The following is a 45691-nucleotide window of genomic DNA, read 5'->3' on the forward strand; positions in this document are numbered from 1 at the left end:
GCAGGAGATTCGTGGCTACGAGAATGTCACTCGCATCGCCAATGCGCCGGACTTCATCAAGGGTGTGACCAATCTGCGCGGTGTCATCGTGCCGATCGTCGACCTGCGCATCAAGTTCCATCTCGACAAGGTGGAGTACGGCGGCCAGACCGTGGTGATCGTGGTCAATGTCGAGGACCGTGTCGTGGGCATCGTGGTGGATGGCGTGTCCGATGTGATGACGCTCTCGCCCGACCAGATCAAGCCGGCGCCGGAGTTTGGTGTCACCCTTTCGTCCGACTTCCTCAGCGGACTCGGTAGCCTCGAGGACCGCATGCTGGTGATCGTGGATATCGACAAGCTGTTGACCAGCGATGAGATGGAACTGGTCGAGCGTGTGGCCGAATAGCCCTGTTTCGACTCCAGTTTTCTCTCTGTTGGCCGATAGTCAATCTAGAGGATGGCCCGCGGCAGGCCATGCTCTGGCGTATCGCCAACGATAACGGGCACTGCCGACCATGAGGGATTGATGTGAAGCTTCTCGACAACCTGACTGTCCGAGCCAGTTGGATTCTGGTGCTGCTGTTCTTCGGCGGCATGATCATCGCGCTCAGTGTGCTGGGGCTGTATGCCCTGCAGCAGGGCCAAGCGGCGGTTACCGAGATGGCGCCCCATGCCGGTGAGTCTGGCGTGTTGCTGTTGCAGGGCTTCGACGTGGTGGCCGGCTGGATGCGTTTGGCCATCATGGCGGTGCTGGCCGGTTCGGCGCTGGTGATGGCGGTTGTCATGTGGGGTATCACGGTCAATGTGCTGCAGCCGCTGGCCAGGCTGGTGGGCTATTTCGAGGGGCTGGCGCGGGGGGATCTCTCTCAGCCGGTGGAGAACCGCGGCAACAATGAGATTGGGCGACTATTTACCTCGCTCAAGCATATGCAGGATGGCCTCTCGGCCACCGTGGGCACCGTGCGCAGCAGTAGTGAAGGCATCTACCAGGGTGCCCATGAAATCGCCCGCGGCAACGGCGAGCTCTCGTCGCGCACCGAGCAGCAGGCGGCTTCCCTGGCCGAGACCGCGTCCAGTATGGAGGAGCTGGCTTCCACCGTGGAGCAGAATGCCGACAATGCGCGCCAGGCCAGTCAACTGGCGGCCGAGGCATCGCGTACCGCCGCCCAGGGCGGCGAAGTGGTCAGCGATGTGGTGTCGACCATGCACGATATCAGCGACAGCTCTCACAAGATGGCCGACATCATCGGCGTTATCGATACCATCGCCTTCCAGACCAATATCCTGGCCCTGAATGCCTCGGTCGAGGCGGCCAGGGCCGGTGAGCATGGTCGCGGCTTCGCGGTGGTCGCCCAGGAGGTTCGCAGCCTTGCCGGTCGCAGTGCGTCGGCCTCCGGTGAGATTCGTGCCTTGATCCATGCATCCCGCGAGAAGGTGGACGTGGGTACCGCCCGCGTCGACCAGGCCGGCCAGACCATGACCGAGATCGTGGCCGCCGTTCAGCGTGTCAGCGACATCATGGACGAGATCGCTTCGGCATCGCTGGAGCAGAGCAACGGCATTGGGCAGGTCAACCAGGCCGTTACCCAGATGGACCAGGTGACCCAGCAGAACGCGACCCTGGTGCAGAAGGCTGCAGCCGGGGCTACACAACTGGAGGCCGAAGCCGGCCGCCTGCGCGAGGCAGTGCTGCGCTTCCGCTTGGCGGGAGGGGTGAAGGCTGAGGCGCCCCCTGCAAATCAGGTTGCGGGCAAGGGGCAAGGCGCCGACAAGGTGCTACAGACTCAGTCGGTGCGCGACCCCTTGCCGGCCGCTCGACGCAACGGCCAGGAGTCATCGACGGTAGCATCTCGAAGCGGTGCGTCTCGAAATAGCACGTCAGGAAATAGCACGTCACAAAAAGAGGAAGAGGAGTGGGCCTCGTTCTGAGGTTCGAAACTCCCAATCGGTGAAGGCACGTCATCGTGCCCGCCCCTGATGAAGCCATGCAGTCAAGGAAACAAGAACATGCGTGACAACCAGCCGGTAACGCAGCGCGAGTACATACTGGATGAAAGGCATCTGCTGATCACCCGCACCGATCTCGAGGGTCGAATCACCTATGCCAATGAGCCCTTTATCGAAGCCAGCGGTTTCAGTCACGAGGAGCTGATCGGGGCGAATCACAATCTGATTCGTCATCCCGACATGCCTTCCGAGGCGTTTGCCGACCTGTGGCAGGCGCTCAAGCGCGGTGAAACCTGGCAGGGCGTCATCAAGAACCGGCGCAAGAACGGGGACCATTACTGGGTCAAGGCGACGGTCACCCCGATCATCGAGAATGGGCAATGCCTGGGTTACACCTCGGTGCGCACTGCAGTGGCGCCGGATGTTGCCACCGCCACCGCCCGTGCCTATGAGCGGCTGCGTTCAGGCCGGACCGATCTTGCCGTTCGGGCTGGCCAGGTGGTGCGTCGTGGACCCCTGGGCTGGCTTGGGCGTATCAACCTGCATAGCATCCGTGCGCGACTTTCCATGCTCACCGTTTCAGCGCTGTTGCTGCTGGCGATCAGTGGCGGCGTTGGGCTCTATGGGATTCAGGCCTCAGGAGAGCGTTTGGCGGAGCTGAATCGCGATGGCCTGCAGGATGTGATACGGCTGCAGCAGCTCGACCAGTTGATCAGCGACGGCCCGCAGCGGCTTTCCGGCGAAGAGCGCATGGAGCTTCTCAGTGAGCGGCATGCCATTGCCGAAGTGCTGGAGGAGGGCAGTGTTCGTATGGCAGCGCTGTGGCAGGAGTATCTCGCCCGCGAGGTCAACCAAACGTCGGTGGCCATGACGTTCGATGCGTCGCTTTCCGACTATCTCAACGGGCACTTGGAGCCCATGGCGGCGGAGCTGGGTGGCCCCGAGGCCTTCGATGCCATGATGGCGCTGAACAACCAGACGGCCGGGCTGCGTGAAAGTGCCGAGGCCTTGTCGGGGCTGGTCAATCAGCTGGTGGAACAGCAGCGGCTCGCGGCGTTGAGCATGGCGGAAGAGGCCGAGCGGGGTCAGCAGCAGATGCTTGTCGGCCAAACGAGTTTCATGTCGCTTGGTTTCGTTCTGTTGCTGGTCATCAGCGTATGGATCATGCGTGCCATTACCCGGCCGGTGCGTCGCGCTGCGGACTTCACCCTGCAGATTGCCTCGGGCAACCTGGCGGTGGCGACACCCAAGCAGAGCCGTGACGAGATCGGTGCGCTGCTGGGTTCCCTGGATATCATGCGCCGCAGCCTGTATAGCACCACCCATAGCGTTCAGCAGGGCATTGCCGTGGTGACACCGGCATCGCGCTCCATCGCCCGCGGCAACGAGGACCTCTCGGCCCGCACCGAGCAGCAGGCTGCCTCGCTGCAGGAAACCGCTTCCAGCATGGAGGAGATGACCACCACGGTGCAGCAGAATACCGACAACGCCCGCCAGGCCAGTGGGCTGGCCCTGGACAATGCCGGACGCGTGCGTGACACCGGGGAGCTGATGCATGGCGTGGTGAAGACCATGGAGCGGATCACCGCCAGTTCCAACAAGATGACCGACATCATCAATGTCATCGACGGGATCGCCTTCCAGACCAACATCCTGGCCCTGAATGCCTCGGTGGAAGCGGCGCGGGCCGGTGAGCAGGGCCGCGGTTTCGCCGTGGTGGCCGGCGAGGTGCGCAGCCTGGCGGGACGCAGCGCGGATGCCGCCAAGGAGATCCGCCAGCTGATCGACGGCTCCTCCAGCGAGATCAAGGAGGGCGCGTCCCAGGTGCAGAAGGCAGAGAGTGCCATGGCGGAAGTGGTGTCCGCTTCCACTCGGGTCAACGACATCATGGGCGAGATCACCGCCGCCTCCGAGGAGCAGAGCAGTGGCATCGGCCAGATCAACCAGGCGATCACCGAGATGGACCAGGTGACCCAGCAGAATGCCGAGCGTGTCCAGCAGAGTGCCCGTGCGGCCAGCGACCTGCAGCATCAGGCAGAGCAGCTGGCCCAGGCAATCCGAGTGTTCCGCTTGCGTGGCGCAGGACCCGAAAAGGTCGAGGCGATCGAGTCGGTGCAAGCCGAGGCGAGGGAGCGCAGTCCGCGTCCCGATGTGTCCTCCTTGCGGCATGACCCGCGACCGGTGACGCCGTCACCGGCGAAGCAGGGCAAGGCAGCGTCATCCATGGATGAAGAGTGGGAAACGTTTTGACGACAACAGAGCCAGGCTCCGGCGCCGATCCGGGCCAGTGGTCCGGACTCGGTCAGCTCGAGCGTGATCTGATCCTGACCGACGAGGACTTCGGCCAGATCCGCAAGTTGATCTATCAGCGAGCGGGTATCGTGCTGGCCGAGCACAAGCGCGAGATGGTCTACAGCCGACTCGCCAAGCGCCTTCGCCACCATGGCCTGACCCGGTTCAGCGACTATCTGGCCAGGCTGGCGCGCCAGCCCGATGCAAGGGAATGGGAGGAGTTCACCAACGCCTTGACCACCAACCTCACTGCTTTCTTTCGGGAGATGCACCATTTCCCGCTACTGGCCGAGCACGTTCGCCAGGCCAGCGGGCCGGTGCGCATATGGAGCGCCGCTGCGTCCTCGGGCGAGGAGCCCTATTCACTTGCCATGACTCTGCTGGAGACTCTTGGCCCGAAGGCATCCGATGCCCGAGTGGTGGCCACCGACATCGATACGGATGCCCTCGCAAGGGCCAGGGCGGGAGTCTATCCCATCGAGCAGGTGCGCAAGCTCGATGAGGCGCGGGTGAAGCGGTTCTTCCAGAAAGGCAAGGGGCGGCATGAGGGGTTCGCCAGAATTCGGCCCGAGGTCTCGTCGCTGGTGGAATTCCAGTCGATGAACTTGCTGGCGCCCCAGTGGCCGGTCAAGGGGCCCTTCGATGCGATCTTCTGTCGTAACGTCATGATCTATTTCGACAAGGAGACACAGGCGCGGATTCTCGAGCACTTTGCCCCGCTGCTCAAGCCCAATGGGCTGCTGTTTGCCGGTCACTCTGAGAATTTCTCCTATATCAGCAAGGTATTCCGGCTCAGGGGGCAGACCGTCTACACCCTTGCCAGCCACCCTTGAACTTTCACTACATCCTCTCGGCCTGCCAATGTTTACCGCCTGAGCGCTAAAGTTCTGGCCGGCCAGGCCGATGGTAGACCTATACGTCATTCGCCTTGGGCCGTGTCGAGCGGCCCTCGCCATCAAGGAGGCCTCGTCTTGGGATCGAACAGGATCAAAGTGCTGTGTGTCGATGATTCAGCCCTGATTCGCGACCTGCTGAGCGAGATCATCAACTCCCAGCCGGATATGGAGGTCGTGGCCGTGGCACCGGACCCCTTGGTGGCACGTGATCTCATCAAGCGCCACAACCCCGATGTGCTGACCCTGGACGTCGAGATGCCGCGCATGGATGGTCTCGATTTCCTGGAGCGACTGATGCGCCTGAGACCCATGCCGGTCCTGATGGTGTCGTCGCTGACCCAGGCCGGTTCCGAAGTCACGCTTCGGGCCCTGGAGCTGGGTGCCGTCGACTTCGTGGCCAAGCCGGCGCTGGGGATTCGCAATGGCATGATGGATTACGCCAATGATATCGCCGAGAAGATTCGCGCCGCCGCCAAGTCACGACCGCGGCAGGCCAGGCGACCGGAAGCGGCCGCGCGGCCAACGCTGAAGGCGCCGCTGGTCTCCAGTGAAAAGCTGATCATCATCGGCGCCTCGACGGGTGGCACAGAGGCGATACGCGCCGTGCTGGAGCCGCTTCCGGCCAACAGCCCCGCGATCCTGATTACCCAGCACATGCCGGGCGGGTTTACCCGCTCCTTTGCCGAGCGGCTCGATCGGCTGTGCCAGATATCGGTCAAGGAGGCCAGCGACGGTGAGCGGGTGCTGCCGGGGCATGCCTATATCGCCCCGGGGGACTCCCACCTCAAGCTGGCTCGCAGCGGGGCCAACTATGTGGCCCGGCTGGACGATGGCCCCCCGGTCAACCGCCATCGCCCATCCGTGGACGTGCTCTTCCATTCTGCCTCAGTCCAGGCTGGCCGTAATGCCATCGGAGTGATTCTGACGGGTATGGGCAAGGACGGCGCGGCAGGGCTGCTCGAGATGCGTCAGGCGGGCTCGGCCACGCTGGCCCAGGATGAGGCGAGCTGTGTGGTTTTTGGCATGCCTCGTGAGGCCATCGCCCTGGGTGGAGCAGCCGAGGTGCTCGGCCTTGATGATATACCGGAACGCTTGATGGCCCTGGTGGCGGCTTCCGGCCGGGCACAGCGGGTCTGACCATCACAATGACGATTGAACACGCTAGCGTCACCGAGCGCGAGGAACTGCCGCTATGAACCGAATAATCCGCAATATCAGTATTCATGCCGCCATGGTGTTCGTCCTGGCAGCTTTTGTCGTCTTTATTACGTTGATTGCCGGCATGGGGTTCGTGGCAGAAAGAAATGCCAATCGTGCCCTGACGACCTTGAATGAGATCAGTTCCGAGCAGCTGAACGAGATCAACCGGGCCGATGCGCTGCTCAATGTGGCGCGGGTGAACCTCGAGATCGCTTCCAACCAGGTCATGCTGGGCCGCATGGCCCAGGCCAACGAGCAACTTGCCCTGCGCTCAACCATCTCGATCGTTCGGCGCGGCGACTTGCCAACTTCTCGGCTTCCGCCAAGTCTGAGCAGGGTGAGCGCTTGGCTGCCGACGTGGAGTCTAACTTCAACACCGTGCTGGAGCTGGTGCGTCAGCAGCATGTTGCTCTCGACGAGCTCAATACGCCGGGGTTCGGCAATCTGCGTGACGAGCTGGAAGCGCCAAGCAATGCCCTGGGTGAGAGCATTTCAGCGTTCGTTGCCTATGGTTTTGGCAGCACCGATGCCCTAATCGAGAATTTCCATACACAGTCCCTTTGGTTCGAGCGAGCAGGACTTGGCTTGTTGGTCCTGATCGGCTTTCTGGTAGTCGCGATCTATGTAGGCCTTCGCAAGACCATCATTCGACCTTTGAACTCGGCGGTAAAGCACCTCCAGACCATCTCCAAGGCCGATCTGACCGGAAAGATACCGGAGGGGAGTCATAACGAGATCGGCAAGCTCTTCAACGCCATGCGCAACATGCAGCAGAGCCTGGTACGTATCGTCGGGCAGGTGCGTGACGGCAGCGGCTCGATACATATTGGTACTCGCGAGATCGCGGGCGGCAACGCTGACCTCTCGTCGCGCACCGAGCAACAGGCGGCATCCCTGCAAGAGACGGCGGCGAGCATGGAGGAGATCACCGCGACGGTTCGCCAGAATGCCGACAACGCCCGTCAGGCCAGCGGCCTGGCCCTGGATGCCTCAACGACCGCTGAGCGTGGCGGTGAGGTGGTCGATCGCGTGGTGCAGACCATGGGCGGTATCTCGGCCAGCTCGAAGAAGATCAGTGATATCACCAGCGTCATCGACTCCATTGCCTTCCAGACTAACATTCTGGCGCTAAACGCCTCTGTGGAGGCGGCCCGGGCCGGGGAGCAGGGTCGGGGCTTTGCCGTGGTGGCCGGTGAGGTGCGAAACCTCGCCAGTCGCAGTGCCACGGCCGCCAAGGAGATCAAGGAGCTGATCGATGGATCGGTCGCCCAGGTCAAGGAGGGCTCGACGCTGGCCGAACAGGCCGGGGAGACCATGGATGGCGTGGTCGCGGCGGTTCGTCGTGTCACCGATATCATGGATGAGATTTCCGCGGCTTCCCAGGAACAGAGTGACGGTATCGAGCAGGTCAGTCAGGCGGTGGGCAGATGGATCAGGTGACCCAGCAGAATGCCTCGCTGGTCCAGCAGGCCACCGTGGCCGCTTCCTCGCTGGAAGAGCAGGCCAGTCGACTGGAGCAGGCTGTGGCGGTATTCCGCCTGGCCGGCGATCCACTGAGCACCACACAGCAGACGGCTGCGAATGCCGGGGTCGGTGCTCAACAGGCCGGCACGGAACAGAGCCGTGCCGACGTGACGGCCCGTACCCGAGTGCCGGCACTGGCGCAGCCTGCGCAACGTCAGGTCGCCGAGGTGGATCCCAAGCCGCAGCGCAAGACGCGCAACGAGCCTGTGGCCGAGGGCGAGTGGGAAGAGTTCTGAACTACGACGGCGGAGAGGCCCGCCGAGCGTCAACTACTGCATGACATGAATGAGGAATCCCGATGGCTGACAAGAACATGAGCTTTCTGGTGGTCGATGACTTCCCGACCATGCGCCGGATCGTTCGGAGCCTGCTCAAGGAGCTGGGCTACACCAATGTCGAGGAGGCCGAGGACGGCCAGGAGGCATTGAGCAAACTCCGCTCGGGTGGCTTTGAGTTCGTGGTCTCCGACTGGAACATGCCCAATCTCGATGGCCTGGAGATGCTCAAGCAGATTCGTGCCGACGACGGGCTCAAGGAGCTGCCGGTATTGATGGTCACCGCTGAAGCGAAGAAGGAAAATATCATCGCTGCTGCCCAGGCTGGCGCCAGTGGCTATGTGGTCAAGCCGTTCACGGCCGCAACCCTGGAAGAAAAACTCAACAAGATTTTCGAGAAAATGGGCAAGTGATTGCCGGGGGCAGTGACCTGGCGAAGGAGATGACAAGATGAGCGCAAACGAGCAGCCCGGTGAGGCGCAGCCGTCCAGCGCCGCCGGTGAAGACCTGGTGCAGCGTATTGGTCAACTGACGCGCATGCTCAGAGAGAGCATGCGCGAGCTGGGCTTGGACAAGGAGATCGAGAAGGCCGCGGAAGCCATACCCGACGCCCGGGATCGACTCAGCTATGTGGCGACCATGACCGAGCAGGCCGCCGAGCGGGCGCTGAATGCCATCGACAGGGCGCAGCCAATCCAGGACTCGCTCAGCGATGATGCCGAGGCGCTGGACAAGCGCTGGGCAGAGTGGTTTGCCGAGCCCAAGGAGCTCGATGAGGCGCGCGAACTGGTCAACGAGACCCGCTCCTACCTGTCCGGCGTGCCTGACAAGACCCAGGCAACCCAGAAGGAGCTGCTCGAGATCATGATGGCCCAGGACTTCCAGGATCTGACGGGCCAGGTCATCAAGAAGATGATGGACGTGATTCGCGAGATCGAGCACCAGCTGGTGCAGGTGCTCATCGACGCCGTTCCCGAGAACATGGCACGGGAGACCATGCAGCAGAAGGCCAACGATCAGTGGGAGAACGATCGCAAGCGTGAGGAGAGCCTGCTCAATGGTCCCCAGATAAAACCGAGTGCCGATATCGTCACCGACCAGGACCAGGTCGACGACCTGCTCGATCAGCTGGGCTTCTAGGAGCCTGTCGGACCTAACGCTGATCGACTGCGAGGTCGGTCATATCCGACAGCCTCCTGGCGCCTCCTCCCGCTTATATTTCTTCCGATAGCGCTTCTGCGCCGAAGGTCATGGTCGATAAGACCACGATCATCGGCGCTTTTTGGCGTATTACCCATCCCCTGAAGCCCCCACAATGGCCAGCGTGCACACGAATGTCCGGATGCCATGGCTGACCAGAGCAGTGATCAGGAAAAGACCGAAGAGGCTACGCCTCGCCGACTCGAGAAGTCGCGCGAGGAGGGGCAGGTTGCCCGATCCCGCGAATTGACCACGTTCATGCTGCTGCTGGGCGGCGTGGTGGGCATGTGGTCCATGGGCGCCATGCTCTATGACCAGCTGGGTCTGGTGATGGAGCAGGCCTTCCTCTTCGAGCGTAAGCAGGCCTTCGAAACCGGCCCCATGCTGGTCAACGTGCTGAACCTGGGGCAGCGCACGCTGTGGACGATGCTACCGCTGTTCCTGCTGCTGTGCTTGATTGCCATGGTGGCGCCGGCACTGCTGGGTGGCTGGCTGATATCCGCCAAGTCGCTCAAGCCACAGCTGTCGAAGCTGAACCTGTTCAAGGGCTTGAAGCGGATGTTCGGCGTGCAGGCGCTGGTCGAGCTGTTCAAGGCGATTGCCAAGTCGACGCTGATCGGTGGTGTCGGCATGGCGTACCTTTACTTCAATCGTGGGGAGTACCTCTCGCTGCTCGATCAGCCCACCACCCAGGCCCTGGCGCGTGCCTGATGATGGCAGCCCAGGCCTGTGGCCTGATGGTGCTGACGCTGCTGGTGGTCATCCTGATCGACGTGCCCTATCAGCTGTATAGCCATGCCAAGAAGCTGCGCATGTCCAAGGAGGAGGTCAAGCGTGAGCACAAGGAGTCCGAGGGCGACCCGCACGTCAAGGCACGTATCCGCTCCCAGCAGCAGGCGATGGCACGCGGGCGGATGATGAGCAAGGTGCCCGAGGCGGACGTCATCATCACCAACCCCACGCACTATGCGGTGGCGCTGCAGTACGACGAGAAGCAGATGGGCGCACCCCGGGTCGTGGCCAAGGGCGCCGACATGGTGGCGGCGCGTATCCGGGAAGTGGGTCAGGAGGCCGGCGTTCCGCTACTCGCGGCTCCGCCGCTGGCCCGGGCTTTGTATCACCACGTGGATCTCGACAGGGAGATCCCGCTGAACCTGTATACCGCGGTGGCGGAGGTGCTGGCCTGGGCCTTTCGTCTCAAGCATGTGTCACTTGAGGGGGGAGATGTGCCACCTACGCCTGAGGATCTACCCATACCGCCTGAACTGGCCGTACCCGGTGACAACGACGAGGCTGATCGACATGCATCACAGCGCAATGAGCCGACCGGGGGGCGCGAATGAAATCCCTTAGTCATTTTATCGGTCGCCGCGAATGGATGGGCGACGTGCGCATGAAGCTGCTGGCAGGGCCGATCCTGATCCTCATGATCCTGGCCATGATGATCCTGCCGCTGCCGCCCTTTGCGCTGGACATGCTGTTCACGTTCAACATTGCGCTGGCCATCATGGTGTTGCTGGTCAGCATGTTCACCCAGAAACCGCTGGACTTCGCCGCCTTTCCCGCGGTGCTGCTGTTTACCACCCTGCTGCGGCTGTCGCTCAATGTGGCCTCCACCCGTGTCATCCTGATGGAGGGGCACCAGGGCGGCGATTCCGCCGGCAAGGTGATCGAGGCCTTCGGTTCCTTCCTGGTGGGGGGGAATTTCGCCGTCGGCCTGGTGGTCTTCCTGATCCTCGTCATCATCAATTTCATGGTCATCACCAAGGGCGCCGGTCGTATTGCCGAGGTGGGCGCCCGCTTCATGCTCGACGCGATGCCCGGGAAGCAGATGGCCATTGACGCCGACCTCAATGCGGGGCTGATCGGCGAGGAGGACGCCCGGAAGCGGCGTGGCGAAGTGGCCCAGGAAGCCGATTTCTACGGTTCCATGGATGGTGCCAGCAAGTTCGTGCGTGGCGACGCCATGGCCGGCCTGGTGATCATGGTGGTCAATATCATCGGCGGGCTGCTGATCGGCATGCTCCAGCACGGCATGGGCTTCGGCGATGCGGCCAGGACCTACACGCTGATGACCATCGGCGATGGTCTCGTGGCACAGATTCCGGCGCTGGTGATCTCGACGGCTGCAGGCGTGACCGTGTCGCGGGTCAACACCGAGGAGGACGTGGGCCAGCAGATGATCAGCCAGCTGTTCGTCAACCCACAGGTGCTGATACTGGCCGCGGTGGTCATGGGCCTGCTCGGGATGGTCCCGGGGATGCCCAACATGGTCTTCCTCCTCTTCACCGGCCTGCTGGCGGGCCTGGCCTGGATGCTGATCCGCCAGTCGGAGCAGCGCCTGGTCGAGCAGGAGATCAGCGCCGAACCGCCACCAGCCCCCGAGGCCCCCGAGGCGAGTTGGGACGACGTGCAGCTGGTCGATACCCTGGGCCTCGAAGTGGGGCACCGGCTGATCCCGCTGGTCGATCAGCGTCAAGCGGGTGAACTGTTGGGCCGCATAAAGAGTGTGCGCAAGAAATTTGCGCAGGAGGTGGGTTTCCTCCCGTCGGTCGTTCATATACGCGACAATCTTGAGTTGGGCGCCAATACCTACGTGATCACCCTCAAGGGTGCCGAGATTGGCCGGGCCGAGGCGTTTCCGGGACAGTGGCTGGCCATCGACCCAGGCCAGGTGACGGGGCAGCTGCAAGGCACTCCCACCGAAGATCCGGCCTTCGGCTTGCCGGCAGTCTGGATCGATTCCAGCCAGCGCGAGCATGCGCAGGTCTATGGGTATACGGTGGTGGACGCGGGCACCGTGGTGGCGACGCACCTTAACCACCTGTTGCATCGTCACGCTGCCGAGATGCTGGGCCGCCAGGAAGTCCAGAAGCTCCTCGACAAGCTGGGCGAGGAGCAGAAGTCCCTGGTCGAGGACGTGGTGCCCAAGGCGATCAACCTGACGACGCTGCAGCGCATCCTGCAGAATCTGCTGGAAGAGGACGTTTCGATTCGCGACATGCGAACTATCCTCGACACCTTGGCAGAGTATGCACCCCAGCAGCAGGATGCCAATGAGCTGACCGCCCTGGTGAGAATCGCCCTGGGCCGGTCGATCACCCAGCAGTGGTTCCCGGGTCAGGACACGCTCAATGTCATTGGCCTGGAGGCACAGCTCGAGCAGGTACTGATGCAGGCAATGAATGGTAATGGTGCTCTGGAGCCGGGGCTGGCGGAGACGCTGATGAGTCAGGCGGAGCTGGCATTGACTCGCCATGAGGCGAGCGGGGAGCCCCCCGTCATGGTGGTTCAGCACAGTTTGCGACCGCTGCTGTCCCGCTTCCTGCGTCGCCGGCTGCGTCATCTCGTGGTCATGTCACAGGCGGAGATTCCCGATGATAGGACACTGCGCGTCACGACGCTGGTGGGAGGTCGATAAGCGATGAGTGTCATGCGATTTACAGGCGTCAACAGCCGGGATGCCATGCGCCAGGTGCGCGAGACGCTGGGGGACGAGGCCCTCATCCTGGCCAATCGGCGGGTCGATGATGGCGTCGAGATTCTGGCCATGGCCGAGTCGGCGGCGCCGGGCGGCAGCGACGATCCCGAAAGACGCGTACAGGCGAAAACGCCTGTGCCGCCTGCGGGCCAGGAGGCATCGAGCGCCTTCGAGGCCATGAGTGCAAGGCTGCTCGAGGAGTTGCGCGACATGCGGGCCCTGCTCTCCCGCGAGCAGGAGCCCCAAGGCGCGGCCGGCGGGCTCCGTGAACGGTTGCTGCAGCTGTTGCTGGAAGCCGGGTTTCGTCAGGAACTGGCCAGTGAGGTGGTCTCGGCCCTGCCGGAAGAGCTGGCCAACCATGACATGGACGAGCGAGCCATGAGCTGGCTGCACCGCCAGCTGGTGAACCGTCTGGAGGGCCTCGACGACGAGGCCGCTTTTCTGGATCACAACGGTATCGTGGCCCTGATCGGGCCGACGGGAATCGGCAAGACCACCACCACGGCCAAGCTGGCCGCACGCTACGTGATGCGCCACGGTACCCGCCCGGTCGCCCTGGTGACTACCGACAGCTTTCGTATCGGTGCCCACGAGCAGCTGCGTATCTACTCGCGCCTGCTGGATGTCCCCATGTATGCGCTCAATGCCGATCAGCCGGTCTCCGACCTGCTCGAGCGCATGCGCGGCAAGTCCTGGGTGATCATCGATACGGTGGGCATGAGTCAGCGCGACCATCGTGTCATCGAGCAGGTGGCACACCTGCGGGGCGGCGATGCCCCGGTAAGACTGGTGCTGCTGCTCAATGCCGCCAGCCAGCCGGAGACGCTGGAAGAGGTCGTGATCCGTTATCGGCAGGCGGCCCAGGCAGCGGGCGCCGAGCTCGGCGACTGCATCATTACCAAGCAGGATGAGGCCGGTCGCCTGGCACCGGTCCTGGATATCGTCATGCGCCATGGCCTGCGGCTGTTGTTCGTTTCCCATGGGCAGCGTGTGCCGGAGGACATGTCGGTGGCCGATGTGCCGGCTCTGATTGACCGTGCCCTGGAGACCCGCGTTGCCATGGCGCAATCCACATCCCGTCAGGGCGCCGTGGACGCGCCGCGCTCCCCCAGCCTGCTGGGGCAGGGGCGCCGCCTCTCAAGCACGCTGCTGGCGTTGCGACAACGGCTGGCCGGGTTCCAGCAACTGGAGGCGGTGTGGGATCTGCTCGGCCTGCCGGAGGTCGTCCAGCAGCAGCGGCTGGAGACACTGCTGGCAATGTACCCGGGACCCGAACAGGCGTTGGGCATGCTGTGGAGCGAGCGTCGTCGCGTCAAGGGCGAGCGCTGGTCAATGCCGGATGTCGCCATCGACCGGAGGGTGCCTGGTTGGCGTTGCCGCTGCTTCAGCACCGCCAGGTGCCGGGGCAGCAGGCGCGGCTGGCTGATACGTTGCAACGCTTGGCGGTCAGCGTGCATCTTCTTCATGGACTACCCGACGGCGAAGCGGCGGAATGGCTGGAGGGAAAGGCGTTGACCTGGTGCAGCCAGGTGCGTGGCAGCCAGCGTGTCGAGCATGCCGGTGAGCGTCAGCCGTTGTCGGCATTGGGTGAGCTGGCCGAGCCGCTGGGGGATGTGGCCTGTCGTTTCCGCGGRGGCGCGGCGCGCATCAGCTTTCGAGCCTGCCGGTGGCCGTGACGCTCAAGGCGGGGAAAGGCGTGAGTCAGCCGATTTCGGCACGAGCCTGGCTCGGTGCGGTGCGTGATACGGAGAGCGGGCGCGTCCTGGCGAAGCGCTACTGGGTAGCGCCGGCCCGGCTGGGGCGTGACCTTCAGTCGCTGCTGCTGGCGCAGCTCCAGGGTGACGCGCTGCCTCAGCTGACCCGGCGGGCCTGGCAGCGGCTGGCCCCCGCCGAGCTGGGCGAGGTACGGCCCGATGTTCGCCTGCTGATGGCAAGCGGGCTGGCGACGGTTGCGGCGCACCTGGACCTGGCCGAGGACGAGGCGGCCATGGACCTGCGAGCCGAACTGCTGGGCCTGGCTGGAGGAAGGCAGCGCCGCCGCGACGTGGCGCTGCTGGAATCCCTTGCGCAACTGTTCATGGTACGAGATGCCATTCGGCATCTGGGTCTCGGTGAAAGGGAGGCAGGCTAGATGGGTATGGACCAGGCCGCCGGGCTACGCAAGTGGGCGACCACCACGCCAAGACCCTCCCGGGAGGCATGTCCCGATCATGTTGCCGAGATGCTGGTGACCCTGGGAGGTGCGCAGCCCAGTGTTCCCTCGAGACCACCCGGCCCGGCTCGGCCTTCCACGGCCCCGCGGCCGGCAGGCGGCCCGGAAAGGGAGATGACACTGATGGTGCTGGGGCTTCCCGGCACCGGCGCGCATCATACCGGCAGGGTGAAGGAGCTCTTCGAGTCCTGGGCCGATGAGGGTCGCGAGTGGGTGGGCAATCCCCATGCCTGGCGGGTGGTGGCACTGCCTGCGGGAAGTCCACACCTGCCGGTGCTTGCCAACGAGCAGTCGCGCTGGGCGCTCTGGGTGGATGCCGATCAGGAGGCGTTCCGTCGCGCCTATCGAGTGCTGAAACAGGTTGCCGAACACGGAGGGCCACAGCGGATGCTCCTGGTCCATCCCCCGGGGGTAGGACGACAAGGTCTGCTGAGCAATCTGCGTCATGCCGCGGCGAGTTACCTGGGGATCGAGCTGCTGGTATTGGCAAGATGAAGCCGATGCTGCGGTCGTGGAAGAGGCTGGTGCTGGGGCTGGGAGGCATGCTCATGGCCACCCTGGTACAGGCATCGGGCAGTTGGGTTGCCAGTGCCCCAGCCGTACAGGTGGTCATGTCGGACCGACAGGTCCAGTCCGCAGACATGGCGCCGCCCACGGTCGCGTTGGCCCGTGACCAGGTCATGGGGCGGGTAAGCTGGCAGTTCCAGCCCCCGCCTGGTGTCGAAGTAAATGCCCGTCTCTGCCACGCCGGTGGCTGTGTGGCGCTGGCAGGGCCGCGGGGGCACACCGAGGCATTCGCCGGAATACCGGCTGACTCTGCACTCTACTTCCAGTTTGCGCTGCAGGATCGCGGACAGCGGGCCATGACGTTGCAGGGGCTGCAGGTCATCGTGAACCATCATGAACCAGAGCGCGCTTCTACGGCTTCGTATGGCGATAGGCGACGGGATAGTGGGCGTTGCAATAGTTGACGGCACTGAAGCAAGCGAAACCTGTTGAGCAAATCAGAACCCTTTGAAATGGGCTGGCAGCCACGAGAGCAAGCGTATGTACACAGCACGAGGCAAGATAGAGCAGGGGGACATGCTGGCGGAGTATCTTCCGCTGGTCAGGCGTCAGGCGCTCTCCCTGCAGGTGCGTCTTCCGGCGAGTATCGAGCTGGATGACCTGATCCAGGCGGGTACGGTCGGGCTGCTGGAAGCCATGGGGCGTTTCGATTCCTCCCAGGGAGCCAGTTTCGCCACCTTTGCCAGCCAGCGCATTCGTGGCGCCATGCTGGATGAGTTGAGAAGCCGGGACTGGCTGCCCCGCAGCGTGAGACGCAATGCCAGGGCGGTCGATGAAGCCGTCAGACGGCTGGAGCAGCAGCTCGGGCGACACGCCGAGGAGACGGAGATTGCCGCTGAGCTCGACATGGATCTGTCGACCTATCGCCAGTTGTTGAACGATACCAACAGCGGGCATTTGCTGCCCTTCGAGGCGTTGCTGGCGGAGGGTGTGGAGCCCGGTGTTGCCGACACCACCGTGGATACGCCCTACAAGCAATTGATCGACCAGGAGAAGCGTCAGCAACTGGTGGCGGGAATCGAGGCGTTGCCTGAGCGGGAAAAGCTGTTGATGGCGCTCTACTACCAGGAAGAGCTGAACCTCAAGGAGATCGGTGTCGTGATGGGCGTGACCGAGTCGCGGGTCTGCCAACTCCACAGCCAGGCGGTCAGCCGACTTCGCAGCCGGCTGGGCGAGCAGGAAGCGTAGCCGGCCTTGCGTCGTTGACGACCTGGCATCAAAGGTTGTTCATCAAGGCTCGTGCGCTGGCCAGGGCGGCCATGTAGCAGCTGTGGAGCTGGTCCGCCGGCATGTCGTTGATGGCTTCCTCGACCTGACGCTCATGGTTCTCACAGAGTGTCAGCACCGCGCCGAGGGGTCCCGCACGGTCCTTGACGGCACTGATGATGTGCGGGTTGAGCGGCAACTGCGCAAGCAGGGTGTCGCGGTCCTCCTCAAGGAGGGCGTCCATCATCGAGAAGAGGCCGGTGGTAAAGGCGTCCTCGGCATCCAGGGTGGGGAAGGGGGCCGATAGGTTGCGGCACATGAAGGCACGAATCAGCGCCATGCGCAGGATGATCCGCGATGAAGGCTGGAGGCTGGCGAGTGTCAGCGTCAGGATGAGTCGCCTCAGTTCGATCAGGCCGAGCACCTGCATCGCCCGGTGCAGATCGATCTCCTTGCCGCCGCGGTTGTAGTAGTTCGAGTTGGCACGCCGCAGTACGGCCACGTGAAGGTGAGGTATCTGTACCACAAGCTCCTGGAGCCGATGAATGTCGCTATCGTCCTCGTACAATGCGCGAATCAGGCGTATCTGCGCGGCGCGGTTGCCGTGTCTTCCCCGAGGGGGGGAGGCGATGAAGCTGGGGCGAGCCAGATAATGCCCGTTGAAGTAGGCGCAGCCAATCTCGCGATAACGCTCGAGTTCTTCACGATCCTCGATGTTTTCCACCAACAGCTTGATACTGCGCGCAGGGAGCCGTTCGCGGGTCTTGGCATCGAGCTCCTGGGGTGTCGTCACCAGAATGATGTCGGTCCTGGGCAGGAGCGCCTCGAGATGCTGCATCACCAGGCTGGCGGGGAGAACGATGCGATAGCCCCGTTCCCGCATGTCGTCCAGGCGCTCGAGCAGCCTGTCATCGACCTCCGGGATATCGGCGATGCCGATGGCCATGCGCGGGGCCGGGGTGGGAAGCAGCTCCGGGCGGTCGAGCCATACCATGGGCAGGTCGACGAAAAGTGTCCGTTCCGCCAGCAGGCCGGCATCGCCCAGTTCATAGACCGCGCTGGAAAGTGCCCTGGCAGTGGCAGCCATGGTGTCGTCGGACTCTGCCATGCCGTTTTGTCGATAGACCAGGCGATCCGCCACATGGGCGTGATCCCCGTCATGGATCGGGTGGAGGGCAATGGTGCAAGGATTGAAATCCGCTTGCTCTGGCATGCTGCTGGGCTCCCTGCTGAGCGACATCTCACTCAGGATGTTGTCATGATGCGACGTTCTGCGCGTATTCGACCGATCGAGGCTATTGTGCCCCCGCTAAAGTGCCTGTCTCAGGGTGTCGAGCCGGGGTTCCAGGCCGGTAACCAGGCTCGCCAGGCTGGGGCGGGCATAGTAGAAGCCTTGTTGATGCGTCAATCCGTTGCGGCCCAGCCACAGGGCCTCTTCACGGGTTTCCACGCCTTCGGCGATGAGGCCGATACCCAGGGTGCTGCCGAGCCCGACGATGGCCTTGAGGATTGCCTGTCGGCGTGGGTCGCTGTCGCAGCCATCCACCAGGACTCTGTCGATCTTGAGACGGTCCGGGCGCAGGTCGGTGAGCAGGTCGAGGTTGGCGAAGCCATTGCCGAAGTCGTCCAGGGCAGTGGTAAATCCCATGCTGCGATAAGCTTCGATGATGCCATGGAGATGTGCCTGGCTGCTGACCTTCTCGGTCTCGGTGATCTCGAAGATCAGGCGGTCGGTCGGCCAGCCCACCTTGTTGGCGATGGCCAGGGTGGCCTGGATGCAGGCGGAGGGTTCGTAAACGGCATTGGGCAGGAAGTTGATCGACAGGTCTTCGGTCATGCCCAGTTGGCTGGCCAGCTCGATCGCCTTGACGCGGCAAGACTGGTCGAAGCGGTAGAGCAGATCGGGAGTGACCTGGGACAGGATGCTATAGGCCGACTCGCCGGCGGGGCCGCGGACCAGAGCTTCATGGGTGGTGACGCGGGCGATCGCAAGATCGACGATGGGCTGGAAGGCCATGGTGAATTCGAACGGGAGCGGTCCCTCGCAGATGATGCAGCGGCCTTCCTTTTCGGCGCATTGGTGCATGGATACTCCTGTCATCTCTGTTGGCTGTCGGGCACGGATTTCCCGTTACCCGCTTCATCGGCAGCAGCGATCAAAACTTGAGCCCGGCTTCCACCCTTGGCTCATTCAGTACAATTGAGAAGAGCCTGAGAATTTTTGACATACATCAAGTACGGCCGAATTCAGCTCAGATCGTACCTCAAGTTTCGGCACCATCTGCCGATTGATGCCCTAGACTCGAAGCCCCTTCAGGAGCCTGCATGAACCCTTCAACCATCATCGGTATGTTCGCCAGCGTCATTCTGCTGGTCAGCGTACTCTTCTTCACCGCCGAGTCGCCGCAGAGTTTTCTTAACCTTCCCGGACTTGCCATCGTACTGGCCGGCACCATGGCGGCCACCTTCATCAGCTATCCGCTGAAGGAAGTCCTCAGGGTCGTGCGCCTGGTGGGGCTGGTGTTTCGGCGTGAGAACACCTATACCCGGGATGATATCAAGGAGCTGGTCGATATCTCGCGGCTGTGGTTCAAGGGCGATGTCCGTGCTGTCGAGGAGGCTCTGGAGAAGGCGCGCAACCCCTTCCTGCGTACCGGCATCCAACTGGTGATTGCCAATACCAAGGAAGACGAGATCTTCGATCTGCTGCGCTGGCGTATCGCTCGCCTTAAGGCCCGTGAACATGCCGAGGCGCAGATATTTCGTACCATGGCCACTTATGCACCGGCCTTCGGCATGATCGGGACCCTGGTAGGGCTGGTCAACATGCTGGAAGTCATGGAGGCCGGCGACCTTCACGTCATCGGCCCGCGGATGGCCATCGCCCTGCTTACGACATTCTACGGCATCCTGCTGGCCAACCTTGTGTTCAAGCCCATTGCGGTGAAGCTCGAGCGACGCACCGAGGAGCGCCTGATCGCCATGAACATGGTCTTCGAGGGGATTTCGTTGATCACCAAGCGGCGCCTGCCCTCCTTTATCGAGGAGACCCTCAACTCCTTCGTGGCCAATTATCACGACGAGATCCGCGATCCCGTCGTGTCCGATCGTTCGCGTGGGGCGGACAATGGGCCGGCGGCAGGGAAGGGGCAGAATGCTTGATCGTGGCATGCGCGACATGCTCGACCCTCCCGCGCTGGAGGGCGACAGTGATGGCTGGCTGATGAGCTATCTGGATGTCCTCACGCTGCTCATCACGCTCTTCGTATTACTGCTCTCGCTGGCCGGCAACGGCATTGCCATTCAGGGCAGCCGGCACGGCGGCGAAAGCGCTGCATTCATCACGCCGCAGGCCGAGGCGGCGGCGCGCATGGTGGCGGGCTCCGGGCTCAAGCCGCGCCATGAGGCTTGCAGCCGCGCTTCCCGGGGCTCGATATCGAGGGCGTCAGCGTTGCCGAGGGGCAGCAGGGCATCACGCTGCGTATCGACGACAATTTGCTGTTCTCCAGCGGTCAGGCCGACCTGACCGCACAGGGGCGTGAAGTGCTGGGCAGCCTGCGTGAGGTGCTGGGAGCCTTCGAAGGCGACGTGTCGGTGGAGGGGCATACCGACAGCATTCCCATCGCGACGGCACGCTTCCCCTCCAACTGGGAGCTCTCGTCGGCGCGGGCCATCGCGGTCCTGCGCTACCTCGCCGAACTGGGCGTCGGTATCGAGCGGCTACGTGCGGTGGGTTATGCGGAGACGCGCCCGCTGGAGAGCAACGATACCGCTGAGGGCCGGGCCATGAACCGTCGCGTGGAACTCCTGCTCAAGCAGGAGTTGAGTGCGAGATGACGCTGGAAAAAACGCTCAGTCAGATTATCCAGCGATGATACCTGCCCGGGAAAAGCGCCCGCAGGGGCGCTGGTCGGCACTTCAGGCCGCCATGATCTATACCGTGGCGGTCGTGCTTGTGCTGCTTGCCATCGTCTGGGCATTGAAGGAGCGCCACGATCGCGAGCTGGACGCTGCCCAGGGCCGTGTGCTGGCACAGGCTGAACTGATGGCCGAGTGGGCTTCCGGTACCTTCAACAGCACCGACAACACGCTGAGCGGCCTGGCCAACCTCTTTGCCCTGTCCATCGATGGCGGTATCGATCAACGTTTCGCCAGGGCCTTTGAATCCCTGGTCTCCCAGCGCCAGCAGAGCCTGCCTTTCCTGGATGCCCTCGGCATCATCAGTCATACCGGCGAGACACTCTATACGATGGGGAACCCCGGGTTTCCCGGACATGACCTGGAGGAGCGTGCCTTCATCCGCAGGTTTCTTCAGGACCATGAACAAAGCCATTCCGATAGCTACTGGAATCCGGAGTCGGGCGATCATCGCATGCTCTACCTGAGGCGCATGTTCGATGCGGACGGGTTTTTCCTCGGTGTCGCGGCGGCACGACTGGACCTCTATTTCATCACCCACGCCCTTCAGCGGCTGACGCTCGATCCTGGCGAGAGTATCGCCGTTATCGACGGCAATCTTCGTCTGATCGCTCGGCGGCCGGATCTGGAGAACCTGCCCATGACACAGGCGCTGGGCATGCAGATCGATGCCCCGGCGGTAGCCGAGCTCATTGCCGGTGAGCGAAGTGGGGCCATTACCCTTCGCTCGCCACTGGCCGGGGACAGCCGGATCTTCGGTATCGGGCGAGTCGAGGGCATGCCGATCGTGGTCGTCGTGGGCTACAGCGTACGCAGCGTGCTCGCCTCCTGGCATCAGCAGGTGGTGATACTGACCCTGGGCTGGCTGCTGACGGCGGCACTCGGCCTGCTGATCCTGCTCCACTATCTGCGCCTTTCACGCACGGAAGCAGAGCTTCAGTGCAGCGAACAGGCGCTGCGGGAGATCAACCACTCCCTGCAGGCGGAACTGCGCATCGCCGCCATGGCATTCGAGACGCACCTTGGCATGTTCATCACCGATGCCAAGGGGATCATTCGCAAGGTCAATGCCACCTTCGAGCACATCACCGGCTACAGTGCCGAGGAGGTGCTGGGCGAGAATCCCCGTCTGCTCAATTCTGGCCGCCACAATGCCGATTTCTATCGTGAGATGTGGAGCAGCATCCATGCGGAGGGCAGCTGGCAGGGTGAGGTCTGGAACCGGCGCAAGAACGGCGATACCTATCCCCAGTGGGTCACCATCAGTGCGGTAAAAGATGCGCAGGGAGAAGTCACCCACTACGTGGCGACGATCAGCGACCTGACGCACCGTAAGGCGGCTGAGCAGGAGGCGCATCGGCTGGCCTTCTTCGACCCGCTTACCGGGTTGCCAAACCGGCGCATGATGCTCGACAGGCTGGAGCAGGCACTCGGGGCGTCCCATCATAGCGAACAGCAGGGCGCTCTGCTGTTCATCGACCTGGATGGCTTCAAGCATATCAATGACAGCCTGGGCCATCAGCTGGGTGACGAGCTCCTGCAGCTCATGGCCAGACGCATTCAGGCCGTCAGCCGTGATGCCGATCTGGTGGCGCGCTTGGGGGGCGACGAGTTCGTGATCCTGGCGGAAGGCCTGGGCGAGACCATCGACGGCGCGTCCCAGACGGCGGAACGCCTGGCGACCAGGCTGTTGGGCAAGCTCACACAGCCCTGCTGGTTGGGCGACCATCGGCACCTGCTCTCCGGCAGCATCGGCATCACCCTGCTCGGCGATGGCACCTGCCGAGTGGACGAGTGTCTGCAACAGGCCGAGATGGCCATGTACCAGGCGAAGCAGGCGGGACGCAACACGCTGCGCTTCTTCGACCCCGTGATGCAGGCGGTGGCGGTGCGGCGCGCCATGATCGAGTCGGACCTGCGCCAGGCCATTCGCCGTGGAGAACTGCGGCTTTTCTACCAGTTACAGGTAAACGGCCATTCGCAGGTGACCGGGGTCGAGGCGCTGCTGCGCTGGGAACATCCGGTGCACGGCATGATTCCGCCGGGCGATTTCATCCCGGTGGCCGAGGAGAGCTATCTGATCGTTTCCATTGGCGGCTGGGTGCTGGAGACAGCGTGCGACAATTGGCAAGGTGGGCCGGCGCGCCGGAAACCGCGGGCCTGACCATGGCGGTCAACATCAGCCCGCTGCAGTTCCAGCAGCCGGACTTCATGGCCAACCTTGAAGCGATACTCGAGATGACCGGGGCACGACCGGAGCGGTTGAAACTGGAGTTGACCGAGACGCTCTTCATGGAGGAGCCCGATGCGGTCCGCGAGACGATGCTCGGCGTCCAGGCCATGGGAGTGCGCTTTTCGCTGGATGACTTCGGCACCGGCTACTCCTCCCTCTCCTACCTCAACCGCCTGCCGCTCCACCAGCTGAAGATCGACCAGTCATTCGTTCGTACCCTGTTCGAGGATACGTCGAATGCGGTAATTTCCGCCTCTATCATCAGCCTGGGGCGCAACCTGGGGCTCGAGGTCATTGCCGAGGGTGTGGAAACCCAAGCGCATCGCGACTGGCTAGAGGCCCACGGCTGCCATGCCTACCAGGGCTATCTCTACTCCCGACCGCTACCCATCCATGAGCTGACGAGGTTGCTGGAATCCTCTGCCTGTGCCACCCGCTCCTAGCCGGTGGCACAGGCAGGACCGGTCAGCCTTCCACCCGACCCAGCAGCAGGAACTCGATCAAGGCCTTCTGGGCATGCAGGCGATTGCCGGCCTCCTGCCATACCACGCTGCGGGGGTCATCGAGCAGCGTCTCGCTGATTTCTTCACCACGATGGGCCGGCAGGCAGTGCAGGAAAAGCACGTCTTGGCGGGCGCGGTCGAGGAGCGCCTCGCTGACCTGAAAGCCGGCGAAGTCCGCTTCACGCTTGGCCTGCTCCTCCTCCTGGCCCATGGAGGCCCAGACATCGGTTGTGACCAGATGGGCATCGGCCACAGCCTGCTGCGGATCGTGGAGGATGCTGACGCGATCGCCTGCGGCATCGACAATGTCCTGGCGCGGCTCGTAGCCCTCGGGGCAGCAGATGCGGAGCTGGAAATCGAACTGCCGTGCGGCGTTGATCCAGGAGTGGCACATGTTGTTGCCGTCGCCGATCCACACGGCGGTGTGCCCCTTGACGCTGCCGCGCAGCTCGGTCCAGGTCATCACGTCGGCCAGCAGCTGGCACGGATGGTAGTCGTCGCTCAGCGCATTGATCACCGGTACCGAACTGGCGTCGGCGAAGGATTCCAACCCTTCATGGGAAAAGGTGCGGATCATGACTGCATCGACCATTTCGGCGAGTACCCGGGCGGTATCGCCGATGGGTTCGCCTCGGCCAAGCTGGGTGTCCCGCGGGGAAAGAAAGAGGGCATGGCCGCCGAACTGCGCCATGGCGGTCTCGAAGGAGACCCGGGTGCGTGTCGAGGACTTCTCGAAAATCATCGCCAGGGTACGGTTGGTGAAGGGCGAATAGGTCGGCCCCTGGGCGCGCAGGCGGTTCTTGATCGTGATGGCGCGTTGGATCAGGTAGTGGAGCTCTTCCGGGCTCAGGTCCAGCAGGGTCAGGAAATGGCGTGTCGCCATGGCGATCTCTCCGCGCGAAAAAACCCCCATCCTATCCAGCCCACAGGGGATGCGCAATGCGCTCGTCATCAGTAGAATGAGGGCCATGAGCAAAGGCTGAGCGTCGTACTCGGGTATTTGGCGGCGCCGTCAGTACCATTGACCCAACAGGAGTGAACATGAGCACCACCCTCGAGACCATTCAGCGCCAGATCAGTGAAAACCCCATCCTGATCTACATGAAGGGCACCCCTCAGCTGCCCCAGTGCGGTTTCTCCGCCCAGACCGTCCAGGCCCTGATGGCCTGCGGCGAGCGTTTCGCCTTCGTCAATATCCTGGACAACCCGGATATCCGTACCGAACTGCCGAAGTATGCCAGCTGGCCGACTTTCCCGCAGCTGTGGGTCGAAGGCGAACTGGTGGGCGGTTGCGATATCGTCGGTGAGATGCACCAGAACGGTGAGCTGGAGACCCTGATCAAGGCAGCGGCGGCGCGTGCCCAGGCGCAGGAGGAGCAGGGCGGCAACGCCTGATCGCTGAGCAACCTGATCACTTGCAACACGGCTTCACGGGCTATCCCCGCGCTGGTTGGCAGCTTTGGTCTGAAGCTTGGCTGGTATGGTCTGACGAGATCGTCGAGACGGGCCCGCGAGATGAACTCGCGGGCCCGTCTCGTTCCGGCAGCCTGCTAGAACTCCTCCAGCCCCTGCTCCCGCTGAGCCAGGGCCCAGCCGCCGAGATCCTTGTAGCGATTGACGATGGCGCAGAACAGCTCGGCGGTACGCTCGGTGTCGTAGCGCGCCGAGTGGGCCTCCTGATTGTCGAAGGCGATGCCGGCGGCGCGACACGCCCGGGCCAGTACCGTTTGGCCGTAGATGAGGCCGGACAGGGTCGCGGTATCGAAGCTGGAGAAGGGGTGGAAGGGGTTGCGCTTGACCCCGCAGCGAGCGACGGCGGCATTGAGGAAGCCGTGGTCGAAGGCGGCATTGTGGCCCACCAGCACAGCCCGGGTGCAGCCATGGGACTTGATCGACTTGCGCACCGGCCTGAATATCTCACCCAGGGCCTCGGATTCGCTGAGGGCGACACGCTGGCGTAGCGGGTCGTCCAGCTTGATGCCGGTAAAGTCGAGCGCCGACTGCTCCACGTTGGCGCCAGTGAAGGGCTGCACATGAAACGCATAGGTGGCGTCCGGGATCAGGTTGCCTTCCGGATCCATGGTCAGCGTCACCGCGGCGATCTCGAGTATGGCGTCGCGTTCGGCATTGAAGCCACCGGTTTCCAGGTCTACCACTACGGGCAGGAAGCTCCGGAAGCGCTGGGCCATCAGCTCGCGGGCGATCGCTTCACTCATGCGCCTCTCCTTATCGTGAGCATCGTGTTCCTTATTGGTCGGCTCGAGAGAAGTCGGGGTCAGGCCCCGCCGAATCCGCGAAAGTCTAGCAGTTTGCCGCTCCCACGTCCCGCCGCCGGTATTCGCCGGGCAACAGCCACGCTATACTTGGTGGCTTATGACGCTTACCAGAAAGGAGCCCCGAATGTCCGATGTCAAGAAGGTCGTGCTTGCCTATTCCGGCGGGCTGGACACATCCGTCATCGTCAAGTGGTTGCAGGAAACCTACAGCTGCGAGGTCGTGACCTTTACCGCCGACATCGGTCAAGGCGAGGAAGTCGAGCCGGCACGCACCAAGGCTGAGGCCCTGGGTGTGAAGGAGATCTACATCGAGGACCTGCGCGAGGAGTTCGTTCGCGACTATGTCTACCCGATGTTCCGCGCCAATACCATCTACGAGGGCGAGTACCTGCTGGGTACTTCTATCGCGCGGCCGTTGATCGCCCGGCGCCTGATCGAGATCGCCAACGCGACCGGCGCCGACGCCATCTCCCATGGGGCCACCGGCAAGGGCAACGACCAGGTGCGTTTCGAGCTGGGTGCCTACGCCCTCAAGCCCGGCGTCAAGGTGATCGCACCTTGGCGCGAGTGGGATCTCACGTCCCGCGAGAAGCTGATGGCCTACTGCGAGCAGCACGACATCCCGGTCGATTTCTCCAAGAGCAAGAAGAAGTCGCCCTACTCCATGGATGCCAACCTGCTGCACATCTCCTACGAGGGCGGCATCCTCGAGGATCCCTGGGCCGAGGCGGAAGAGGACATGTGGCGGTGGAGCGTTTCCCCCGAGGCAGCGCCCGACCAGCCACCTACGTCGAGCTCACCTATGAGCGCGGCGACATCGTCGCCCTCGACGGCAAGGCCATGAAGCCCCACGAGGTGCTCGAGACCCTCAACAAGCTGGGTGGCGACAACGGCATCGGTCGTCTCGATATCGTCGAGAACCGCTATGTGGGCATGAAGTCCCGCGGCTGTTACGAGACGCCGGGCGGCACCATCATGCTCAAGGCCCATCGCGCCATCGAGTCGATCACCCTGGATCGCGAAGAGGCTCACCTCAAGGATGAGCTGATGCCCAAGTATGCCAAGGTGATCTACAACGGCTACTGGTGGAGCCCCGAGCGTCGCATGCTCCAGGCCGCCATCGACGAGACCCAGAAGAACGTCTCCGGTGTCGTGCGGATCAAGCTCTACAAGGGGAGTGCCACCGTAGTGGGGCGCAAGTCGGAGCAGTCGCTGTTCGACGAATCCATCGCCACCTTCGAGGACGATGCCGGCGCCTACGACCAGAAGGATGCCGAGGGCTTCATCAAGCTCAACGCCCTGCGGCTGCGCATAGCCGCTGGCAAGGGCCGCCAGCAGGACTAAGGAAACGCTGATTTATTGCTGCGCTCGATATCTTGGCCGCCAGCGGTGCTCGTGCGCGAGCCCGGTCGAAATCCTCACCTAGTACCGCATAGGCTCCGGTTGACTCGAAACCTACGGTTTCTCGCTCCTCCGGAGCCATCCTGAGGATGTTTGTCGCTTCGCTCGGTTCTGTGCTCCGGTGGCGGCCAACCTCTCTTCGCTCGCAACATAAATCAGGCGTTCCCTGGAAGGATGCCTGTGGTGGCACCGGTTTGGCCGGTGCTCCTGTCTTGGGAGGTTGTATGTTAAAGAAACTGTTCTCCGGCCTGTTCGGCTCGGGTGACGACACCCCGAAAAACGCGCCGGCCGCCGAGGCCGTCGAATACAAGGGCTACCAGATCATTTCCGAGCCGGCCGACCAGGGCGGCCAGTGCCGCGTGAGCGGCTGGATTCGCAAGCCGGGCGCTGACGGCGAAATGCTCGAGCATCGCTTCGAGCGCTCCGACATGGTGCCCGGGCGGGAGGCCTGTGACCAGCTGATGGTCAGCAAGGCTCAGCGCTATATCGATCAGGTCGGCGACGAGATGTTCAAGTCACGCTGATAGTGCTCTTATCCATTAGAACAAGGGCAAACAGCACGGTGCAGTCGTAGACTGGGGGTAGCCTATTCCGGGAGCCTCCATGCGCCTACTGCACCGTGCCTCGCCCTGGCGTGAACTCTTTGCCGCCGACACTCTGCCTGACCCCGAGACGCTTCCCCCTCTGCTAGCCCCCCTGCGTGATGCGTTGGTCGAACTGGGCTCCGCCCCGGACCTGGCGGTCGCCTACGCCTGGCAGGCGCGCCTGGTCGAAGCGCTGCAGCGCCTCGACATACCCGCCTGGCGCATCAGCCAGCTGATCAGCGATCATAACGAACTGCTCTACCGCCGGGCCATCCAGCTCTCGCTCAACGAGATGCAGGGGCTGGGGTGGGGAGCGCCCCCGGTCGCCTTCTGTGTGTTGATCCTGGGCTCCGGTGCCCGCCACGAGAGTCTGCTGGGGCCTGACCAGGACAACGCCATGATCATTGCCGACTACCCCGATGCACGGCATACCGAGATCGATGGGTACTTCCAGTCACTGGGCGAGCGTTTCACGGCACGGCTGGATGAGGCCGGGATCCCGCTATGTAGCGGTCACGTCATGGCGCGCTGGCCGATGTGGCGCAAGCGGCTTTCCGAATGGCGTGAGCAGCTGACGCTGTGGAGCAGCGACCGGCGCATCAAGCGAGTCCAGCAGAGCAATATCCTGCTCGATTTCTATCCGGTGTATGGCGATGTGGGCCTCGCCGAATCCTTGAGCGATCACGTACAGCACCTGATGCCAGGCTCGAGTCTGTTCCTCGATGAGATGGCGTCGCTGTTGAAGGAACTACCGGTGGCGCTGGACCGTTTCGGGCGGCTTGCCGGGGATGGTGAAGGAGCCCCCACGACAATGCCATCAATCTCAAGCTCCAGGGCGTATTGCCGCTGGTCAACGCCGTTCGGCTACTTGCGCTCCGCCATGGCGTGCGTGTCGTCGATACGCGGCTGCGCCTGCCCGCACTGGTGCTCGAGGAGGCGCTGACAGCCACTCAGGCCCGTGGCCTTATCGCCGCCCTGGATCGACTTCAGGCCATCCTGTTGACGGCGCAGCAGGCCAGCGTCAAGGCGGATGCCACTCCCGATGGATGGATCGATCTGGCGCGCCTGGAAGATGACCAGCGGCTGCTGCTACGACACGATTTGCAGGCGATCCGCAGCCTGGTCAGGCTGGCGCAGAGCTAGGGGCAGCAGGGAGAGATGGGGGGAGAAGAGAAAACAGGAAACAGCACAGGACATTGTTGGTATTCCGCTTCCCTCCCTGGAAGCGGATTGGCTCAGTTGTTCTTGCCTGAGGTGGTCTTAAAAGGTCTCCCAATCCTCTTCCAGCTCTCGCACGGGCTGCTGGCGCTTGGGCGCTCGCTTCACAGCCTGCTGCGAGGGGGTGGTTACCGCCGAGGGCAGGGCGGGGCTCGTGCGGTTCATCGACGGGCTGGGCCGGGTCTCTGTATGCCGCGCCTCTCCGAGGATGAACTCCGACATGAGCTCATCCAGGCGACGGGCATTGTCGCGCATGGTGGCGGCGAGGCCGGCATTCTGGTGAACCATGGAGGCATTCTGCTGCGTCATGGTATCCATCTCCGCCACGGCAGTGTTGACCTGCTCGATCCCCGACGTCTGCTCACGGGCACCGGCGGTGATCTCGCTGATCACGTCCGAGACCTGGATCACGCTCTGGCGTAGCTCCTGCATGCGCTCCGCCGCGCCCTTGACGATCTGGCTGCCCTCCTGGGTGTGTTTCACCGAGGTATCGATCAGCCGCGAATATCCTTGGCCGCGTCGGCTGAACGGCTGGCGAGGTTGCGGACTTCCTGGGCGACCACGGCAAAGCCCCGGCCATGTTCTCCGGCCCTGGCGGCTTCCACCGAGCATTCAACGCCAGGATGTTGGTCTGGAAGGCGATCGAGTCGATCAAGCCGATGATATCGCTGATCTTGTTGGCCGACGCGTCGATGGATGCCATCTTGGCCTGCATCTCGGTCATGGCCTCATTGCCGCGCTCGGCAACCCCGGCGGCATTGGTGGCCAACCCGTTGGCCTGCTCGGATGCCTGGGCGGTGTGCGAGACGGTGGAGTGAATCTCCTCCATGGATGCCGAGGTTTCCTGCAGGTTGGCGGCGGCCTGCTCGGTGCGCGAGGAGAGTTCCTGAGTGCCGTCGGCCATGTCGCTGGCGCCGGCGAGGACGGTACGGGCGTTCCCGCGTACTTCCTGCAGGGTTCGCTGCATGCGCTCGACGAAGCCGTTGAACTGTACGGCGAGCTCCCCCACCTCATCCTGGCTATGGGTCGTCAGCCGGCGGGTCAGGTCACCCTTGCCCTGGGCGATATCGGCCATGGCCTGGGCGGTCTGCTTGATCGGCGCCAGTGCCTTGCGCGCCGAGAAACCGACGATGACCAGCAGCACCAGCAGTATCACCGCACCCACGATCAGCAGGGAGAACAGCAGGTTCGTCGAGACAGCGGTAAAGACATTGCTGGGAATGGCCGCCGCCAGCGCCCATCCCCCGGTTCCCCGAATCGGGCTCCAGACCATGGTCACGTTGCCGCCGAAGGGTGACACCACCTGCCCGATGCCGGCTTCACCGGAGAGTATGCGCTGGCCCAGTGCATTGGCACCCTGGAAGCCGGCCTGGTCGGCTTCGGTGACGTTGAGGTTCATGCGCAGGTCGGGGTCGGGATGGGCCACGACCATGCCGCTGCTGTCGACCATGTAGCCGTAGCTGCCTTCGCCCACGTCGATGGCGGAGGTGATCTCAGAGACGGCTTCCATCGACAGGGTGATGCCCAGCAGCCCGACGCGGTTTCCCGCCTCGTCGAAGATCGTCTCGGCAATTATCGCGGTGGGCAGGCCGCTCACCAGGGAGAGCACCGGGTCGGCCAGCAGCCGGTCCGTGGTGCCATCGGTGACCAGCTCCTGGAAGTAGCCGCGACCGGAGATGTCCGCCCTGGCGCCGGTATGGGTCACGGTATCGCCGCTGGCGTCGGCGAAGTAGAACGATTCGATGGTGGCATCGCCCGGATGACGGCTGGTCAGCCAGTCGAGATGCGCTTCCACGGGCACCGATTCGGCGAGCCGTTCGTCCTTGGCAAGCCCGGACAGCAGGGTCCGGTAACCCTCGATCCAGCGGCCGACTTCATTGGCCCGGGCTTCGACCTGACGGGCACTGGTGTCTTCCAGCATTGGCGGGATGGCATTGTTCAACTGGGTATTGACGATCAGGCCCAGCGCGATGAATGCCAGCAGTAACGGCAGGCCGATCGCGCCCAGCAGCTTCTGCGTGAGTGATAGACGTGTGAATCGCTTCATTGTGTAGGGGGCTCTCTTGGGACGTGGCAGTTAATGCAGGTCCAGGTGTTATCGACGAAGCAGCACAGCGAATCGGACCGTCTGCAGAAGCGCGACATGGCCCAGCGGCGCGTGATGGCCCGGCTTTCCGGATGCTTGTTGTTCTTGGATGTATGGCGGGCTTATCGAGCGCCTGGGCAGGCTGTTTCGTCATGCCCTGGGTACTACTGTTGGTACCTAGGGGTATCGGCGGGAGAGAGGTTTTCTTTAGCCAAAATCCGCGTAAACCCCCGCCCACTCGGGCGGGGATACAAGCGGGAGGCGCGCAGCGGCTCTATTCGGGGGTCCTCTGCCCTTGCACATAAGCCTTGAGTGTCTCGATAGTTGCCCCACCAGCACTGCAGGCGAAATACGAACGCGACCACAGCGCCGTGCTTCTGCTCAGCCTCGGAATATGCGTGTTCAAGTAGCGCACCCGCCGGGAGGACGTGGACTTCAAGTTGTTCACCAGCACGCTAATCGAAAGCTTGGGTGGGTATTCCACGAGCAGGTGAACGTGGTCTTCTTCCCCGTCGAACTCAAGAATGCGGCAGTCGAGCTTCTCGCAAGCCGATTCAAACGCCTCACGAAGTTGCCCTATCATGTGGCTGTCGAACACCTTGCGACGGTACTTCGTCGTGAAAACGAGATGAACGACCAAGCGGGTGATGCTGTGACGCCCTGTACGGTAGCCTTGCTGTACACTCATTTGACCGACGCCCCTTGAGCTCATATTCTATGGGCATTGTAGCAGTGAGCGCTGACATGCTGAAAGCCACCAAGATCCGCCTTTATCCCACAGCCGAGCAGGCGGAATGTTTGAACCGCCAGTTCGGCTCGGTGCGGTTCGTCTACAACATGGGCCTTCGCATCATGTCGCATCGCTACAAATGCCACGGCCAGTCGCTGAGCGCGAAACACGACATCAAGAAACTGCTGCCGGTGGCCAAGAAGTCCCGAAAGTATGGATGGCTGAAAGAAGCGGATTCAATCGCCCTCCAACAGGCGTGCCTCAACCTCGATCACGCCTTCCAGCGCTTCTTCGACCCCAAGCAGAAAGCCGGCTACCCACGCTTCAAGAGCAAGCGAGGCAAGCAATCCAGCTACCACTGCGTCGGCGTCAAGGCCGGTGAGGACTGGATCAAGATTCCCAAGCTCGGGCCGATCAAGGCGCGTGTCCACCGGCAGGTGGCCGGCAAGCTGAAAAGCATCACTCTCACTCGCACCACTACCGGCAAGTATTACGCATCCCTGTTGGTGGAAACCGAGGAGGCATTGCCAGCCCCGCTGTCGTCGCTGGATGGTGAGGCGGTGGTCGGGCTGGACGCCGGCCTCACGCACCTGCTGATTGACTCTCGCGGCCGCAAGACCGCTAACCCGCGCTTTCTTCGCCAGGCCGCCGCCAACCTGCGGCGCAAGCAGAAGGCGCTCTCCCGCTGCCAGAAGGGCAGCCGGCGCCGCGCCAAGGCGCGGCTGCTGGTGGCCAGGGCGCACGAACGGCTGGCAAATGCTCGCAACGACTTCCAGCACAAACTCTCTCGACAGATCGTTGACGACAACCAAGCGGTGATCGTCGAGACGCTGAAAGTCCGCAACATGATGAAAAACGCCCGCCTCGCCAAGCACATTGGCGATGCGTCCTGGCACGCCTTGATCACCAAGCTGGATTACAAGGCCAGGGAGCAGGGCAAACACCTGGTCAAGATCGACCCGTGGTTTGCCAGCTCCAAGACCTGCCATGTGTGCCAGCACAAGATGATGGACGCCATGACGTTGAGCATCCGGTCGTGGGAGTGCCCAGCCTGCCATGCGATCCACGACCGGGACATCAACGCGGCGCTGAACATCAAGCACCAAGGCATTATCAATTTGAAGGCGGAAGGGCTGTCCGTCTCTGCCCATCGAGGCTTGCGTAAGTCCGACACATCGTCGGCAGCTGCCTGAGAAGTGGGAAGCCTCGCCCGCTAGGGCGGGGAGCAGTCACCATCCCGCCGAAATCGGCTGGAAGCCCGAGAAAATTCTGGATGATGAAGAAGTGGTCTTCGAAGAGGCCGTCGGGCTCCAGCTCGGCAAGGGGGACCCAGCGGGCATGATCACCGCCCTTGACCGGCTTGAGCTGAGGCAACTGCTGATCGGGCCTGAGGGCAAAGTAGAAGGCTTCCGCCAGGGTACGCCCCCGCCAACTGCGATGCGGCTCGTCGAACAGGCGCTGCCCCCGCAGGGAGCCCTTCAATACCGGTTCCGGCACCTTCAGCCTGACCCTTTCGCGCAGCTCTCTCAGGCAGGCGTCGAGCAGGCGCTCATGGGGGTTGATGAATCCCCCTGGCAGGGCCAGCAGTCCCTTCCCGGGTGCTGCAGTGCGGCGCACCAGCAGCACATGGCCCGACTGCACCACGACGGCATTGACGGTGACGAAGACCGGCGGGTAGGGCGCCTGAGCCCAGGCCTGGCGATACTGCTCCAGCAGTTGCTGCTCTTCCATCAACTGCTGGTGGGCGTCACTGCCGGCAAAGCGGCGAAGTTCCGCACAGACAGGGGGTGGCAGGTCATGGGTGGCGCCGGTACTCAGGTAATCGTCAGTAGAGGAGCGGGAACGGAACAGGCGTTCGCGTATCTGGCTGGCGGATATCCCTTCGACCAGGGGCACACTGAGCGACTCCCATTGCGGAAACAGGGAGAGATAGTAGCTTGACTGGCCGCGGCTTGCGCCAATCAGGCCGATACGTGGCAGCCGGGCATGGTGGTGCCCGGCAATGTCACGTACCTTGCGCTGGACATCGCGCACCCAGACGTCATTGTTGTAGAGCGCATCCAGCAACGGCACTATCTCGAGCCGTGCATTTTCCTCCTCATCGAAACAGCCGCGCAGCAGGGCCTGGCGCTCTTCGAATCGCCAGGGATTGCGCAGTGAGCGGGCCTGCCAGGCGGAACCAACAAGCACGATGACCTGCCGGGCATGGCGCAGTGCTTCGTTGATGACTGCCAGATGGCCAAGGTGAGGGGGTTGGAAGCGGCCGATGAATACGAGACAGTCAAAATCATGGTCGGAAGCGGACATCGGCGAATCCTTCGCTGGCGGCTCGGGGCCGCCTATTATGGAGGGCGTCAGGCAGCGCTGCAATGGACGACCGACAGGGCCATTCGAGATGTACCCAGATCACAAGGAGGCGAGGTGCAGACCCATATCGTGACGTTCTGGTGGGGAGTGATTCAGGATTCCGTCCAGCTCTGGCTGCAGCGCAATGCCTTCAGCTATGCCGGGTCACTGGCCTTCTACACCCTATTTTCATTGGCACCGACGATCATCATCGCGGTCACGGTCATTGGCGTGGTGTTTGGCGAAGAAGCGGCCCAGGGGCAGATCGTGGCACAGCTGGAAGGGGTCCTTGGGGCAGAGGCGGCCAACGCCGTCGAACAGGCCGTGGCGGCATCGCGAATCGAGGAGAGCGGCCTGTTGCCGACACTGCTCGGGGTCGGTGCACTGCTGATTGGCGCCACCACCGTTTTCGCCCAGATGCAGTTCTCCCTCAATACCATGTGGGGGGTGACCGCCAAGCCCGGGCGCAACGGATTGTTGCTGTTTCTGCAGAAACGCCTGATGTCGCTGGCCGTGGTGCTGGCTATTGGCTTCATCCTGCTGGTCTCGCTGGTATTCGGCGTCATGCTTCGTGCGCTGATGGTGGCCGGCGACGACCTGGTGCCCTTCGTCGGGCCCTTGACCACGGCGGTTGAATTCTTGATCACGCTAGCGGTCATTACCGCGCTCTTTGCGACGATCTTCAAGGTGTTGCCTGATGTCGTGCTGGGCTGGAAGGATGTCCTGCTGGGGGCTTTGATCACCGCGCTGCTGTTTGCCATCGGGCGCAGCGGCATCGCCGCCTACCTTGCCTACACGGCAACGGCTTCCACCTATGGTGCCGCCGGTTCGGTGGTCATGATCCTGCTGTGGGTCTATTATAGCTCGCTGATCCTGCTGTTCGGCGCCGCCTTCGTCCGCAGCCACTTGCTGGCCCAGGGACGGAAGATCATCCCACGAAACAGGGCCGTACTGGTGAGGCGGGAGCTGCTGGAAACCTGAGCCGGGCGGTCTGGGCCGCCCGGCTCCGAAGACTATGCCAGAAACGAGGCCGAAAGCGATTTCAACAGCTATGCCAGGAGCCGTTCACGGGCTAATTCGTCGGCGATAGTCGCCGGACTGGTGCCGCTACGCCGGGCGCGTTCGAATATCTCGTCAAGGGTCGCCGTGATGCGCTCCACATGGGCCATCACGGCGTTGCGTGAATACTTCTCGTGACGCTGGTACTCGACCTCGATGACGCCGCCGGCATTGGCGACGTAATCCGGTGCATAGAGAATCCCCCGGCCATGCAGCAGATCGGCCACGTCCGGCGTCGCCAGCTGATTGTTGGCCGCACCGCATACCACACCTGCCCGCAGGCGCTTTGCCACATCCGCGGTCAGGACCGCTCCCATGGCACAGGGTGCGAAGACATCCACCTCTGCATCGAATATCGCAGCCGGAGTGGTGATGGCCGCGTCGACCTCCTCGGCCAGCCGCTCCAGGGCCTCCTGGTCGATATCGGTCAGCACCAGGCGGGCTCCTGCGGCGTGTAGCTGACGCGCCAGGTGCGCCCCGACATGGCCGACGCCCTGAATGGCGACACGAAGGCCATCCATATCGCCCCGTCCCAGGCCATGACAAATGGCACTCTGCAGTGCGCAGAAAACGCCATGGGCGGTAAAGGGAGAGGGGTCGCCGGATTCACCGGGGCGACGGGCCAGACCGCTGACATGAGCCGTGGTTTCATGGATATGGCGCATGTCGGCTTCGCTGGTACCGGAATCTTCCGCCGTGATGTAGCGCCCCCCCAGGGAGTCGACCAGCCGCCCCATGGCACGCAGCAGTGCCGGGGTCTTGTCCCGGCGCGGGTCGGCTATGATCACGGCCTTGCCGCCGCCCAGCGGCAGGTCGGCGAGGGCCGACTTGTAGCTCATGCCACGGGAGAGGCGCAATACATCGGTGAGGGCGTCGTCTTCACTGGCGTAGGGGTAGATACGCAGGCCGCCCAGGGCCGGGCCGCGGCGAGTATCGTGGATGGCGATGATGGCGCGCAGACCGCTGGCCGCATCGCTGCCGAAGACGATCTGCTGGTGGTGATCGAATTCGGGATGATCGAAGACCTGCATGGTTTTTCTCCCTTGTGAGGATGCTTTGTTGTGATGTTGCTGGCCCGATCAGGGCCGTTGAAGGGGCTGTCGTCGCTTGTGGCAACGACAGGTTCCCTATCCTGAAAGATTAGAGCATTCCCGCGGCGCCGAGAACCGGTACCGTCCAATGGTCGTGGAACTGTGCCGACTTGCCTTTTCGACGACCGGCTGGTCGTCCGGTGCCGGGGATGGTAGAACGAGGGAACGATGTTTCGCAGGGAGGAGGTGCCATGAACAAGCGCTGTGTGAAGGCGGTGGTGGCAGGGAAGGTTCAGGGAGTGTGGTACCGCAAGGCAGTGCAGGATCAGGCGCTCCAGCACGGAGTGACCGGCTACGCCAAGAACCTGCCTGACGGTCAGGTGGAGGTAATGCTGTGCGGCGAGGGAGAGGCGGTCAACAAGGTGGCGACCTGGCTCTGGCAAGGCCCACCGAATGCCCGGGTCACCCACGTGGAGCTCGAGTCACTCGAACCCAGGGACCCGGACAATTTCGTCACACTGTAGTAGTCAGTCAGGCCAGCGTGGCGGTAATCCACTCCACCACGCATCGCCATCCGTCTCGAGACAGACCTCGACCAACGGTGTCTGCGACCAGCGCTCCTGGATGAAGCCGCGTCCCTCCGGCGCGAAAATGGTTTGTCCCTCGGCCACGCCTTCGGTCACCACTGCCAGGTGCCCCGGCGCTGTGGTGAACAGCTCCGGGCGTAACAGCCAGGCGAGGGCGCAGCTGTCATGGGGGCAGCAGCCATCGATGCCGAGAAACTCCCGGTAGAAGTCCCGGTAGAACGCATAGCTGCCCGCAAGCACCTCGCCCAGCTTGCCCTGGCCTGCCTTGATGCGTGCCATGTGCGATGGCGTCAGAACACAGCGATGGGTGACATCGAGCCCAACCAGGGTCAATGGCCAGCCGGCGGTGAGAACGCGCTGGGCGGCATGGGGATCGTTGAACATGTTGGCTTCCGCGACCGGCGTGACATTGCCCCCCTCGCGTATCGATCCGCCCATGATCACCACTCGCTTGACCTTATCGGTGAGTGCCGGGTCGAGCTGCAGCGCTGCGGCAAGATTGCCTACCGGCCCGACCGCTACCAGGGTCACCTCTCCGGGGCGGGCATCGACGGTGTCGACGATGAACTGCGCGGCGCTGCGCGGGTCCTTTTTCCCCTTGACGTCGGGCAGCTCGATATTGCCCAGGCCGTTGGCACCATGGATATGAGCCGGTGCCGGGTGACGCGGCTTGACCATGGGACCGGCGGCCCCCTGGGCAACCGGCACATCGTCGCGGCCGGCCAGTTCGCTCAGCAGCAGGGCATTGTGGGTGGCGGTCTCCACGTCCACGTTGCCGTAGGTCGTGGTCAAGCCGAGCAGCTCAATCTCGGGGTGGCGCAGGGCAATGGCGATGGCCTGGGCGTCATCGACCCCGGGGTCGGTATCGAAGATGATGGAATGAGGCACGTGGACTCCTTTCTCTAGGTGAAGTGAACGCATCAGGTCATTCAGGAAGAGGAGGGCGCATGGAACTGGCTCAGCGCCTGGTCGACGCCGGCCCGCCGAGGAATGCTTTCGGCCGCACCTGACTGCTGGACACAAAGCGCCGCTGCATGGGCGGCCAGTTCGAGGCAGCCCGCCACCGTTGTGCCTTCCTGCCGAGCGGCCATGAAATAGCCGATGAAGGTATCGCCAGCACCGGTGGTATCCACTGGTTTGACCGGCAGGGCCGGCTGATAGATTTGGGTGCCCCCCGACTGATACCAGGCGCCAGCGCCGCCGAGCGTCAGTACCGTCTCGGTGTCGGGCAGGCGCTGTTGCAGGCCCTCGAGCAGGGCTTGGGCATCGGATGACTCGGGCAAGCCAACCAGGCCCGCGGCCTCGACACGGTTGACGAACAGCAACTGGCAGGTATCCAGCGGCAGTCGAGCCCCATCATCCGTCATGGGTGCCGGGTTGAAGGCAATGTTCAGTCCCCGATCGCGAGCGATCGCAAAGAGCTCCGGCAGTGCATTGCACTCGTTCTGTGCCAGCAACCACTCCCCGGGTTTGGCCGAGGCCACGAGGTTAACGAGCTGCGATGGAGCAAAGCCGTGATTGGCGCCGGGAAACAGGATAATGGCGTTCTCGCCGTGATCGTCAACCTGGATGATGGCATGGCCACTGGGTTCGTCGACCAGCTCGACGTGGGTGACGTCAACCCCGGCATCGGCCAGGCGATCCCGCGCCCAGGCATCCTGTCGCCCCAGCCGCCCCCAGTGGCTGACCCGGCCGCCGGCAAGGGCCATGGCCAGGGACTGATTGGCTCCCTTGCCACCGAGCCCTACCTGGTAGGCGCGGCTGGCAAGGGTCTCGCCAGGGTGAACCAGATGCGGAACGCGGTAGACGTGATCAAGATTGATCGATCCAAAGTTGTGCAGCATGGCACCCTCGATTTCAGCTCGCTGTAATATCCCGCAGGTTCTCCGCCGTCAGCGACACGATACGCTGACGTGCCTCCGGCGTGATCCAGGCATTGTGCGGCGTGACGATCAGGTTCAGCGACTCCTCCAGGGCATCGAGCAGCAGATGTCCGTCCCGGGGCGGCTCCACCGGAAGCACGTCAACGCCAAGACCACCGAGCTTTCCTTCGCGCAACGCCTCAAGCGCCGCCAGCTCGTCGATGATCCCGCCCCTTGCACAGTTTACCAGCAGTGCACTCGGCTTGAGCGTGGCCAGCAGGGAGGCATCGAACAGGTGGCGGGTGGCATCGTTCAGGGGGCAGTGCAGTGAGATCACGTCCGCCTCGGTGGCCAGCCTGGCAAGGGCGGGGCGTGGGTCATTGGCTTCATTGCCAGGCCTGGCGGCAAAGCTTACCCGCATGCCGAAGGCCTCCGCCAGAGCGGCAACGCGGCCACCCAACTCACCCTGGCCCACGATGACAAGATGCTTGCCCTCGAGCTGCAGCGTACCGTGGTCCATGAGACAGAAGAAGGGGCTGACGTTCCAGCGTCCGGCTGCCACATCGCGTTGGTAGAGCGGCAGGCGATTGGCCAGCGCAAGAATCAGCATCAGCGTATGCTGTGCCACGCTGGCCGTGCCGTAGGCGGTGACATTGCGCACTTCGATGCCCAGCCGGCCTGCAGCCGGGATATCGATATTGTTCATGCCGGTAGCCAGTAGGCAGATTGCCCGAAGCGAGGGCAGGGCATCGAGCGTGGCCCCATCCAGCACCACCTTGTTGACGATGGCGATTTCTGCACCCTCGAGTCGCTCGAGAATCTGCTCGGGAGCGGTATGCTCATGAACATCGAGTTGATCGACCCGCTCGCGGATCGGCGACAGGTCGATATCGGCACCCAGACTCGCGGCATCCAGTATCACGGCTTTCATGGAAGATTCCTTTAGTAAGTCCGCCTTTATGTTGGTCCGCCATGCCAGGGCTGGGACAGGCCTGGCATGGCAGGCTATAATGTCCGGCTTTCACGGCAGGCTTGGAAAGTCCCTCGCACGACCCAATATTGCCGGAGGTTGCGCGCTGTTGAATCAGGAGTGAATTGAACCATGCCCATCTATGAATATCAGTGCAAGGCCTGCGGCCACCGTCTGGAAAAGCTGCAGAAGCTCAGTGCCGCTCCCCTGACGGATTGCCCCGCCTGCGAGACTCCCGAGCTCACTCGCCTGGTTTCCGCCGCGGGCTTCCGGCTGGCCGGTGGTGGCTGGTACGAGACCGACTTCAAGTCCGGCAGCAAGAAGAACATCGCCGGTGACACCGGCAGCACCGGCAGCGAGACAAAACCATCTACCAAGGCCGGTGAGTCAAAACCACCCGCCAAGGATGGTGCCGCGGCCTGAGCCCGCGCCCATTGCGACCAACCCTTTCGATAACGCTAGAGAACAGGATACGACATGCGCAGCCATTATTGCGGCCAGCTGAACGAAACCCTGGTGGACCAGACGGTCAGCCTGTGCGGCTGGGTACATCGCCGCCGTGACCACGGGGGTGTCATCTTCCTCGACCTGCGCGATCGCGATGGCATTGCTCAGGTAGTGGTCGACCCCGATACCGCCGAGGCCTTCGCCACTGCCGACCGAGCACGGAGCGAGTTCGTCCTGCGAATTACCGGCCGTGTCAGGCTGCGCCCTGAGGGAACCCAGAACCCCAAGATGCCCACCGGGCTGATCGAGGTACTGGCCAAGGAAGTCGAGGTGCTCAATACTGCTGCCACGCCGCCGTTCCAGCTCGACGAGCATGGCCGGGTGGGTGAGGAGGTGCGTCTCAAGCACCGCTACATCGACCTGCGCCGCCCCGAGATGATCGAGAAGCTGCGTCTCCGCTCACGGATTTCCCATAACGTGCGTGCTTTCCTTGAAGGACAGGGCTTCCTCGATATCGAGACCCCGGTCCTGACCCGTGCCACACCCGAGGGTGCCCGTGACTACCTGGTGCCCAGTCGCACCCACCCCGGCAGCTTCTTTGCATTGCCTCAGTCTCCCCAGTTGTTCAAGCAGCTACTGATGGTGGCGGGCTTCGACCGCTACTACCAGATCGCCAAGTGTTTCCGTGACGAGGACCTGCGCGCCGACCGCCAACCGGAATTCACCCAGATCGACCTCGAGGCGTCCTTTGTCAGCGAGGACGACATCATGGGGATCAGCGAGGCGATGATTCGCCAGCTCTTCCAGGAAGTACTGGACCTCGAGCTGCCCGAGTTTCCCCGCATGACGTGGGCCGACGCCATGCACCGCTTCGGCTCCGACAAGCCGGACCTGCGCATCCCGCTGATGCTGGTCGACGTCGATGACCTGATGCAGCAAGTGGATTTCCAGGTCTTCTCCGGCCCGGCCAGCGCCGATGATGGCCGCGTGGCCGCGCTCAAGGTACCTGGCGGCGGTGGCATGTCGCGCAAGGTCATCGACGAGTACACCCGGTTCGTCGGCATCTACGGCGCCAAGGGACTTGCCTGGATCAAGGTCAACGACCGCTCCAAGGGCATCGAAGGCCTGCAGTCACCCATCGTCAAGTTCATGGAGAACGTGATCGAGGAGCTGCTGGACCGGGTCGGCGCCGAAGATGGCGACATCATCTTCTTCGGTGCCGACAAGGCCCGCGTCGTCAACGAGGCGCTGGGTGCGCTGCGCGTGAAGCTGGGAGAGGACCTCAACCTCTATACCCAGGCCTGGGCACCGCTGTGGGTGGTCGATTTCCCCATGTTCGAGTCCGACGACAACGGTCGCCTAAGCCCGCTGCACCACCCGTTCACCTCGCCCTCGTGTAGCCCCGAGGAGCTCAAGGCCAACCCCGCTGGAGCCTTGTCGCGAGCCTACGACATGGTGCTCAACGGCACAGAGCTGGGCGGCGGCTCCATCCGTATTCACGACCAGGCCATGCAGAGCACCGTGTTCGAGATTCTCGGCATCGGCGCAGAGGAGGCCCGTGAGAAGTTCGGCTTCCTGCTCGATGCCCTGCACTATGGCGCGCCACCCCATGGCGGCCTCGCCTTTGGCCTCGACCGCCTGGTGATGCTGATGGCCGGCGCGCGTACCATTCGCGAAGTGATCGCCTTCCCCAAGACCCAGAGCGCCGGCTGTCTGTTGACCGACGCCCCGGGGGAGGTTTCCGCCGACCAGCTCAAGGATCTCAACATTCGCCTGCGCCAGAAGGCCAGGGCCGAGACCGGCAACGAGTAAGCGGCGACAGAGTAGCCACCCTGTTCACCGGCGCCCTATGGCGCCGGTGTCATATTAGGAGCCTGTCGGACTTAACGCTGATCTACTGCGACGATCGGTCAAATCCGACAGGCTCCTAGGCATCTCGACAGCGAGAGCATGTGAGGAGACACGGCATGGCCGGGCACAACGAATGGGCCGACATCAGCCGCCAACAGACGGCTCCGGGGCGTTGTACATGATGATCCTGGGCATCGATCCCGGGTCGCGAATTACCGGCTACGGCGTGCTCGACCTTAGTGGGCCGACGCCCCGCTATGTGGCCAGCGGTTGTATCCGCCTGCAGGGCGACGATCTGGCCCAGCGGCTCGCACAGGCCTATGCCGGCATCAGCGAACTGATTGCAATGCATAAGCCCGGCGAGTTCGCCATCGAGCAGGTATTCATGTCGAAGAACGCCGACTCGGCACTCAAGCTCGGGCAGGCCCGGGGCACCGCCATCGTCTGCGCCGCCAACCATGGCTTGCCCGTCAGCGAATATGGCCCGCGCCAGATCAAGCAGGCGGTCACCGGCACGGGTAGTGCCAGCAAGGCCCAGGTCCAGCATATGGTGGTTGCCATCCTCGGGCTGGATGGGGCGCCGCAGGCCGACGCCGCCGATGCGCTGGCCATTGCGCTGACCCACGCCCACGCGCGTTCCGGGCTGATGACGACCGGCAGCTTTGGCGGACATCGCACCCATCGCCGGGGAAGCTCCTGGCGAGATTACCAACCTTGATTCACGCGTTGTTGCGGCTTGAAACAATTTTCGAACGCTGTTTGAAGCTGGGCTAGTCAGCCGCTTGAGCGACCAGTATAGTGGCGCCATGGTGGCCATAGGCTTTGTCTGAAAAGTCGGCGAGCGAAGGCCAGACAAGGCAAAAGTCGGCGAAAAGACGGAGTTTACGCGGTGTAAATGAGTACTTTGAGCCGAGTTTTAACGCCGTATGGTCGAGTGCAGCCAGTTTTCGGACAGAGCCTAAGTGCCTTGTTACATTCAGGATCGGTATAGCGAAGCCCATGATCGGACGCCTGCGTGGAACCCTGCTCGATAAGCAGCCGCCCTGGCTGGTAGTGGACGTGGCCGGTATCGGCTATGAACTGGAAGCCTCCATGACCACGCTGGTGGCGCTACCAGGCATCGGGGAGGCGGTTTCCCTGTTCACTCACCTTACCGTGCGTGAGGACGCGCACCTGCTCTTCGGCTTTGCCCGCGAGCAGGAGCGGTCACTGTTTCGCGCCCTGATCAAGGTCAACGGCATCGGTCCCAAGCTGGCCCTGGCGATCCTCTCCGGCATGGATGAGACGGCTTCATCCGCTGTGTCATGGATGACGACGTCAAGTCCCTGACGCGACTGCCGGGCGTGGGCAAGAAGACCGCCGAACGCCTGATCATCGAGATGCGTGACCGTTTCCCCCACTGGGAGCAGCCCGCCGACATGGTGGAGGCCGGATTGGGTGGCGCCGAAGCCTCACGCCGACAGGATCCCCTGGTCGATGCCGAAGCGGCTCTGGTGAGCCTGGGCTACAAGCCCGCGGAAGCGGCAAAGATGTTGTCGGGCCTGGACGAGGGCCTCTCTACCGAGGCCATGATCAAGGCGGCCCTGACCCGTCGCCTGGCAGGATGAATCCCATGAGCGCGAGGGGCTGGCATGATTGACAATGATCGACTGATCGCCGCCGGCGAGCACGACGGTGAGGCTCGCGTCGACTATGCGATCCGCCCCAAGCGCCTGGCCGAGTACATCGGCCAGCCCAGGGTCCGCGAGCAACTGGAGATCTTCATTACCGCTGCCCGTGGGCGTGACGAAAGCCTGGACCACACCCTGGTGTTCGGCCCGCCGGGACTGGGCAAGACGACGCTGGCCAATATCATTGCGGCCGAAATGGGAGTGGGCATGAAGTCCACTTCCGGCCCGGTGCTGGAGCGTGCCGGCGATCTTGCAGCGATGCTCACCAACCTGCAGCCGGGTGACGTGCTCTTCATCGACGAAATCCACCGCCTGTCACCCGTGGTGGAAGAGATTCTCTATCCCGCCATGGAGGATTTCCAGTTGGATATCGTCATCGGTGAGGGGCCGGCGGCACGCTCCATCAAGCTGGACCTGCCTCGCTTCACCCTGGTGGGCGCGACCACTCGCGCTGGCCTGCTGACCTCTCCGCTGCGGGACCGTTTCGGCATCGTCCAGCGCCTTGAGTTCTACGATATCCAGGAGCTCACAGAGATCGTCACCCGCTCGGCGCGACTGCTGGGGGTGGAGACCGACCGCGAGGGGGCCACCGAGGTAGCGCGCCGCTCCCGGGGCACGCCGCGTATCGCCAATCGCCTGCTGCGTCGCGTTCGCGACTTTGCCCAGGTTCGAGCCAGCGGCCGGGTGAATGCTGACATCGCCGACCAGGCGCTGAACATGCTGCATGTGGACCATCATGGCCTCGACCACATGGATCGCCGACTGCTGCTGGCGATGATAGAGAAGTTCGACGGCGGCCCGGTAGGGGTCGACTCCCTGGCGGCCGCCATCGGTGAGGAGCGCGACACCATCGAGGACGTCATCGAACCCTATCTGATCCAGCAGGGTCTGATGATGCGCACCGCCAGGGGCAGGGTGGTCACCCGTCAGGCATGGCAGCACTTCGGGCTGTCGCCCCATGAGCAGGCCCTGGATGCCGCTGGAGAGGTACGGCCGTGACCGAGTTTCGTCTCCCGGTACGGGTCTACATGGAGGATACCGATACCGGCGGTATCGTCTATTACGTCAATTATCTCAAGTATATGGAGCGGGCTCGCAGTGAGTGGCTACGCCATCACGGCTTCACCCAGAGCGAGCTGCTGGAAACCGGTATTCAACTGGTGGTGCATCGTCTCGAGTGTCGCTATGCCAAGCCCGCACTCATGGACGACGCCCTGGAAGCCACAGCCGCCATTCATTCGGCAGGCCACTGTCGTGCAAGCTTTCTGCAAACGGTAACCCGTAACGGGGAACCCTTGTGTGAAGCCAGGGTCGACATCGCTTGCCTGGACGCTGCCCGACTCAAGCCCACGCCATGGCCGTCGGCAATTGCCGCGGCTCTCAACGGTTAACTGAAAGTTCGACGAGGATGCCTGTGAACGACTCGATGTCAATTCCACACCTGATCATGAGCGCCAGCACCGTGGTGCAGTTGGTCATGCTGATCCTGGTGATCGGCTCGATCCTCTCCTGGGTCGTGATTTTCCAGCGCACTTTCGTCATGCGCCGCGCTCGCCACGCCCATCAGTTGTTCGAGGAACGCTTCTGGTCCGGTGTCGACCTCAACGAGCTGTATCGCGAAACGCCCTCCGAGCAGGAGACCCAGGGCGCCGAACAGGTCTTTCGCGCGGGATTCCGCGAGTTCAACCGCCTGATGGCGAAGACCAAGAGCCCCGACGCTATCCTCGATGGCGTTCAGCGCAGCATGCGGGTCGCCTGGTCCCGGGAAGAGGAACGACTTTCCCTGCACCTGGTGTTCCTGGCCACTGTCGCCTCGGCCAGCCCCTATATAGGCCTGTTCGGCACCGTATGGGGCATCATGGGATCTTTCCAGGCGCTCTCGCTGACTCAGCAGGCTACGCTCACCACGGTTGCCCCCTGGATTGCCGAGGCCCTGATCGCGACGGCCATGGGCCTGTTCGCGGCTATCCCCGCCGTCATCTTCTACAATCGCCTCTCCTCCGAGTCGAGCCGGTTGTTGGGCAAGTACGAAGACTTCGCCGAGGAGTTCCACTCCATCCTGCACCGTAATCTGCAGGGACGCAGCGAAGCCGGCGCTGCCTGAAGGAGCCGCACCCATGCAAGGACCTTTCAATCG

Annotated in this window: 41 protein-coding genes and 6 pseudogenes; 35 read left to right on the forward strand and 12 right to left on the reverse strand. The window is 63.1% G+C overall.

The genetic code is table 11. From position 1 onward, the window contains the following. From Q427_RS11965 to Q427_RS12030, 16 genes and pseudogenes are all read left to right on the forward strand, one after another. A partial coding sequence (locus Q427_RS11965) for a chemotaxis protein CheW (protein ID WP_043514129.1) occupies positions 1 to 388 on the forward strand: 388 nt, incomplete at its 5' end. 122 nt (positions 389 to 510) lie between these two features. Further along, positions 511 to 1911: a methyl-accepting chemotaxis protein gene (locus tag Q427_RS11970; RefSeq protein WP_043514130.1), complete on the forward strand. Its 1401-nt coding sequence runs from the start codon at positions 511 to 513 to the stop codon at positions 1909 to 1911. Positions 1912 to 1989: 78 nt separating this feature from the next. Continuing rightward, entirely contained in the window at positions 1990 to 4179 is a 2190-nt protein-coding gene (locus Q427_RS35290; protein ID WP_043514133.1) for a methyl-accepting chemotaxis protein, read from the forward strand. Further along, positions 4176 to 5054: a CheR family methyltransferase gene (locus Q427_RS11980; RefSeq protein WP_043514135.1), complete on the forward strand. Its 879-nt coding sequence runs from the start codon at positions 4176 to 4178 to the stop codon at positions 5052 to 5054. The genes Q427_RS35290 and Q427_RS11980 overlap by 4 nt, the downstream gene beginning before the upstream one ends. A 138-nt stretch (positions 5055 to 5192) precedes the next feature. Next, entirely contained in the window at positions 5193 to 6254 is a 1062-nt protein-coding gene (locus tag Q427_RS11985) for a protein-glutamate methylesterase/protein-glutamine glutaminase (RefSeq protein WP_043514136.1), read from the forward strand. A gap of 55 nt (positions 6255 to 6309) precedes the next feature. After that, positions 6310 to 8077, forward strand: a pseudogene (locus Q427_RS36875) (methyl-accepting chemotaxis protein). A gap of 62 nt (positions 8078 to 8139) precedes the next feature. Beyond that, a complete protein-coding gene (cheY, locus tag Q427_RS11995; protein ID WP_043514138.1) occupies positions 8140 to 8529 on the forward strand; it encodes a chemotaxis response regulator CheY in 390 nt (129 codons plus the stop codon). A gap of 37 nt (positions 8530 to 8566) precedes the next feature. Then, a complete protein-coding gene (gene cheZ / locus Q427_RS12000; protein ID WP_043514140.1) occupies positions 8567 to 9256 on the forward strand; it encodes a protein phosphatase CheZ in 690 nt (229 codons plus the stop codon). A 207-nt stretch (positions 9257 to 9463) separates the two neighbouring features. Continuing rightward, positions 9464 to 10659, forward strand: a pseudogene (gene flhB / locus Q427_RS12005) (flagellar biosynthesis protein FlhB). Further along, the gene (flhA, locus tag Q427_RS12010; protein WP_043514142.1) at positions 10656 to 12737 is read left to right on the forward strand and encodes a flagellar biosynthesis protein FlhA; all 2082 of its coding nucleotides are present in this window, start codon (positions 10656 to 10658) and stop codon (positions 12735 to 12737) included. The pseudogene flhB and the gene flhA overlap by 4 nt, the downstream one beginning before the upstream one ends. A 12-nt stretch (positions 12738 to 12749) precedes the next feature. Further along, positions 12750 to 14312: a flagellar biosynthesis protein FlhF gene (flhF, locus tag Q427_RS12015; RefSeq protein WP_231613659.1), complete on the forward strand. Its 1563-nt coding sequence runs from the start codon at positions 12750 to 12752 to the stop codon at positions 14310 to 14312. Beyond that, positions 14309 to 14473 (forward strand): hypothetical protein, encoded by a 165-nt coding sequence (locus tag Q427_RS33970; RefSeq protein WP_231613660.1) that lies wholly within the window; start codon positions 14309 to 14311, stop codon positions 14471 to 14473. Before flhF ends, Q427_RS33970 begins: the two co-directional genes overlap by 4 nt. A gap of 20 nt (positions 14474 to 14493) precedes the next feature. Continuing rightward, positions 14494 to 14928, forward strand: coding sequence for a hypothetical protein (locus Q427_RS33975; protein ID WP_231613661.1), 435 nt, complete (start codon positions 14494 to 14496; stop codon positions 14926 to 14928). Next, on the forward strand, positions 14929 to 15504 hold the full coding sequence (locus tag Q427_RS12020) for a hypothetical protein (RefSeq protein ID WP_043514144.1): 576 nt from the start codon (positions 14929 to 14931) through the stop codon (positions 15502 to 15504). A gap of 5 nt (positions 15505 to 15509) precedes the next feature. Continuing rightward, on the forward strand, positions 15510 to 15980 hold the full coding sequence (locus tag Q427_RS12025) for a flagellar protein FlhE (RefSeq protein ID WP_231613662.1): 471 nt from the start codon (positions 15510 to 15512) through the stop codon (positions 15978 to 15980). Positions 15981 to 16056: 76 nt separating this feature from the next. Then, positions 16057 to 16764, forward strand: coding sequence for an RNA polymerase sigma factor FliA (locus Q427_RS12030; RefSeq protein ID WP_043514146.1), 708 nt, complete (start codon positions 16057 to 16059; stop codon positions 16762 to 16764). Between the two features lie 28 nt (positions 16765 to 16792). Here the strand turns inward: Q427_RS12030 and Q427_RS12035 are convergent, their stop codons facing one another. Both Q427_RS12035 and Q427_RS12040 read right to left on the reverse strand, forming a co-directional pair. Beyond that, complete coding sequence (locus Q427_RS12035) at positions 16793 to 17995, reverse strand: EAL and HDOD domain-containing protein (RefSeq protein WP_043514147.1); 1203 nt, start codon at positions 17993 to 17995, stop codon at positions 16793 to 16795. 96 nt (positions 17996 to 18091) lie between these two features. After that, positions 18092 to 18868, reverse strand: a complete 777-nt coding sequence (locus tag Q427_RS12040; protein ID WP_043514149.1) for an EAL domain-containing protein — start codon at positions 18866 to 18868, stop codon at positions 18092 to 18094. 239 nt (positions 18869 to 19107) lie between these two features. On the opposite strand from Q427_RS12040, the gene Q427_RS12045 reads away from it, so the two are divergent. The 4 genes and pseudogenes from Q427_RS12045 (at position 19108) to Q427_RS36265 (ending at position 23376) form a co-directional block, all read left to right on the forward strand. Beyond that, positions 19108 to 19944, forward strand: coding sequence for a motility protein A (locus tag Q427_RS12045; RefSeq protein WP_043514151.1), 837 nt, complete (start codon positions 19108 to 19110; stop codon positions 19942 to 19944). Beyond that, the gene (locus Q427_RS36255; RefSeq protein ID WP_331280620.1) at positions 19937 to 20308 is read left to right on the forward strand and encodes a flagellar motor protein MotB; all 372 of its coding nucleotides are present in this window, start codon (positions 19937 to 19939) and stop codon (positions 20306 to 20308) included. Before Q427_RS12045 ends, Q427_RS36255 begins: the two co-directional genes overlap by 8 nt. Continuing rightward, on the forward strand, positions 20191 to 20619 hold the full coding sequence (locus tag Q427_RS36260) for an OmpA/MotB family protein (protein ID WP_331280621.1): 429 nt from the start codon (positions 20191 to 20193) through the stop codon (positions 20617 to 20619). The genes Q427_RS36255 and Q427_RS36260 overlap by 118 nt, the downstream gene beginning before the upstream one ends. Positions 20620 to 21703: 1084 nt before the next feature. After that, positions 21704 to 23376: pseudogene (locus Q427_RS36265) on the forward strand (putative bifunctional diguanylate cyclase/phosphodiesterase). Between the two features lie 22 nt (positions 23377 to 23398). Here the strand turns inward: Q427_RS36265 and argF are convergent. Then, positions 23399 to 24319: an ornithine carbamoyltransferase gene (gene argF, locus Q427_RS12060; RefSeq protein ID WP_043514187.1), complete on the reverse strand. Its 921-nt coding sequence runs from the start codon at positions 24317 to 24319 to the stop codon at positions 23399 to 23401. A gap of 158 nt (positions 24320 to 24477) precedes the next feature. On the opposite strand from argF, the gene grxD reads away from it, so the two are divergent. Beyond that, positions 24478 to 24831: a Grx4 family monothiol glutaredoxin gene (gene grxD, locus Q427_RS12065; protein ID WP_043514152.1), complete on the forward strand. Its 354-nt coding sequence runs from the start codon at positions 24478 to 24480 to the stop codon at positions 24829 to 24831. 155 nt (positions 24832 to 24986) lie between these two features. Here grxD and rnt read toward each other — a convergent pair whose 3' ends face one another. Continuing rightward, entirely contained in the window at positions 24987 to 25652 is a 666-nt protein-coding gene (rnt, locus tag Q427_RS12070; protein WP_043514154.1) for a ribonuclease T, read from the reverse strand. A gap of 184 nt (positions 25653 to 25836) precedes the next feature. Here rnt and Q427_RS12075 point away from each other — a divergent pair. From Q427_RS12075 to Q427_RS36270, 4 genes and pseudogenes are all read left to right on the forward strand, one after another. Continuing rightward, positions 25837 to 27056, forward strand: a pseudogene (locus Q427_RS12075) (argininosuccinate synthase). A 281-nt stretch (positions 27057 to 27337) separates the two neighbouring features. Continuing rightward, complete coding sequence (locus Q427_RS12080) at positions 27338 to 27637, forward strand: HlyU family transcriptional regulator (protein ID WP_043514156.1); 300 nt, start codon at positions 27338 to 27340, stop codon at positions 27635 to 27637. A 79-nt stretch (positions 27638 to 27716) separates the two neighbouring features. After that, a complete protein-coding gene (locus tag Q427_RS12085) occupies positions 27717 to 28640 on the forward strand; it encodes a DUF294 nucleotidyltransferase-like domain-containing protein (protein ID WP_331280622.1) in 924 nt (307 codons plus the stop codon). Next, positions 28538 to 28840 (forward strand): putative nucleotidyltransferase substrate binding domain-containing protein, encoded by a 303-nt coding sequence (locus Q427_RS36270; protein ID WP_331280623.1) that lies wholly within the window; start codon positions 28538 to 28540, stop codon positions 28838 to 28840. The genes Q427_RS12085 and Q427_RS36270 overlap by 103 nt, the downstream gene beginning before the upstream one ends. A 117-nt stretch (positions 28841 to 28957) precedes the next feature. Here the strand turns inward: Q427_RS36270 and Q427_RS35305 are convergent, their stop codons facing one another. From Q427_RS35305 to tnpA, 3 genes are all read right to left on the reverse strand, one after another. Continuing rightward, positions 28958 to 29371, reverse strand: coding sequence for a hypothetical protein (locus tag Q427_RS35305; protein WP_269321233.1), 414 nt, complete (start codon positions 29369 to 29371; stop codon positions 28958 to 28960). Next, the gene (locus Q427_RS12090; protein ID WP_051496318.1) at positions 29277 to 30962 is read right to left on the reverse strand and encodes a methyl-accepting chemotaxis protein; all 1686 of its coding nucleotides are present in this window, start codon (positions 30960 to 30962) and stop codon (positions 29277 to 29279) included. Before Q427_RS12090 ends, Q427_RS35305 begins: the two co-directional genes overlap by 95 nt. 313 nt (positions 30963 to 31275) lie before the next feature. Next, positions 31276 to 31689, reverse strand: a complete 414-nt coding sequence (gene tnpA, locus Q427_RS12095; protein WP_081785965.1) for an IS200/IS605 family transposase — start codon at positions 31687 to 31689, stop codon at positions 31276 to 31278. 56 nt (positions 31690 to 31745) lie between these two features. Here tnpA and Q427_RS12100 point away from each other — a divergent pair, with 56 nt between their 5' ends. After that, on the forward strand, positions 31746 to 32924 hold the full coding sequence (locus tag Q427_RS12100; RefSeq protein WP_043514159.1) for an RNA-guided endonuclease TnpB family protein: 1179 nt from the start codon (positions 31746 to 31748) through the stop codon (positions 32922 to 32924). On the opposite strand, the gene Q427_RS12105 is transcribed toward Q427_RS12100, so the two are convergent. Then, positions 32845 to 34038: a bifunctional nicotinamide-nucleotide adenylyltransferase/Nudix hydroxylase gene (locus Q427_RS12105; protein WP_231613663.1), complete on the reverse strand. Its 1194-nt coding sequence runs from the start codon at positions 34036 to 34038 to the stop codon at positions 32845 to 32847. The two genes, Q427_RS12100 and Q427_RS12105, sit on opposite strands and share 80 nt — an antisense overlap. A gap of 114 nt (positions 34039 to 34152) precedes the next feature. Between Q427_RS12105 and Q427_RS12110 the strand changes: the two genes are divergently transcribed. Continuing rightward, the gene (locus Q427_RS12110; protein ID WP_043514161.1) at positions 34153 to 35058 is read left to right on the forward strand and encodes a YihY/virulence factor BrkB family protein; all 906 of its coding nucleotides are present in this window, start codon (positions 34153 to 34155) and stop codon (positions 35056 to 35058) included. A gap of 68 nt (positions 35059 to 35126) precedes the next feature. Here the strand turns inward: Q427_RS12110 and Q427_RS12115 are convergent, their stop codons facing one another. Then, positions 35127 to 36167 (reverse strand): Glu/Leu/Phe/Val family dehydrogenase, encoded by a 1041-nt coding sequence (locus Q427_RS12115; protein ID WP_043514163.1) that lies wholly within the window; start codon positions 36165 to 36167, stop codon positions 35127 to 35129. 251 nt (positions 36168 to 36418) lie between these two features. Between Q427_RS12115 and yccX the strand changes: the two genes are divergently transcribed. Continuing rightward, positions 36419 to 36691, forward strand: a complete 273-nt coding sequence (gene yccX / locus Q427_RS12120; RefSeq protein ID WP_043514165.1) for an acylphosphatase — start codon at positions 36419 to 36421, stop codon at positions 36689 to 36691. Positions 36692 to 36698: 7 nt separating this feature from the next. On the opposite strand, the pseudogene Q427_RS12125 reads toward yccX, so the two are convergent. The 3 genes and pseudogenes from Q427_RS12125 to Q427_RS12135 all read right to left on the reverse strand — a co-directional run bounded on the left by Q427_RS12125 (position 36699) and on the right by Q427_RS12135 (position 39547). Then, positions 36699 to 37642, reverse strand: a pseudogene (locus tag Q427_RS12125) (nucleoside hydrolase). Between the two features lie 41 nt (positions 37643 to 37683). Then, a complete protein-coding gene (locus Q427_RS12130; protein WP_043514167.1) occupies positions 37684 to 38598 on the reverse strand; it encodes a ribokinase in 915 nt (304 codons plus the stop codon). A 13-nt stretch (positions 38599 to 38611) separates the two neighbouring features. Continuing rightward, positions 38612 to 39547: a D-2-hydroxyacid dehydrogenase gene (locus Q427_RS12135; protein ID WP_043514169.1), complete on the reverse strand. Its 936-nt coding sequence runs from the start codon at positions 39545 to 39547 to the stop codon at positions 38612 to 38614. 171 nt (positions 39548 to 39718) lie between these two features. On the opposite strand from Q427_RS12135, the gene Q427_RS12140 reads away from it, so the two are divergent. From Q427_RS12140 to tolQ, 7 genes and pseudogenes are all read left to right on the forward strand, one after another. Beyond that, a complete protein-coding gene (locus Q427_RS12140; protein ID WP_043514171.1) occupies positions 39719 to 40009 on the forward strand; it encodes an FmdB family zinc ribbon protein in 291 nt (96 codons plus the stop codon). 54 nt (positions 40010 to 40063) lie between these two features. Further along, entirely contained in the window at positions 40064 to 41845 is a 1782-nt protein-coding gene (gene aspS / locus Q427_RS12145) for an aspartate--tRNA ligase (protein ID WP_043514173.1), read from the forward strand. A gap of 217 nt (positions 41846 to 42062) precedes the next feature. Next, entirely contained in the window at positions 42063 to 42602 is a 540-nt protein-coding gene (gene ruvC, locus Q427_RS12150; RefSeq protein WP_043514175.1) for a crossover junction endodeoxyribonuclease RuvC, read from the forward strand. A gap of 281 nt (positions 42603 to 42883) precedes the next feature. Further along, positions 42884 to 43491 (forward strand): annotated as a pseudogene (gene ruvA / locus Q427_RS12155) (Holliday junction branch migration protein RuvA). Between the two features lie 24 nt (positions 43492 to 43515). After that, positions 43516 to 44553, forward strand: a complete 1038-nt coding sequence (gene ruvB / locus Q427_RS12160; RefSeq protein ID WP_043514177.1) for a Holliday junction branch migration DNA helicase RuvB — start codon at positions 43516 to 43518, stop codon at positions 44551 to 44553. Next, on the forward strand, positions 44550 to 44945 hold the full coding sequence (gene ybgC / locus Q427_RS12165) for a tol-pal system-associated acyl-CoA thioesterase (RefSeq protein WP_043514179.1): 396 nt from the start codon (positions 44550 to 44552) through the stop codon (positions 44943 to 44945). The genes ruvB and ybgC overlap by 4 nt, the downstream gene beginning before the upstream one ends. Positions 44946 to 44980: 35 nt before the next feature. Further along, complete coding sequence (tolQ, locus tag Q427_RS12170; protein ID WP_231613664.1) at positions 44981 to 45658, forward strand: protein TolQ; 678 nt, start codon at positions 44981 to 44983, stop codon at positions 45656 to 45658. Positions 45659 to 45691: the final 33 nt, after the last annotated feature.

The organism is Halomonas sp. BC04 (assembly GCF_000568385.1).

Excerpts from the sequence above, each read along its gene's own strand:
- Q427_RS35290 (WP_043514133.1), top strand. The coding sequence starts at position 1,990 with ATGCGTGACAACCAGCCGGTAACGCAGCGCGAGTACATACTGGATGAA.
- cheY (WP_043514138.1), top strand. The coding sequence starts at position 8,140 with ATGGCTGACAAGAACATGAGCTTTCTGGTGGTCGATGACTTCCCGACC.
- cheZ (WP_043514140.1), top strand. The coding sequence starts at position 8,567 with ATGAGCGCAAACGAGCAGCCCGGTGAGGCGCAGCCGTCCAGCGCCGCC.
- flhA (WP_043514142.1), top strand. The coding sequence starts at position 10,656 with ATGAAATCCCTTAGTCATTTTATCGGTCGCCGCGAATGGATGGGCGAC.
- flhF (WP_231613659.1), top strand. The coding sequence starts at position 12,750 with ATGCGATTTACAGGCGTCAACAGCCGGGATGCCATGCGCCAGGTGCGC.
- Q427_RS12020 (WP_043514144.1), top strand. The coding sequence starts at position 14,929 with ATGGGTATGGACCAGGCCGCCGGGCTACGCAAGTGGGCGACCACCACG.
- Q427_RS12025 (WP_231613662.1), top strand. The coding sequence starts at position 15,510 with ATGCTGCGGTCGTGGAAGAGGCTGGTGCTGGGGCTGGGAGGCATGCTC.
- Q427_RS12030 (WP_043514146.1), top strand. The coding sequence starts at position 16,057 with ATGTACACAGCACGAGGCAAGATAGAGCAGGGGGACATGCTGGCGGAG.
- Q427_RS12035 (WP_043514147.1), bottom strand. The coding sequence starts at position 17,995 with ATGCCAGAGCAAGCGGATTTCAATCCTTGCACCATTGCCCTCCACCCG.
- Q427_RS12040 (WP_043514149.1), bottom strand. The coding sequence starts at position 18,868 with ATGCACCAATGCGCCGAAAAGGAAGGCCGCTGCATCATCTGCGAGGGA.
- Q427_RS12045 (WP_043514151.1), top strand. The coding sequence starts at position 19,108 with ATGAACCCTTCAACCATCATCGGTATGTTCGCCAGCGTCATTCTGCTG.
- Q427_RS36255 (WP_331280620.1), top strand. The coding sequence starts at position 19,937 with ATGCTTGATCGTGGCATGCGCGACATGCTCGACCCTCCCGCGCTGGAG.
- argF (WP_043514187.1), bottom strand. The coding sequence starts at position 24,319 with ATGGCGACACGCCATTTCCTGACCCTGCTGGACCTGAGCCCGGAAGAG.
- grxD (WP_043514152.1), top strand. The coding sequence starts at position 24,478 with ATGAGCACCACCCTCGAGACCATTCAGCGCCAGATCAGTGAAAACCCC.
- rnt (WP_043514154.1), bottom strand. The coding sequence starts at position 25,652 with ATGAGTGAAGCGATCGCCCGCGAGCTGATGGCCCAGCGCTTCCGGAGC.
- Q427_RS12080 (WP_043514156.1), top strand. The coding sequence starts at position 27,338 with ATGTTAAAGAAACTGTTCTCCGGCCTGTTCGGCTCGGGTGACGACACC.
- Q427_RS12085 (WP_331280622.1), top strand. The coding sequence starts at position 27,717 with ATGCGCCTACTGCACCGTGCCTCGCCCTGGCGTGAACTCTTTGCCGCC.
- Q427_RS12090 (WP_051496318.1), bottom strand. The coding sequence starts at position 30,962 with ATGAAGCGATTCACACGTCTATCACTCACGCAGAAGCTGCTGGGCGCG.
- tnpA (WP_081785965.1), bottom strand. The coding sequence starts at position 31,689 with ATGAGTGTACAGCAAGGCTACCGTACAGGGCGTCACAGCATCACCCGC.
- Q427_RS12100 (WP_043514159.1), top strand. The coding sequence starts at position 31,746 with ATGCTGAAAGCCACCAAGATCCGCCTTTATCCCACAGCCGAGCAGGCG.
- Q427_RS12105 (WP_231613663.1), bottom strand. The coding sequence starts at position 34,038 with ATGTCCGCTTCCGACCATGATTTTGACTGTCTCGTATTCATCGGCCGC.
- Q427_RS12115 (WP_043514163.1), bottom strand. The coding sequence starts at position 36,167 with ATGCAGGTCTTCGATCATCCCGAATTCGATCACCACCAGCAGATCGTC.
- yccX (WP_043514165.1), top strand. The coding sequence starts at position 36,419 with ATGAACAAGCGCTGTGTGAAGGCGGTGGTGGCAGGGAAGGTTCAGGGA.
- Q427_RS12130 (WP_043514167.1), bottom strand. The coding sequence starts at position 38,598 with ATGCTGCACAACTTTGGATCGATCAATCTTGATCACGTCTACCGCGTT.
- Q427_RS12135 (WP_043514169.1), bottom strand. The coding sequence starts at position 39,547 with ATGAAAGCCGTGATACTGGATGCCGCGAGTCTGGGTGCCGATATCGAC.
- Q427_RS12140 (WP_043514171.1), top strand. The coding sequence starts at position 39,719 with ATGCCCATCTATGAATATCAGTGCAAGGCCTGCGGCCACCGTCTGGAA.
- aspS (WP_043514173.1), top strand. The coding sequence starts at position 40,064 with ATGCGCAGCCATTATTGCGGCCAGCTGAACGAAACCCTGGTGGACCAG.
- ruvC (WP_043514175.1), top strand. The coding sequence starts at position 42,063 with ATGATGATCCTGGGCATCGATCCCGGGTCGCGAATTACCGGCTACGGC.
- ruvB (WP_043514177.1), top strand. The coding sequence starts at position 43,516 with ATGATTGACAATGATCGACTGATCGCCGCCGGCGAGCACGACGGTGAG.
- tolQ (WP_231613664.1), top strand. The coding sequence starts at position 44,981 with ATGTCAATTCCACACCTGATCATGAGCGCCAGCACCGTGGTGCAGTTG.